Origin of the sequence: Arthrobacter sp. UYEF3 (genome assembly GCF_040546245.1) — a bacterium.
GTDB lineage: Bacteria > Actinomycetota > Actinomycetes > Actinomycetales > Micrococcaceae > Arthrobacter.
In genome coordinates, this window is record NZ_JBEPNK010000010.1 from 57,384 (window position 1) to 114,475 (window position 57,092).

Annotated in this window: 54 protein-coding genes, 1 tRNA gene and 1 pseudogene (2 of these 56 cut by a window edge); 39 read left to right on the top strand and 17 right to left on the bottom strand. The window is 67.6% G+C overall.

All coding sequences use genetic code 11. From position 1 onward, the window contains the following. From ABIB14_RS09225 to ABIB14_RS09330, 22 genes are all read left to right on the top strand, one after another. A protein-coding gene (locus ABIB14_RS09225; protein ID WP_354235637.1) for a MarR family winged helix-turn-helix transcriptional regulator crosses the window boundary here: on the top strand, positions 1–20 show its end. Its footprint begins 373 nt before the window's first position; the window shows 20 of its 393 coding nt (coding positions 374–393); the start codon falls outside the window, past its left edge; it ends in the stop codon at positions 18–20. A 102-nt stretch (positions 21–122) separates the two neighbouring features. Then, positions 123–554 (top strand): organic hydroperoxide resistance protein, encoded by a 432-nt coding sequence (locus tag ABIB14_RS09230; RefSeq protein WP_354235578.1) that lies wholly within the window; start codon positions 123–125, stop codon positions 552–554. Next, complete coding sequence (locus tag ABIB14_RS09235) at positions 551–1,582, top strand: NADP-dependent oxidoreductase (protein ID WP_354235579.1); 1,032 nt, start codon at positions 551–553, stop codon at positions 1,580–1,582. Before ABIB14_RS09230 ends, ABIB14_RS09235 begins: the two co-directional genes overlap by 4 nt. 317 nt (positions 1,583–1,899) lie before the next feature. Beyond that, positions 1,900–3,012, top strand: coding sequence for a BMP family lipoprotein (locus ABIB14_RS09240; RefSeq protein ID WP_354235580.1), 1,113 nt, complete (start codon positions 1,900–1,902; stop codon positions 3,010–3,012). Between the two features lie 224 nt (positions 3,013–3,236). Then, positions 3,237–4,832, top strand: a complete 1,596-nt coding sequence (locus tag ABIB14_RS09245) for an ABC transporter ATP-binding protein (RefSeq protein WP_354235581.1) — start codon at positions 3,237–3,239, stop codon at positions 4,830–4,832. Continuing rightward, positions 4,825–6,216, top strand: a complete 1,392-nt coding sequence (locus ABIB14_RS09250) for an ABC transporter permease (protein WP_354235582.1) — start codon at positions 4,825–4,827, stop codon at positions 6,214–6,216. Before ABIB14_RS09245 ends, ABIB14_RS09250 begins: the two co-directional genes overlap by 8 nt. After that, the gene (locus tag ABIB14_RS09255) at positions 6,213–7,733 is read left to right on the top strand and encodes an ABC transporter permease (protein ID WP_354235583.1); all 1,521 of its coding nucleotides are present in this window, start codon (positions 6,213–6,215) and stop codon (positions 7,731–7,733) included. The genes ABIB14_RS09250 and ABIB14_RS09255 overlap by 4 nt, the downstream gene beginning before the upstream one ends. A 14-nt stretch (positions 7,734–7,747) precedes the next feature. Further along, positions 7,748–8,203, top strand: coding sequence for a cytidine deaminase (locus ABIB14_RS09260; protein ID WP_502909639.1), 456 nt, complete (start codon positions 7,748–7,750; stop codon positions 8,201–8,203). Further along, positions 8,200–9,537 carry a thymidine phosphorylase gene (locus ABIB14_RS09265; protein ID WP_354235585.1) on the top strand — a complete coding sequence of 446 codons (1,338 nt, stop codon included), beginning with the start codon at positions 8,200–8,202 and terminating at the stop codon, positions 9,535–9,537. The genes ABIB14_RS09260 and ABIB14_RS09265 overlap by 4 nt, the downstream gene beginning before the upstream one ends. Before the next feature lie 144 nt (positions 9,538–9,681). Further along, complete coding sequence (locus ABIB14_RS09270; protein ID WP_354235586.1) at positions 9,682–10,323, top strand: DedA family protein; 642 nt, start codon at positions 9,682–9,684, stop codon at positions 10,321–10,323. Positions 10,324–10,520: 197 nt separating this feature from the next. Beyond that, positions 10,521–11,267, top strand: a complete 747-nt coding sequence (locus tag ABIB14_RS09275; protein WP_354235587.1) for a DedA family protein — start codon at positions 10,521–10,523, stop codon at positions 11,265–11,267. A gap of 32 nt (positions 11,268–11,299) precedes the next feature. Further along, positions 11,300–12,472 (top strand): adenosine deaminase, encoded by a 1,173-nt coding sequence (locus tag ABIB14_RS09280; protein WP_354235588.1) that lies wholly within the window; start codon positions 11,300–11,302, stop codon positions 12,470–12,472. Between the two features lie 64 nt (positions 12,473–12,536). Next, the gene (locus ABIB14_RS09285) at positions 12,537–13,151 is read left to right on the top strand and encodes a MazG nucleotide pyrophosphohydrolase domain-containing protein (protein ID WP_354235638.1); all 615 of its coding nucleotides are present in this window, start codon (positions 12,537–12,539) and stop codon (positions 13,149–13,151) included. Positions 13,152–13,279: 128 nt separating this feature from the next. Next, positions 13,280–14,560: a phosphopyruvate hydratase gene (eno, locus tag ABIB14_RS09290; protein WP_354235589.1), complete on the top strand. Its 1,281-nt coding sequence runs from the start codon at positions 13,280–13,282 to the stop codon at positions 14,558–14,560. A gap of 83 nt (positions 14,561–14,643) precedes the next feature. Next, positions 14,644–15,285, top strand: a complete 642-nt coding sequence (locus ABIB14_RS09295; protein ID WP_354235590.1) for an FtsB family cell division protein — start codon at positions 14,644–14,646, stop codon at positions 15,283–15,285. A 165-nt stretch (positions 15,286–15,450) separates the two neighbouring features. Next, entirely contained in the window at positions 15,451–16,113 is a 663-nt protein-coding gene (locus ABIB14_RS09300) for a DUF501 domain-containing protein (RefSeq protein ID WP_354235639.1), read from the top strand. Continuing rightward, entirely contained in the window at positions 16,110–17,060 is a 951-nt protein-coding gene (locus ABIB14_RS09305; protein WP_354235591.1) for a Ppx/GppA phosphatase family protein, read from the top strand. The genes ABIB14_RS09300 and ABIB14_RS09305 overlap by 4 nt, the downstream gene beginning before the upstream one ends. A gap of 50 nt (positions 17,061–17,110) precedes the next feature. After that, entirely contained in the window at positions 17,111–18,601 is a 1,491-nt protein-coding gene (locus tag ABIB14_RS09310; protein ID WP_354235592.1) for a S8 family serine peptidase, read from the top strand. A 34-nt stretch (positions 18,602–18,635) separates the two neighbouring features. Further along, complete coding sequence (locus tag ABIB14_RS09315) at positions 18,636–20,093, top strand: NAD(P)/FAD-dependent oxidoreductase (protein WP_354235593.1); 1,458 nt, start codon at positions 18,636–18,638, stop codon at positions 20,091–20,093. A gap of 109 nt (positions 20,094–20,202) precedes the next feature. Further along, a complete protein-coding gene (locus ABIB14_RS09320) occupies positions 20,203–21,177 on the top strand; it encodes an N-acetyltransferase (protein WP_354235594.1) in 975 nt (324 codons plus the stop codon). Between the two features lie 30 nt (positions 21,178–21,207). Further along, positions 21,208–21,281 (top strand) — tRNA-Leu (locus tag ABIB14_RS09325). Between the two features lie 379 nt (positions 21,282–21,660). Continuing rightward, positions 21,661–23,016: an ABC transporter substrate-binding protein gene (locus tag ABIB14_RS09330; RefSeq protein ID WP_354235595.1), complete on the top strand. Its 1,356-nt coding sequence runs from the start codon at positions 21,661–21,663 to the stop codon at positions 23,014–23,016. A gap of 318 nt (positions 23,017–23,334) precedes the next feature. Here the strand turns inward: ABIB14_RS09330 and ABIB14_RS09335 are convergent, their stop codons facing one another. From ABIB14_RS09335 to ABIB14_RS09350, 4 genes are read right to left on the bottom strand one after another with little or no spacing between them, the layout of a single operon-like run. Continuing rightward, positions 23,335–24,108, bottom strand: coding sequence for an ABC transporter ATP-binding protein (locus tag ABIB14_RS09335; RefSeq protein ID WP_354235596.1), 774 nt, complete (start codon positions 24,106–24,108; stop codon positions 23,335–23,337). After that, positions 24,105–25,214 (bottom strand): ABC transporter ATP-binding protein, encoded by a 1,110-nt coding sequence (locus tag ABIB14_RS09340; protein WP_354235597.1) that lies wholly within the window; start codon positions 25,212–25,214, stop codon positions 24,105–24,107. Before ABIB14_RS09340 ends, ABIB14_RS09335 begins: the two co-directional genes overlap by 4 nt. Then, positions 25,211–26,179, bottom strand: coding sequence for a branched-chain amino acid ABC transporter permease (locus ABIB14_RS09345; RefSeq protein WP_354235598.1), 969 nt, complete (start codon positions 26,177–26,179; stop codon positions 25,211–25,213). Before ABIB14_RS09345 ends, ABIB14_RS09340 begins: the two co-directional genes overlap by 4 nt. A gap of 9 nt (positions 26,180–26,188) precedes the next feature. Beyond that, a complete protein-coding gene (locus ABIB14_RS09350) occupies positions 26,189–27,472 on the bottom strand; it encodes a branched-chain amino acid ABC transporter permease (protein WP_354235599.1) in 1,284 nt (427 codons plus the stop codon). 533 nt (positions 27,473–28,005) lie between these two features. Between ABIB14_RS09350 and ABIB14_RS09355 the strand changes: the two genes are divergently transcribed. Then, a complete protein-coding gene (locus ABIB14_RS09355; protein WP_354235600.1) occupies positions 28,006–28,941 on the top strand; it encodes a Bax inhibitor-1/YccA family membrane protein in 936 nt (311 codons plus the stop codon). A 16-nt stretch (positions 28,942–28,957) separates the two neighbouring features. Here the strand turns inward: ABIB14_RS09355 and ABIB14_RS09360 are convergent. Next, positions 28,958–29,930, bottom strand: a pseudogene (locus tag ABIB14_RS09360) (galactokinase). Between the two features lie 47 nt (positions 29,931–29,977). On the opposite strand from ABIB14_RS09360, the gene ABIB14_RS09365 reads away from it, so the two are divergent. The 4 genes from ABIB14_RS09365 (at position 29,978) to ABIB14_RS09380 (ending at position 34,302) form a co-directional block, all read left to right on the top strand. Then, positions 29,978–30,991, top strand: a complete 1,014-nt coding sequence (locus ABIB14_RS09365) for an aldose 1-epimerase family protein (protein WP_354235601.1) — start codon at positions 29,978–29,980, stop codon at positions 30,989–30,991. 281 nt (positions 30,992–31,272) lie between these two features. Next, complete coding sequence (locus tag ABIB14_RS09370; RefSeq protein ID WP_354235640.1) at positions 31,273–32,433, top strand: AI-2E family transporter; 1,161 nt, start codon at positions 31,273–31,275, stop codon at positions 32,431–32,433. A gap of 12 nt (positions 32,434–32,445) precedes the next feature. After that, a complete protein-coding gene (gene ilvA, locus ABIB14_RS09375; RefSeq protein ID WP_354235602.1) occupies positions 32,446–33,684 on the top strand; it encodes a threonine ammonia-lyase in 1,239 nt (412 codons plus the stop codon). 9 nt (positions 33,685–33,693) lie between these two features. Then, positions 33,694–34,302, top strand: a complete 609-nt coding sequence (locus ABIB14_RS09380; protein ID WP_354235603.1) for a rhomboid family intramembrane serine protease — start codon at positions 33,694–33,696, stop codon at positions 34,300–34,302. Between the two features lie 62 nt (positions 34,303–34,364). Here ABIB14_RS09380 and greA read toward each other — a convergent pair whose 3' ends face one another. Both greA and ABIB14_RS09390 read right to left on the bottom strand, forming a co-directional pair. Beyond that, the gene (gene greA, locus ABIB14_RS09385; RefSeq protein WP_354235604.1) at positions 34,365–34,859 is read right to left on the bottom strand and encodes a transcription elongation factor GreA; all 495 of its coding nucleotides are present in this window, start codon (positions 34,857–34,859) and stop codon (positions 34,365–34,367) included. A 200-nt stretch (positions 34,860–35,059) separates the two neighbouring features. Continuing rightward, on the bottom strand, positions 35,060–35,518 hold the full coding sequence (locus tag ABIB14_RS09390) for a DUF4307 domain-containing protein (protein WP_354235605.1): 459 nt from the start codon (positions 35,516–35,518) through the stop codon (positions 35,060–35,062). A 96-nt stretch (positions 35,519–35,614) separates the two neighbouring features. Between ABIB14_RS09390 and mca the strand changes: the two genes are divergently transcribed. The 5 genes from mca to ABIB14_RS09415 all read left to right on the top strand — a co-directional run bounded on the left by mca (position 35,615) and on the right by ABIB14_RS09415 (position 39,621). Next, positions 35,615–36,520 carry a mycothiol conjugate amidase Mca gene (gene mca, locus ABIB14_RS09395; RefSeq protein ID WP_354235606.1) on the top strand — a complete coding sequence of 302 codons (906 nt, stop codon included), beginning with the start codon at positions 35,615–35,617 and terminating at the stop codon, positions 36,518–36,520. A gap of 76 nt (positions 36,521–36,596) precedes the next feature. Continuing rightward, positions 36,597–36,911 (top strand): hypothetical protein, encoded by a 315-nt coding sequence (locus ABIB14_RS09400; protein WP_354235607.1) that lies wholly within the window; start codon positions 36,597–36,599, stop codon positions 36,909–36,911. Continuing rightward, a complete protein-coding gene (locus ABIB14_RS09405) occupies positions 36,886–39,078 on the top strand; it encodes a thioredoxin domain-containing protein (protein ID WP_354235608.1) in 2,193 nt (730 codons plus the stop codon). Before ABIB14_RS09400 ends, ABIB14_RS09405 begins: the two co-directional genes overlap by 26 nt. Next, complete coding sequence (locus ABIB14_RS09410) at positions 39,075–39,323, top strand: HAD family hydrolase (RefSeq protein ID WP_354235609.1); 249 nt, start codon at positions 39,075–39,077, stop codon at positions 39,321–39,323. The genes ABIB14_RS09405 and ABIB14_RS09410 overlap by 4 nt, the downstream gene beginning before the upstream one ends. Beyond that, a complete protein-coding gene (locus tag ABIB14_RS09415) occupies positions 39,232–39,621 on the top strand; it encodes an HAD family hydrolase (RefSeq protein ID WP_354235610.1) in 390 nt (129 codons plus the stop codon). Before ABIB14_RS09410 ends, ABIB14_RS09415 begins: the two co-directional genes overlap by 92 nt. A 9-nt stretch (positions 39,622–39,630) precedes the next feature. Here the strand turns inward: ABIB14_RS09415 and trhA are convergent, their stop codons facing one another. Beyond that, positions 39,631–40,272 carry a PAQR family membrane homeostasis protein TrhA gene (trhA, locus tag ABIB14_RS09420; protein WP_354235641.1) on the bottom strand — a complete coding sequence of 214 codons (642 nt, stop codon included), beginning with the start codon at positions 40,270–40,272 and terminating at the stop codon, positions 39,631–39,633. Between the two features lie 256 nt (positions 40,273–40,528). On the opposite strand from trhA, the gene ABIB14_RS09425 reads away from it, so the two are divergent. Together ABIB14_RS09425 and phoH2 are read left to right on the top strand one after the other, a co-directional pair. Further along, positions 40,529–41,290, top strand: coding sequence for an isoprenyl transferase (locus ABIB14_RS09425; protein ID WP_354235642.1), 762 nt, complete (start codon positions 40,529–40,531; stop codon positions 41,288–41,290). 235 nt (positions 41,291–41,525) lie between these two features. Next, on the top strand, positions 41,526–42,968 hold the full coding sequence (phoH2, locus tag ABIB14_RS09430) for an RNA 5'-3' helicase PhoH2 (RefSeq protein WP_354235611.1): 1,443 nt from the start codon (positions 41,526–41,528) through the stop codon (positions 42,966–42,968). Positions 42,969–43,073: 105 nt separating this feature from the next. On the opposite strand, the gene ABIB14_RS09435 is transcribed toward phoH2, so the two are convergent. Beyond that, a complete protein-coding gene (locus ABIB14_RS09435; RefSeq protein WP_354235612.1) occupies positions 43,074–43,724 on the bottom strand; it encodes a GNAT family N-acetyltransferase in 651 nt (216 codons plus the stop codon). A 96-nt stretch (positions 43,725–43,820) separates the two neighbouring features. Here ABIB14_RS09435 and ABIB14_RS09440 point away from each other — a divergent pair, with 96 nt between their 5' ends. Together ABIB14_RS09440 and ABIB14_RS09445 are read left to right on the top strand one after the other, a co-directional pair. Then, positions 43,821–44,381, top strand: coding sequence for a prepilin peptidase (locus ABIB14_RS09440; RefSeq protein ID WP_354235613.1), 561 nt, complete (start codon positions 43,821–43,823; stop codon positions 44,379–44,381). 9 nt (positions 44,382–44,390) lie between these two features. Continuing rightward, positions 44,391–44,861: an NUDIX hydrolase gene (locus tag ABIB14_RS09445; RefSeq protein WP_354235614.1), complete on the top strand. Its 471-nt coding sequence runs from the start codon at positions 44,391–44,393 to the stop codon at positions 44,859–44,861. A 240-nt stretch (positions 44,862–45,101) separates the two neighbouring features. Here the strand turns inward: ABIB14_RS09445 and ABIB14_RS09450 are convergent, their stop codons facing one another. The 3 genes from ABIB14_RS09450 to ABIB14_RS09460 all read right to left on the bottom strand — a co-directional run bounded on the left by ABIB14_RS09450 (position 45,102) and on the right by ABIB14_RS09460 (position 47,916). After that, the gene (locus tag ABIB14_RS09450) at positions 45,102–46,538 is read right to left on the bottom strand and encodes a class II fumarate hydratase (RefSeq protein ID WP_354235615.1); all 1,437 of its coding nucleotides are present in this window, start codon (positions 46,536–46,538) and stop codon (positions 45,102–45,104) included. Positions 46,539–46,602: 64 nt separating this feature from the next. After that, positions 46,603–47,217, bottom strand: a complete 615-nt coding sequence (locus ABIB14_RS09455) for a carbonic anhydrase (protein ID WP_354235616.1) — start codon at positions 47,215–47,217, stop codon at positions 46,603–46,605. A gap of 9 nt (positions 47,218–47,226) precedes the next feature. Continuing rightward, positions 47,227–47,916: a DUF4245 domain-containing protein gene (locus ABIB14_RS09460; protein ID WP_354235617.1), complete on the bottom strand. Its 690-nt coding sequence runs from the start codon at positions 47,914–47,916 to the stop codon at positions 47,227–47,229. Between the two features lie 212 nt (positions 47,917–48,128). Here ABIB14_RS09460 and glpX point away from each other — a divergent pair, with 212 nt between their 5' ends. Together glpX and galE are read left to right on the top strand one after the other, a co-directional pair. Next, positions 48,129–49,151 carry a class II fructose-bisphosphatase gene (gene glpX / locus ABIB14_RS09465; protein WP_354235618.1) on the top strand — a complete coding sequence of 341 codons (1,023 nt, stop codon included), beginning with the start codon at positions 48,129–48,131 and terminating at the stop codon, positions 49,149–49,151. Between the two features lie 424 nt (positions 49,152–49,575). Continuing rightward, entirely contained in the window at positions 49,576–50,559 is a 984-nt protein-coding gene (gene galE / locus ABIB14_RS09470; protein ID WP_354235619.1) for a UDP-glucose 4-epimerase GalE, read from the top strand. On the opposite strand, the gene ABIB14_RS09475 is transcribed toward galE, so the two are convergent. The 5 genes from ABIB14_RS09475 to ABIB14_RS09495 form a co-directional block, all read right to left on the bottom strand. Continuing rightward, positions 50,556–51,542 (bottom strand): lipid II:glycine glycyltransferase FemX, encoded by a 987-nt coding sequence (locus ABIB14_RS09475; RefSeq protein ID WP_354235620.1) that lies wholly within the window; start codon positions 51,540–51,542, stop codon positions 50,556–50,558. The two genes, galE and ABIB14_RS09475, sit on opposite strands and share 4 nt — an antisense overlap. 3 nt (positions 51,543–51,545) lie before the next feature. Further along, complete coding sequence (manA, locus tag ABIB14_RS09480; RefSeq protein WP_354235621.1) at positions 51,546–52,817, bottom strand: mannose-6-phosphate isomerase, class I; 1,272 nt, start codon at positions 52,815–52,817, stop codon at positions 51,546–51,548. 68 nt (positions 52,818–52,885) lie between these two features. Beyond that, positions 52,886–54,535: an LCP family protein gene (locus ABIB14_RS09485; RefSeq protein WP_354235622.1), complete on the bottom strand. Its 1,650-nt coding sequence runs from the start codon at positions 54,533–54,535 to the stop codon at positions 52,886–52,888. An 11-nt stretch (positions 54,536–54,546) separates the two neighbouring features. Continuing rightward, positions 54,547–55,071 (bottom strand): 5-(carboxyamino)imidazole ribonucleotide mutase, encoded by a 525-nt coding sequence (gene purE, locus ABIB14_RS09490; RefSeq protein ID WP_354235643.1) that lies wholly within the window; start codon positions 55,069–55,071, stop codon positions 54,547–54,549. A 74-nt stretch (positions 55,072–55,145) separates the two neighbouring features. Then, positions 55,146–56,294, bottom strand: coding sequence for a 5-(carboxyamino)imidazole ribonucleotide synthase (locus ABIB14_RS09495; protein ID WP_354235644.1), 1,149 nt, complete (start codon positions 56,292–56,294; stop codon positions 55,146–55,148). Between the two features lie 254 nt (positions 56,295–56,548). Between ABIB14_RS09495 and ABIB14_RS09500 the strand changes: the two genes are divergently transcribed. Then, positions 56,549–57,092, top strand: partial view of a GtrA family protein gene (locus ABIB14_RS09500; RefSeq protein WP_354235623.1) — the 5' portion only. 20 nt of this gene lie beyond the right edge of the window; only the first 544 of its 564 coding nucleotides appear in the window; it begins with the start codon at positions 56,549–56,551; the stop codon falls past the right edge of the window.

The window sequence follows — 57,092 nt, forward strand, 5'->3', positions numbered from 1 at the left end:
CCCTGCATTCCACCCGCTGACCACTGCACTGTGTGCCGTCCCTTGCGGCACTGCGCTCCGGCTCTCCCCGGCCCCCACCAAAAGACTTCCCACTAAAAGACCGCCCACTAGAACGGAACACCTTGAAAACTCTCTACACCGCCGAAGCACTGGCCTCCGGCGACGGACGTGACGGCATCGCCCAAAGCAGCGACGGCAAACTCGCCGTCAGCCTCGCCAGCCCGGTGGAACTTGGCGGCACCGGCGAAGGTACGAACCCGGAGCAGCTCTTCGCTGCCGGCTACGCGGCCTGCTTCCACTCGGCCCTGCGCCTCGTCGGCCGCCAGGAACGCGCCGACCTGACGGACTCGGCGGTTGCCGCCAAGATTCACTTCGGTGCGCTGGAGGAGGGGGCGGGCTACGGCCTCGGCGCCGAACTCGAGATCGCCTTGCCGGCCGTGGACCGTCAGACCGCCGAGGCGCTGGTCGCCAAGGCGCACCAGATCTGCCCGTATTCCAACGCCACCCGGGGCAACATCACCGTGGACATCAAGATCCTGGAGGTCGCCGCGTGAGCACCCACACCGAAAACAGCGCCCTGCCCGCCACCACCCGGGAAATCCAGCTCGCGTCCCGGCCGCACGGCCGGCCGGTGCCGGACAACTTCCGCCTCGCCGAGTCGCCGCTGCCGGAATTGCAGGACGGCCAGGTCCTGGTCCGCAACCTCTTCATCTCCGTGGATCCCTACATGCGTGGCCGGATGAACGATGTAAAGTCCTACTCCGCGCCGTTCGTCCTCGACGCCGCGCTCGACGGCGGGGCCGTCGGCGAGGTGATCGCCTCCCGCTCCGCGGGCCTCCTGGTGGGGGACACCGTCGTGCACGCCCTCGGCTGGCGCGAATACGCGGTGCTGGATGCCGGCGCGACGACGCCGGCGCGCACCGACCTGGCACCGGCGTCGGCGTTCCTCGGCGCGCTCGGGATGACCGGCCTGACGGCGTACACCGGGCTGCTCAAGATCGCCGAGTTCAAACCCGGCGACGCCGTGTTCGTCTCCGGAGCGGCCGGAGCCGTGGGCTCCCTCGTGGGACAGATCGCCAAGGCCAAGGGCGCCTCGCGAGTGATCGGCAGCGCCGGCACGCCGGAAAAGGTCGCACGGCTGCTGGACCTGGGCTTCGACGCCGCCTTCAACTACCACGACGGTCCCGTCCGTGAGCTGCTTCAACAGGCGGCGGGGGAGCACGGCATCGACGTCTACTTCGACAACGTCGGCGGCGAGCACCTGGAAGCAGCGCTGTCGGTGCTCAACGTCGGCGGCCGCGTCGCCCTGTGCGGCGCCATCGCGCAATACAACTCGACCGAAGCGCCGGCCGCACCCCGCAACCTCGCCATCGCCATCGGCAAGCAGCTGACCCTCCGCGGCTTCCTGGTCTTCAGTCAGCAGCAGCACGCTGCCGAGTTCGCCGGGCAGATGGCAGCCTGGCTTGCCGACGGCACGGTCCGCTACGACGAGACAATCGTGGACGGGCTGGAGAACGCGCCGCAGGCCTTCATGGACCTCCTCGATGGCGCCAACACCGGGAAGATGCTGGTCCGCCTCTAGTACCGGCCGGCCGCAACGGTCCTCAGGCCGGTACTGCCGCGCGCTCCGCAGACGCAGGGCCCCCAACTCACCGAGTTCGGGGCCCTGCGCGCGTTTCGGGAGGGTAGTGCCTCCGCTTGGTAACAAGTTCTCAACAATCTGGGAAACTGCTGTGAAGTGTGTTAGCCGACGTGTTCCAGGACACTAAAGTAACTGGCATCAGTGCGCTTCGGCGCAGTGCTGCGAATGCATCAGTGACAACAGTGTTTCGGGACAAGTTACCGTAAGCGGACACTCATTGAACTCCCGTCGTAGCGCCTACCCTTCCTGGAGGAACTTTGAAGAACTCACTGCGCGCAACCTTCAAGCGCGGTTCCATGGCTGGCGTCGCCACCGCGGGTGCGGCCGCCCTGCTGCTCACCGGCTGCGGGGCCGCCCCGTCCTCGTCCGGCGCCTCAGGTTCAGCGACCACATCGGACTACACCGCATGCATGGTGTCCGACTCCGGTGGATTCGACGACAAGTCGTTCAACCAGTCCGGCTACGAGGGCCTGCAGAGCGCCGTGAAGGACCTCGGCATCCAGGAGAAGCACGTCCAGTCCAAGGCCGACACGGACTACGACCCGAACCTTCGCTCCATGGTCCAGCAGGGCTGCAAGCTCACCGTGACCGTCGGCTTCCTGCTCGGCGACGCCACGAAGTCCAGCGCGACGGCCAACCCGAACAGCCACTTCGCCATCATCGACTACAACGACCCCACGTTCCCCAAGAACGTCAAGCCGATCGTCTATGACACGGCCCAGGCTGCCTTCCTGGCCGGCTACCTGGCAGCCGGCACCTCCAAGACCGGCAAGGTCGCCACCTTCGGCGGCATCAACATCCCGACCGTCACCATCTTCATGGACGGCTTTGCCGACGGCGTGAAGTACTACAACCAGAAGAAGAGCAAGAACGTCCAGCTCATCGGCTGGGACAAGGACAAGCAGGACGGCACCTTCGTCGGTGACTTCAAGCAGGTCGACAAGGGCAAGGTCCTGACCCAGGGCTTCCTGGACCAGGGCGCCGACATCGTCCTGCCCGTGGCCGGGCCCGTCGGAAGCGGCGCGGGCAGCGCGATCCTCGACGCCAAGTCCAAGGGCAAGGACGCCAAGCTCATCTGGGTCGACTCCGATGGCTACCTGACCGCCGCGGAATACAAGTCCGTGATCCTCTCCTCCGTCCAGAAGACCATGTCCACCGCGGTGGAGACGGTCATCAAGGACGACAAGGACGGCAAGTTCGACGCCGCACCGTACATCGGAACCCTCGAAAACGGCGGCGTGGCGCTGGCCCCGTTCCACGATCTCGATTCCGCTGTGCCGGCAGACCTGAAGAGCGAACTGGACCAGCTCAAGAAGGACATCATCTCCGGCAACGTCAAGGTCGAGTCGAAGTCCAGCCCGACCAAGTAAACACAAAACCGCGGGGCGCGCTGCCCTTCCGCCGTTACCTCGGCCGAAGGGCAGCGCGTTCTGTTTTGCTGGCAACGTCCCGCCAGCAGTGACTTGCAGGCACCTTTTTTGCCTGCAGCCTGCCCTGCCTAGGAACCACCCGTGACACTAGGCTGGGATTACCCGCTGCCCTGCCGCCGACAGCGCGCCGGCGCAGATCCATCACACACAGATTGGTTGGGGTTTTGAAACTCGAACTGAAAGGGATCACGAAGCGATTCGGGTCCCTGGTAGCCAATGACCACATCGATTTGGTCGTCGAACCGGGGCAGGTGCACTGCCTGCTGGGAGAAAACGGCGCAGGGAAATCCACCCTGATGAACGTGCTCTACGGCCTGTACGACCCGACCGAGGGTGAAATCCTGGTCGACGACAAGCCCGTCGTTTTTAAGGACCCCGGCGAGGCGATGGCTGCCGGGATCGGCATGGTCCACCAACACTTCATGCTCATCCCGGTCTTCACCGTGGCTGAGAACGTGGCGCTGGGCAACGAGACGACCAAAGCCGCCGGCCTGCTCAACCTGGAAGCTACGCGCGAGAAGATCCGCCGGATCTCGGACCAGTACGGGTTCGACGTCGATCCCGACGCCATGGTGGAGGACCTGCCCGTCGGCGTCCAGCAGCGCGTCGAGATCATCAAGGCCCTGGTTCGTGATGCCGAGATGCTCATCCTGGACGAACCCACCGCGGTGTTGACGCCGCAGGAGACCGATGAACTCCTCGACATCATCCGTCAGCTGAAACGGGACGGTAAGTCGATCGTCTTCATCTCCCACAAACTGCGTGAGGTCAAGGCCATTTCGGACACCATCACGGTTATCCGCCGCGGCAAGGTGGTCGGTCAGGCCGACCCCACGGCCTCTCCCACCGAGCTGGCCTCCGCCATGGTGGGCCGCACCGTGAGCCTGACCCTCGACAAGGCGCCGGCCAAAACCGGTGAGGTGACCTTCAAGGTCCGCAACCTGACCGTGACGGACCACAACGGCCAACACGTCGTCGATGACCTGTCGTTCGACATCGCCAAGGGTGAAGTGCTGGCCATCGCCGGGGTGCAGGGCAACGGCCAGACGGAACTGACCGAGGCGATCCTGGGCGTGCAGCCGCACGTGGCCGGATCCATCACCCTCGACGGCGAGGAACTGCTGGGCAAAAGCGTCAAGCATGTCCTCGGTGCCGGCGTGGGCTTCGTCCCCGAGGACCGCACCCTCGACGGGCTCGTCGGCACGTTCACCATCTCCGAGAACATGATCCTCGACCTCTACGACCAGGCGCCCTTCGCGCGCGGTGTGGGCATGAAGCCCGGCGTGATCGCGGAGAACGCCGCCAAGAAGGTCGAGGAATTCGACGTCCGCACCCCGTCCGTGTCGGCCGCGGTGGGCACCCTCTCCGGCGGCAACCAGCAGAAGGTCGTCCTGGCCCGCGAGCTCTCGCGTCCGCTGCGCTTGTTTATCGCCTCCCAGCCCACCCGCGGGCTCGACGTCGGATCGATCGAGTTTGTGCACAAGCGCGTCATCGCCGAACGTGACCACGGAACGCCTGTCATGATCGTCTCCACCGAACTGGACGAAGTGATGCAGCTGGCCGACCGGATCGCGGTGCTCTACCGTGGACGGCTGGTGGGGATCGTACCCGCCACCACGTCCCGCGACGTGCTGGGCCTGATGATGGCCGGCGTCCCGGCCGCAGAAGCCGAAGCCAGCGCCTCCGCCCACGCCCACAGCGGCACGACGACGGCGGCGGTACCGGAGCCTGCCGGCCACGAAGGAGAATCCCGTGTCTGAGAAGACAACCCCGGAGCCGCAGGCCCCGGGCCACAACGACGCGGCAGAGTCCACGGAAACCCGGGTACCCGGCGGCACCACCTCCGAGGCTGCGGCCTCCGACGTCGTTCTTGACACCGCCGGCGGCCAGATGCCGCCTTCCGCCGTTCCGGCGGCGACCCAGCGGCGCGGCCGGGACCGGGACGGCGGCGGGTCCGTGCTGCATCAGATCTTCACCGGCAACGCTATGGTGTCCGTGCTCTCCGTGCTGCTCGCCATCGTGCTCGGCGGCATCCTGATGGCCGTGACCAACCCCAAGGTCGCGGCCGCCGCGGGCTACTTCTTCGCGCAGCCCGGGGACCTCCTGACCGAAGTCATCCGTCCGTACACCGCGCTGGTGCAGGGTTCCATCTTCAACTGGGCCGGCGCAGACCTGGGCGCGCAGCTGTACCCGATCACCGAGACCCTCACCGTCTCCACCCCGCTGATCTGCGCCGGGCTGGGCGTCGCCTTGGCGTTCCGCGCCGGCCTGTTCAACATCGGTGCGCAAGGGCAGATCATCTTCGGCGCGCTCTTTGGCGCCTACGCCGGCTTTGCGTGGCACCTGCCGATCGGCCTGCACCTGCTGGTCGTTATCGTGGCCGGCCTGGTCGGCGGCGCGGTCTGGGGCGGCGTCGTCGGCCTGCTGAAGGCACGCACCGGGGCGCATGAGGTGATCGTGACGATCATGCTCAACTACATCGCCAACTTCCTCCTGCTGTTCCTGCTCACCACGCCGGCTTACCAGCGCAAGGGTTCCACCAACCCGATCTCCCCGTTCCTGGATTCCACCGCGTTGTTCCCCGAACTGCTCGGACCGCAGTTCCGCCTGCATGCAGGCTTCCTGGCCGCGATCGTGGCCACCGTCTTCGTCTGGTGGCTGCTGAACCGCTCCACGATCGGTTTTGAGTTCCGGGCCGTCGGCGCGAACCCCAACGCGGCCCGCACCGCCGGCATCAACGTTGCCCGCAGCACCATCCTGGTGATGGCGATCGCCGGTGCGTTGGCAGGGCTGGCCGGTGTGGCCCAGGTGTCCGGCACGGAAAAGTACCTTTCCGGCGGCGTCGCCGCCTCCATCGGTTTTGATGCCATCACGGTGGCGCTGCTGGGACGCTCGACGCCGTGGGGAACCTTCTTCGCGGGCCTGCTGTTCGGCGCCTTCCGCGCCGGCGGCGTGGCCATGCAGGCCCAGACTCAGACGCCGATCGACATTGTGCTCGTTATCCAGTCCCTCATCGTGCTGTTCATCGCAGCACCGCCGCTGGTCCGTGCGATATTCGGACTCAACCCCCGTAAGAAGAAAACCACCACGGGTGGGACCGCTGGTTCGCGTACCGGCGGCGTTAAGAGCGGAGCGGCAGCATGAGCGCCACAACACAATCTCCCGCCAGCAAGCAGCCGGGCCCCGGAAAGGGAACCGGCAACATTCCCGGCGACGGCCGGACCGGCGCGCCGGCAAGCGCAACGGAACTGGTGAGCTGGAAAGCCGGCGTCGGACTGGGCCTGCTGGCCATCCTCGGTACCGGACTGTTCGGGTTCCTGGCCAACACCAAATCGGCAGGGTTCCGGATCGCCGAGGCGCGCGACCCCAACGCCTCCTCCGCGGCGGCGTGGATCACCCTGGCCGTGGCGCTGGCTGCCGCCGCCTACGTCGGCTACCGCTGGATCAACCAGCGGCGCGACGGCGGGGCAGTGGACCGTTGGATCCCTGCCACCACCATCGCCGCCGTCGTCGTTCTGGGCCTGGCCGCCCTGGGCGTCGCCCGGGTGGAGAAGATCACCGTGCCTTCGATGGCGCTGGGCTGGATCTGCTCCGTCCTACTGCTCGCACTGGCCGGGTACGCCTGCTTCCTAACCGTGCAGCGGAGGCGCACCCCGGGATGGCTGGGCGGTATTTTCGCGGTGGTCTTCCTGATCGGGTTCATGATCTGGATCGTCGCGGGCGGCCGTGACCCCGAGCCGTCCATTTCCCTCGGCGGACTGATGGCCGGTGCCGTGACCCTCGCCGTGCCCCTGGTGTTCGGCTCGCTGTCAGGTGTGCTGTGCGAACGGGCCGGCGTGGTCAACATCGCCATCGAGGGCCAACTCCTGCTCGGCGCCTTCTCCGCCGCCGTCGTCGCCACCGTGACCGGCAACGTCTATCTCGGGCTCATCTCCGCGGCCGTCGCCGGCGCCCTCGTGTCCCTGGTCCTGGCCGTGGTGAGCATCAAATACCTCGTCAACCAGATCATCGTCGGCGTCGTGCTGAACGTCCTAATCAGCGGACTCACCAGCTTCCTGTTCTCCACCCTGCTCACGGCGAACCCGGAGCAGCTGAACAAGCCCGGCCGGCTCCAGGCGGTCGATATCCCGTTCCTCGCCGACATCCCGATCATCGGACCCATCCTGTTCCGCCAGTCCCTGGTCGGCTACCTCATGTACGTGGCCGTGATCGTGGTCTACGTCGGGCTGTTCCACACCAAGTGGGGCCTGCGGGTGCGTGCCGTCGGCGAACACCCCCAGGCGGCGGACACGGTGGGCATCAACGTCAACCGGACCCGCTTCATCAACGTCCTCATGGGCGGCGCCATCGCCGGAATTGGCGGCTCTTTCTTCACCCTGGTGTCGGTGGACGCGTTCAGCAAGGACATGTCCGGGGGTCGAGGCTACATCGCACTTGCCGCCATGATCTTCGGGCGCTGGAACCCCATCGGGGCGTTCCTGGCCGCGCTGCTGTTCGGCTTCGCCGACAACCTGCAGAGCATCATCACCATCATCGGCTCGCCCGTGCCCAGCCAGTTCATGGCGATGCTGCCGTACGCCCTGACCGTCATCGCGGTGGCCGGCCTGGTGGGACGGTCCAGGCCGCCTGCCGCCGACGGCATACCGTACGTCAAGGGGTGAGGAAGGTGACCGAAATCAATGATCCCGGCGCGCCCGGTGCTGCCGGTGCTGCCGGTGCTGACGGGGGCACCGGTCCCGGCGTCGACTGGGCCGCCCTGGAGGCGGCCGCCGTCGCGGCGGTGAAAAACGCGTACGCCCCATATTCGAAGTTCGCGGTGGGGGCGGCGGCCCTCACCGCGGACGGCCGGATCGTGAGCGGCTGCAACGTCGAGAACGCCAGCTACGGGCTCACACTATGTGCCGAATGCGTGCTGGTCGGCAACCTGCAGATGACCGGCGGCGGCCTGCTGCGCGCCTTCTACTGCGTGGACGCTGACGGCTCCGTGCTGATGCCGTGCGGACGCTGCCGGCAGCTGCTGTACGAATTCCGGGCCCCCGACCTGGAGCTCATGACCACCCGCGGCATCAAAACGATGGACCAAGTGCTTCCCGACGCATTTGGCCCCGAAAACCTGGAGGAGACCCCGTGACACAGACCAGCAGCCACACTCCCGCCGGTAACGCGGAAGCGTTCGACGCCGTCGACATCATCCGCGTCAAGCGGGACAAGGGCGTGCTCAGCGCCGCCCAGATCGACTGGACGATCGATGCCTACACGCGCGGCACCATCGCCGAGGAACAGATGGCGGCCCTCAACATGGCCATCCTGCTCAACGGGATGGACCGGGCCGAAATCTCCCGCTGGACCGCCGCGATGATCGCCTCCGGCGAGAGGATGGACTTCTCCAGCCTGCGCCGGCCTGACGGCGGCGTGAAAGCCACCACGGACAAGCACTCCACCGGCGGCGTCGGGGACAAGATCACCCTTCCGCTGGCCCCGCTGGTGGCCGTGTTCGGCGTCGCCGTCCCGCAGCTGTCCGGCCGCGGCCTCGGCCACACCGGCGGCACGCTGGACAAACTCGAAGCGATCCCGGGCTGGCGCGCGGCGCTGAGCAACGCGGAAATGCTGGCCCAGCTGCAGGACGTGGGAGCCGTCATCTGTGCCGCGGGCGCCGGGCTGGCCCCCGCGGACAAGAAGCTCTACGCGCTGCGGGACGTGACCGGCACGGTTGAAGCCATCCCGCTGATCGCCTCCTCGATCATGAGCAAGAAGATCGCCGAGGGCACCGGATCGCTGGTCCTGGACGTCAAGGTAGGCAGCGGAGCGTTCATGAAGGATGAGGCGCGGGCCCGGGAACTGGCCGAGACCATGGTGGCGCTGGGCAAGGACGCCGGGGTCAACACGGTGGCGCTCCTGACGAACATGGACACGCCGCTGGGCCTGACCGCGGGCAACGCGATCGAGGTCGAGGAATCCGTGGCGGTCCTCGCCGGCGGGGGCCCGGAAGACGTCGTCGAACTCACCGTCCGGCTGGCCGAAGAGATGCTCGCCGGTGCCGGAATCCACGACGCCGATCCGCGCGCCGCGCTCAAGGACGGCCGCGCCATGGACGTCTGGAACCGGATGATCGAGGCGCAGGGCGGTGATCCGCGAGCCAAGCTCCCGGTTGCCAGGGAATCCGAGACCCTCTACGCGCCGGCCGACGGCGTGCTGGTGGAACTCGACGCCATGGCCGTGGGCGTCGCGGCCTGGCGCCTCGGCGCCGGACGCGCCCGCAAGGAGGACCAGGTCCAGGCCGGGGCCGGGGTGCGGATGCACGCCAAACCGGGCGCCACGGTCCGCGCCGGCGAGCCCTTGATGACCTTGCTGACGGACACCCCGGAGAGATTCGAGCGGGCCAAGGAAGCACTCGAACACGCCGCCGTGATCGCCCCCGAGGGCTCCCGCCCGGCGCAGCAACTCATCATCGACCGCATCGCTTAAACCCCGGTTGCCCTATCACTTGTGGTCCCCAAACCCCTGGTTTGACCGCCCCATATGATGGCGCAACCGGGTGGCGGCGGGCCGGGAAGTACACTGGCACCACCATTCCGGGAGAAACCGGGTTCCGCCGTGCGTTAGGAAACCGTGCAGGCAATCAACGACTTCATCCTGGCAGCCGCAGGCCAACCCTGGGTCCTGCTCCTCGTGTTCGCCTGCTGCCTGATCGACGGCTTTTTCCCGCCGGTCCCGAGCGAATCAGTAGTGGTTGGCCTGGCGGCCGTCGCCGCGACAGCCGATGTGCCCAACCCGGTCCTGCTGACCGTGGTGGCCGCCGCGGGCGCCTTTTCCGGGGACAACATCGCCTACCTGATCGGCCGTGCCACCGGAACCGGCCGCTGGGCCTGGATGCGCCGGCACCGGGCGCAGCGGGCCGTCCTTTGGGCCGGCGGCGAGCTCCGGAAACGGCCGGCGTCGCTGATCATGGTGGCGCGGTTCATCCCGATCGGACGGGTGGCCGTCAACCTGACGGCCGGCGCCACCAACTACCCGCACTCCAACTTCGTCGGGCTCACGGTGCTGTCCGCAATGCTGTGGTCCGGCTACTCTGTCGGCATCGGGCTGTTCTTCGGCCAGTGGTTCGACGACAACCACCTGCTGGGCGCCACCATCGCGATCATCTGCGCAATTTCCCTGGGCATCGCCGTCGACCTCGCCATCAGCAGGCTGCGCGGCAGGCTGCCGGAAGAGCTGGGAGCGGATCAGTCCGCGCCGCCGGCAGAGGGCTAAAATTCGTGCGGAGTGCGCCCGCACCGCCGGCGCCGCCACCCGCCGCAGTCATCATGTCGGGCGCGTAGCGCAGGACGCCCCGCGCGTGGGACACTTAGGTGCGATTCATGTCACGTCGGTGCGGTATGCCTGTGAGTTCTAAGCCCAGTCCATCCCGGGTACGTCCCGACCCTTCAGTTGTCTAGGAGCACAGCCGCGTGGAGTTCATTAATCAGGCCGTGCTCCATGCAGCCGGCCAGTGGTGGATTTACCCCCTGCTGCTGGCCTTCTTCTTCGTTGACGGCTTCGCCATGGTGCTCCCGAGTGAGACCCTGATCGTGGCACTCGCCGCCTACTCGCGGCACAGCGGTGAGCCCAACTTGTGGATCCTGGGTCTCACAGCCCTGGTCGGCGCCATTGCCGGTGACAACATGGCGTATCTGCTGGGGAGCAAAATCGGCCTCGAGCGATTCCGCTGGATGCGCAAACCCAAGGTCCAAAAAGTCTTCGGCTGGGCCCGCTACGAACTCGAAAAACGCGGCGCCGTGCTGATCTTCACGGCCCGCTACATTCCCTGGGGCCGGGTGGCCGTCAACTACGTCGCAGGCACTACGGGCTTTCCGCGCCGCCGGTTCTTCTTCCTGGACGCCTTCGCCTGCCTCACCTGGGTGATCTACTCGATCGGGATCGGAATCCTGGCCAGTTCCTTCCCCTGGCTGCACCACAACCCGCTCCTGAGCGCCGGGATCGCCGTCGTGTTCGCGATTATCCTCGGCGTGGCCATCGACCACACGCTGCGCTGGTGGCACAACCGCCTCGGGCGGCACGACGCCCCGGCGGCGGGGGACGAGACCGCGACGGACGAGACCGCGCCGGACGGCGGCGCGCCGGACGGTGGCGCGGTCCCGGCAGCCGGCCCCGCACGCAGCGCCCGGCCCGCGGACAGTGACGCGTCGCGCAAGTAGCGCACGGCGCCGTCCGACCCTATGGTTGGAACGTGACTGAGACTAATCCTGACGCTGCCCCCGACCTCGACTTCGACCTGAAGGGCCTCCCCAAGGTTTCCCTTCACGACCACTTGGACGGCGGACTGCGCCCCGCCACCATCATTGAGCTTGCCGAACAGGCCGGCCACACCCTGCCCTCCACCGACCCGGTCGCGCTGGGGGAGTGGTTCCGCGAATCCGCCGACTCCGGCTCGCTGGTTCGCTACCTCGAGACTTTCGACCACACCATCGCCGTCATGCAGACCAAGGAAGGCCTGTTCCGCGTCGCCAAGGAATTCGTCGAGGACCTCGCGGACGACGGCGTCGTCTACGGCGAGGTGCGTTGGGCCCCGGAGCAGCACCTGCAGCAGGGCCTGTCCCTGGACGACGCCGTTGAGGCTGTCCAGGCCGGACTCGACGCGGGCGTCGACGCCGTCGCCGAGACCGGCCGTGATATCCAGGTCGGCCAGCTGATCACGGCCATGCGCCACGCCGACCGCGGCCAGGAAATCGCCGAACTCGCCGTCCGGCACCGCAACAACGGTGCCGTGGGCTTCGACATTGCCGGCGCCGAGGACGGCTTCCTGCCCGCCCGCTTCAAGGACGCGTTCACCTACCTGGCCCAGCACAACTTCCCGGCAACGATCCATGCCGGCGAGGCCGCCGGCCTGGAGAGCATCCAGTCCGCGCTGGTGGACGGCCGGGCGCTGCGCCTGGGCCACGGCGTGCGGATCGCCGAAGACGTCACCGTCGAGTTCGAGGAGGACGGCGCCGCGGAGGCGGCCGACGTCGACTCAGACAGCGACGAAGTCGACGACAACATCGGGCTCGTGACCCTCGGCGAGCTCGCAAGCTGGGTCCGGGACCGGGGCATCGCACTAGAAATCTGCCCGTCCTCCAACCTGCAGACCGGCGCCATCGCCGGCTTCGGCGCGGGAATCGAAAGCCACCCCGTGGACATGCTCTACCAGCTTGGCTTCAACGTCACGATCAACACGGACAACCGGCTGATGAGCGGCGTGACCCTCACCGACGAGTTCGAACTGCTAGTGGAGACCTTCGATTACGACCTTGACGACCTGCTCGAGCTGACCCTGAACGCTGCCGAGGCCGCATTCCTGCCGCTGGAGGAAAAGGAAGCCCTGGTCGAGTACATCAACGAGGCTTACGCCGATCTTGGCTAACGACGCCAGCGCAGTGGACGCGCTCCTGGACGTGATTGCCCAGTTGCGCGTCCACTGCGCCTGGATGGGCGCCCTCAGCCACGAATCCCTTGTGGAATACCTCCTCGAGGAGGCCTTCGAAGTAGCCGAAACCATCGAGGCCGGCGGCGGCGACTCCGAGCTCCAGGTGGAACTCGGCGACGTCCTGTTGCAGGTGGTGCTGCACGCCCGGCTCGCCGAGGAGCGCGGCGCCTTCGACTTCGACGACGTCGCCCGGGGCCTGCGGGACAAGATGGTCCGGCGCAACCCGCACGTCTTCCGCCCCGACGGGTCCCTCCAGGATTCCTTCCCCGCCACATTGCAGCAGATCGTGCTGAGCTGGGACGCCGTCAAGAAGGCCGAGAAGCCCGAACACGGCGACCCGCTCGGGGGCGTGCCGGCCGCCCTGCCGGCGCTGGCCCGGGCACAGAAGATGCTGGACCGCGCGGCCCGCGCCGGGCTGCCGCCGGCCACCGAGCCTGCTTGGGACGCTGCGCGGGCCAGCGAGGAAGAACTCGGCGAGCTGCTGTTCGGCATTGTCGCGGCCGCCCGCCGCGACGGTCTGGACGCCGAACGCGCCCTGCGCGCGGCCAACCGGCGCTTCCAGCTCAACACCCCCCGCGGCCCCGGCACGCCGCCGCGGCGTCCGGGGACTGGATAGCCTGCCGTAACGTTGCCCGCTCTCGACTAGGCTAGAGGCGACGAGGACGTCGGTTTTCAGCTCGAACCACCGCTAGATTTCCGGCAGTCAGATTCCCAGCAGACCGCTTCACCCAAAGGAGCATATTCATGGCGCTTATCGATGCCATCCACGCCCGCGAGATCCTCGATTCCCGCGGCAACCCGACAGTAGAAGTTGAAGTTCTGCTCTCCGACGGCCAGATCGGCCGCGCAGCAGTCCCCTCCGGCGCTTCAACCGGCGAGCACGAGGCCGTGGAGCTCCGCGACGGCGACAAGAGCCGTTACCTGGGCAAGGGCGTCCAGAAGGCCGTCGACGCCGTCATCGACCAGATCGCGCCCGCGCTGATCGGCTTCGACGCGACCGACCAGCGCAGCATCGACCAGACCATGATCGACCTGGACGGCACCCCCAACAAGGGCAAGCTCGGCGCCAACGCGATCCTGGGCGTCTCCCTGGCTGTCGCCAACGCCGCGGCCGCCTCGGCCGACCTGCCGCTGTACAAGTACCTGGGCGGCCCGAACGCGCACGTCCTACCGGTGCCGCTGATGAACATCCTCAACGGCGGCTCGCACGCCGACTCGGATGTTGACATCCAGGAATTCATGGTTGTCCCGCTCGGCGCCGAAACCTTCTCCGAGGGCCTGCGCTGGGGCGTCGAGGTCTACCACGCGCTCAAGGCGGTGCTGCAGTCCAAGGGCCTGGCCACCGGCCTCGGCGACGAGGGCGGCTTCGCCCCGAACCTGCCGTCCAACCGCGCCGCCCTGGACTTGATCCAGGAAGCCATCAAGAACGCCGGCTACACCCCGGGCAAGGACATCGCGCTGGCTCTCGACGTCGCCTCCTCCGAGTTCTTCAAGGACGGCGCCTACCAGTTCGAAGGCAAGGCCCTCAGCTCCGCCGAGATGAGCGCATACTACGCGGAGCTGGTCGCCGACTACCCGCTGGTCTCGATCGAGGATCCGCTGGACGAGAACGATTGGGAAGGCTGGAAGACCCTCACCGATTCAATCGGCGACAAGGTCCAGATCGTGGGCGATGACCTGTTCGTCACGAACCCGGAGCGCCTGCAGACCGGCATCGATTCGAAGACCGCCAACTCGCTGCTGGTCAAGGTTAACCAGATCGGCTCGCTGACCGAAACGCTCGACGCCGTGTCCCTGGCCCAGCGCGCCGGTTACACCACCATCACCTCGCACCGCTCCGGCGAAACCGAGGACACCACGATTGCCGACATCGCGGTGGCCACCAACGCGGGCCAGATCAAGACCGGCGCCCCGGCCCGCTCCGAGCGCGTCGCCAAGTACAACCAGTTGCTGCGCATCGAGGAAGAGCTCGACGACGCCGCACGCTACGCCGGACGCAGCGCGTTCCCGCGTTTCAAGGGCTAATACCCGCAGAAAGCAGGGACCGGTGGCTATGGTGGAATGACCATGGCCACCGGCTCTGTTTTGGCCCGCTTTGAAGGAGTGACATGGCAACCCGCCGTCCCAAGGTTCCCCGGGCCGCCGCTGCGGCCTCGAATTCAGCGGCCACCGGCCAGGGGACAGCAGTCGACGGCGGCGACGTTATCAGGGCCGATTTCGGCGGCTCCCGGCGCGGGGGCGGGCCGGACACGCCGCCGGCACGCACCGACACGGCAGCTAACAAAGCCGATAACAAAGCCGCTAACAAAGCCGATAACAAAGCCGGGGACACCGGCGGGGCAGCGGAAGGCCTGGACCCGGTCCCGGCGAAGGCCTTCTCCGGCCGTATGCTGGCGCTGGCGCTGGTGATGGTCGCCATCACCATCATGCTGGCGCCCTCGGTCAAGATCTTCGTCGACAAACGCGCCGAGATCGCAGCGCTGCAGGCGGACATCTCGGCCAAGCAGGCGAAGCAGACGGACCTGAAGCGCCAGGTCTCGCGCTGGCAGGACCCGAACTACGTGAAGCAACAGGCCCGCGACCGGATTAACATGGTTATGCCCGGCGAAACCGGCTACTGGGTTTTCGGCAGCGATCTTCCCGCCGTGGCGAGCGGTGCCGGCGCGGCCGCAGGAACGGCCGCAGACCCGGCCAATCTGCCGTGGGTGGACACTCTCTGGGAGTCCATCAGGCGGTCGGCAACAGACTAGGAGCGGCGCCCGCCGCCGGATTACCGCAGCCCGGTAGTTCAACCAGGGCAGGAAGGTGCCGCGCCAGTGGACCAGAACCAGAGAAACGATCCCCGGGCGGATAACCCCGTCGAAGCCACCAGGGCCCTCGCGGGGGCGGATTCGCGCCGACCGTCGGCCCGGGATCTGGACGTGCTCAGCCGCCAGCTTGGCCGGCCGGTGCGGGACGTGGTAGAAATCCCTGCCCGCTGCGTCTGCGGCAACCCCCTGGTGGCGGCCACCTCGCCGCGGCTCAGCAACGGCACGCCGTTCCCCACCACCTTCTACCTGACCCACCCGGTCATCACCGCTGCCGTGTCCCGGCTGGAAGCGGCCGGGCTGATGAATGAGATGAACGAACGGCTCGGCGCCGACGCGCCGCTGGCGGACGACTACCGGTCAGCGCACGCTGCGTATCTGGTGGCCCGTGCCGAGATTGGAACCCGGTCCGGCATCGGCGCCGTGCCGGAGATCGACGGGATCTCCGCCGGCGGCATGCCCACGCGCGTCAAGTGCCTGCACGTCCTGGTGGGGCATTCGCTCGCGGCCGGGCCCGGCGTCAACCCGCTGGGAGACGAGGCCCTCACCGGCATCAGCCAGTGGTGGACGCGCGAGCGATGCTATTGCGACGGCGCCTGGGACACCGAAGGGGAGGCCCCCTCCCGGGACCTGAGCCGGCACGGCCCGCAGGGGCTTCCGGACATCGTCGGACGGCCGGCCCCGGTCCGGAAACCCCGCACCGACGGCCCCGAGGACGAGGCTGCTCTCGACACCGGCGTTGGGGACACCGGCACGGGAGCCGGCCGATGAGCCGAGTCGCCGCGATCGACTGCGGCACCAACTCCATCCGACTGCTCATCGCCGACGTGGTTACGCCCGTCGGCAGCGCGCCGAAGCTGACCGACGTCGTGCGTGAAATGCGCGTGGTCCGGCTCGGCCAGGGCGTCGACGCGACCGGCGAATTCGCCCAGGACGCACTGGACCGCACCCTTGAGGCCACCCGCGACTATGCCGAACTGATCCGCCGCCACGGCGCCGGGCAGGTCCGCTTCGTGGCTACCTCCGCCACCCGGGACGCCCGCAACCGGCAGGTCTTCATCGACGGCGTCCGCGAGCTGCTCGGCGTTGAACCCGAGGTGATCAGCGGAGACGAGGAAGCCGCGCTGTCCTTCGCCGGAGCAAGCAGCGTCCTTCCCTCGCGCGGCAAGGACCCGGTGCTGGTGGTGGACCTGGGCGGCGGCAGCACGGAGTTCGTGCTCGGCGACCAGGACGGGGTGATCGCCGCCAAGTCGGTCGACGTCGGCTGCGTTCGGATGACCGAACGGCACCTGGTGGACAACCCGCCGACGGCGGAGCAGATCGCTGCGGCGGAAGCCGATGTCGACGCCGCCATCAGCCGCGCGGCCCAGACGGTGCCGCTGGACCGTGCTACCGCCCTGATCGGCGTCGCGGGCTCGGTCACCACCATCACCGCCCATGCGCTGAAGCTGGCCGAGTACTCACCGGCGGCGATCCACGGCACGGAACTTGACCTGGCCACGGTGCGGGAAGCATGCACCTCCCTACTCGAAATGACCCGGGAGGACCGTGCCGCCCTGCCGTTCATGCATCCGGGTCGCGTAGACGTGATCGGCGCCGGCGGCCTTGTCTGGCGCAGGGTGCTGGAACGGATGGCGGCCGCCACGGACGGGCGGATCACGTCGGTGCTGACCAGCGAACACGATATTCTGGACGGGATTGCCCTGAGCATCAGCTAGCTTTTGCGCCAAGCCGCGGCGCCCTCAGACATACCGCCGATTGGACTCGAATGACCAGAGCAACAGCCCGGCACGGCCGGACCGCCTCCGCATTAATGGCCCTGGCCCTGGCCGGCGGGAGTGTCGCGGCAGCACTGGCGGTGGCACCCGCGGCCAACGCTGATGCCACCAGGGACAAGGAATACTGGCTGGCCGAGTCCGGCATTACCAAGGCCTGGGAAGTCTCGAAGGGCGCGAACGTCAAGGTCGCCGTGATCGACAGCGGCGTGGACGGCAAGCATCCGGACCTCAAGGATGTGCTGACCGGGGGAACGGACGTGTCCGGAGCGGGCGCCGCCGACGGCCAGAAGAGCATTGGCGCCAAACCCGAGCACGGCACCCTCGTAGCGACCATGCTCGCCGGTCGAGGGCACCAGCCCGCCAGCCCCAGTCCCAGCGCCAGCGGCAGTCCCAGTCCCAGCGCCAGCGGCAGTCCCAGCGCCAGTCCATCTCCCGGCGGCAGTCCCAGCGGCAGCGCATCTCCCGGTGCCAGCGCATCTCCCGGCCAGGGGCCGGGTCCGGACGGGATCGTGGGGGTGGCACCGGAAGCCCAGCTCCTCTCGGTGTCCACTTGGCTCGGATCGGCCAACCCCGGCGGCAAGAGCGACCAGGACCAGATTCCCGCCGCGGTCCGCTGGGCCGTGGACAACGGGGCCCGCGTCATCAACATCTCACTCGGCAGCACCTCCCCGGAGTGGCCGCAGAGCTGGGATGCCGCGTTCCTGTATGCCGAACAGAAGGACGTCGTCATCGTAGCTGCAGCCGGCAACCGGGTGGGCGGCAACGTCCAGGTGGGTGCCCCTGCGACGATTCCCGGTGTGTTGACGGTGGCCGGCCTGGACCGCAAGGGTGTCGCCAGCATCGACTCCTCGTCGCAGGGCATCAGCATCGGCGTGGCAGCGCCGGCCGAGAGCCTGGCGGGAGGCCTGCCCGGCGGCGGCTACGCGGAGTGGGCAGGCACCTCGGGCGCCACACCTATCGTGGCCGGCGTCGCTGCCCTGATCCGTTCCAAGTGGCCGGACATGTCCGCCAGCCAGGTCATCAACCGGATTGTCAGCACCGCCAAGGATGCCGGGGCTCGGGGCAAGGACCCGCTGTACGGCTTCGGCGTGCTCGACGCGGAGGCCGCGCTCAAGGCGGACGTCCCGGAGAGCACGGCGAACCCCCTGGGGTCGATTTCGGACTGGATCCGCGTGCACCGGCGCGGAAATCCCGTCAGCTCAGAACCCGCTGCGCTGCCCAGCCCGTCCAGCGCGGCGCCGACGCTGCCCGAAGCGACCGTTCCGGTAGCCAAAGCTCCGTCGCCCGCCGACAGTGCCGTCCCGGCGATGGTGGTGCTGGGCTTCGGCGCCCTCTTCGTCTGCATCATCGCGGCCGCCGCCCTCCAGCTCCGGAGCGCGGTGCGCGGCACCGGCACCGGCACGGGTCCGGGAAACACGGGGCCGGACAACACGGAAAGCGCGGCCCCGGATGCCGTAGATTCGCACACCCCGGGTAGTTAGTGAAGATTTTCACAAACTACGGTATTCTGGGACCATGGCATCTACCCCCCAGCTCCAGGACCGTCCCCGGGTACTCGTCGTCGGCGGCGGGTACGTCGGCCTCTACGTAGCACTCAAACTGCAGAAGAAGATCGCGAATGCCGGTGGCATCGTCACCCTCGTGGATCCACTGCCCTACATGACCTACCAGCCCTTCCTGCCGGAAGTTGCCGGCGGGAACATCGAGGCACGCCACGCCGTCGTCTCGCACCGCCAGCACCTCAAGCAGACCGAACTGGTCCAGGGCCGCGTTACCTCGATCGACCACGCCAACCGCACGGCCGTGGTGGCACCGGCTGGCGGCGGCGAGAACTTCGAGATCCCCTACTTCGACGTCGTGCTGGCCGCGGGTGCTATCACCCGCACGTTCCCGATCAAGGGCCTCGCGGAAAAGGGCATCGGCCTGAAGACCATCGAGGAAGCCGTCGCGCTGCGCAACAGCGTCCTGGAGCGTATCGAAGCCGGCTCGCTCATGACCGACCCGGCTGAACGCGCCCGCGCCCTGACCTTCGTGGTCGTCGGAGGCGGCTTCGCCGGCATCGAGTGCATCACAGAAATGGAAGATCTGGCCCGCGCCGCGGTCAAAAACAATCCGCGCGTCAAGCAGGAGGAAGTCCGCTTCGTCCTGGTCGAGGCCATGGGCCGGATCATGCCCGAGGTCACGGCCAAGCAGGCTGAATGGGTCGTCGAGCACCTGCGCAGCCGCGGCATCGAGGTGCTGCTCAACACCTCGCTGGACAACGCCGAAGGTTCGCTGAAGCTCATCAACCTGCCGGACAAGACCCCGGCGCAGGAATTCGAGTCCGACACCCTGGTCTGGACTGCCGGTGTGCAGGCCAACCCGATGGTGCGCTCCACCGACTTCCCGCTCGAACCCCGCGGCCGCGTCCGCGTCCTCCCCGACCTACGGATTTCCGGCGACGAAGGCATCGTCGATAACGCCTGGGCCGCCGGCGACATCGCGGCCGTCCCGGACCTGTCGGGCAGCGGCCTGCCGGACGGCACCTGCGTCCCTAACGCCCAGCACGCGCTGCGCCAGGCCAAGCGCCTCGCCAAGAACCTGTGGGCCTCCCGCTGGGACAAGGAACTCAAGGACTACAAGCACAAGAACCTGGGTGCCGTCGCCGGCTTCGGCCAATGGAAGGGCGTTGCCAACATCAACCTCGTCGGCCGCATCGGCCTCAAGGGCCCGCTGGCCTGGCTTGCACACCGCGGCTACCACGGCCTGGCCATGCCGACAGTTGAACGCAAGATCCGCGTCATCTCCGGCTGGTTCTGGGCCCTTTTCCTGGGCCGCGACACCACCCAGCTGATCGACCTGGACAACCCGCGCGGAGCCTTCGTGGCTGCAGCGACTCCCGCTCCGAAGCCGGCCGTGGCGGCCGTGGCTCCGGCTGCCGGGAAGCCGGCCGAGGCGCCGGCAAGGGAAACTGTCTCAGCGGCTTCCAAGTAGTCCACAGCAGTCCGTCGACGGCGGCCGTTCCCTTCCAGGGCGGCCGCCGTCGTCGTTGGTGCACAGCGCGGGACGGCGGGCGAAGGGCCGTCCCGCCTAGACTTGGCCCATGACTGCTGCCGAAAAGGACCTGTTTACCCTGCTCGCCTCCCTGCATCCGGTGGTCCGGGAGGGTGAGTATGTCTACGCCCTGTGGCCGCACGGCAAGCCGCTGGGCGGCCACATCGCTGCCGCCGTCCGCGAGGCCGAGGGCCTGACAGTGGTGCTGCCCAGGCCCGACGCAGATGCCCTGGGCCTGAGCTACGACTTCGTGGCCGCCTGGATCACCCTGCAGGTGCATTCCTCACTCGAAGCCGTCGGGCTCACTGCCGCCGTCGGCGCCGCCCTGACCGAGGCGAAGATCAGCTGCAACGTGCTGGCCGGGTTCCACCACGACCATCTGCTGGTTCCGGCGGCCGACGCCGAGCGCGCGCTGGAGGTCCTCCATGAGTTGTCTGCCGGCAGCCGCTCGGCCAACGGCGGACAGCTGCCGGCGCCAGCGCTGGTCCTGCGCACCGAACAGCCGGCAGACCGGCATGCGATCCTGGCCCTCACCGCCGCAGCGTTCGCCATCTCGCCCCTCACAGGCCTGCCGGTCGACGGGGAGCCGGAAGAGGTGGAGCTGCTCCGGCGGCTATTCGACTGCGAGGAGTACCTGCCCGACTTCAGCATCGTGGCGGAGCTCGACGGCGAAATCGTGGGCCACGTGATCAGCACCCGCGGCTGGGCGGGGGAACTGCAGCTGCTCGGCCTGGGGCCGCTCGGGGTGACGCCGCGGCTGCAGCGCCACGGGATCGGATCGGCGCTCATGAAGGAAACCATCGACCGGGCGAATGCCGCGGGGGAGCGCGGCATCGCACTGCTGGGCAGCCCCGACTACTACGCTCGGTTCGGCTTTGTGCCCTCCACCTCGCTCGGCGTGCAGACTCCGGATCCGGCGTGGGCAGAACGCTTCCAGTTGCTGCCGCTGGCGGTCTGGCCGGGCGGCATCAGCGCTGCCTTCCGCTACGCCAAGCCGTTCGGCGTGCCGACGTCGGCGGCGTAGCGGCCTCCGGCGGGATATCATGGGCCGGGCGCCCCAGTAGCCCAATTGGCAGAGGCAGCGGACTTAAAATCCGCGTGTTGTGGGTTCGAGTCCCACCTGGGGTACAAACTGAGGCCCGGATTCCCCGGTCAAGGGGGATCGTGGGCTTCCATGGGCCCGCGGGCCAACAGCACCCCACGGCAGGGAACATAAAGGCGCCCCCGCGCCACGGTCGCCCCGACCGGCTCGGGGGCGTTTTGCCGTCCACTCGCGCCGCGCACCCCCGGCCGCTGTCCGGCACCGACACACCGGTACGGGGGCCTTGCTTGGCGCGCCGAGCGGGGCCCAGGTCCGGCCTGATTTCCGATATGCAGCGAGTGTTATAAGGATGTGACCGTAGTCACTTATTTTCACGCGGAAATTGCACTAGCTTGAATCTAAATCAGGAACACCTGATCTTTCGCGTCAAAGGCCGTTCGCACCTTTAGATCGAGGAGATTCTCTATGACTTCACTCCCGCAGGTGGCGCCGCGCATGGCTAAGCTCACAGTGCTTAGCCTTGGCGTCGCCCTGTTGGCCACGGCTTGTGGCGGTTCGTCCACGCCATCGTCAACCGGTTCGGCTTCGGCTTCGGGCCAGGCCGCAGGCATCTCTTGCCCGGCCGCGAGCGCATCCGCCGGATCCAGCACCGCGGCCAACGCGGCCGGCTCCGTGCCCCCTTCCTCGACCACCATCGAGACCCCGCTCAAGATCGGTTCACTGCTGCCGACGACAGGGTCCCTGGCCTTCCTCGGCCCGCCCGAAATCGCGGGCGTCAACCTTGCCATCAAGGAAGTCAACGACGCCGGCGGCGTGCTGGGCAAGCCCGTCGAGGTCATCCACCGCGACTCAGGCGACACCAAGACGGACATAGCCACCCAGTCCACCAGCGCACTGCTGGGCCAGGGCGTCAGCGCCATTGTCGGTGCCGCCTCTTCGGGCGTCTCCAAGACCGTGATCAACCAGATCACCGGCGCAGGAGTGATCCAGTTTTCGCCGGCCAACACCTCGCCGGATTTCACCACCTGGGATGATAAGGGCCTCTACTGGCGCACTGCCCCCTCCGATGTTCTGCAGGGCAAGGTCCTGGGCAACTATATGACCACTTGCGGCGCCCAGACGGTCGGCATGATCGTGTTGAACGATGCTTACGGCACCGGCCTGGCCAAGAACGTGCAGGCGGCGGTTGAAGCCGCCGGCGGCAAGGTTGTTGCCCAGGAACTCTTCAACGAAGGCGATTCCCAGTTCAGCAGCCAGGTAGACAAGGTCCTCGCTGCCAAGCCGGACGCCATCGCCCTGATCACTTTCGACCAGGCCAAGAGCATCGTGCCGCTCATGACGGGCAAGGGCGTCAAGCCCACCCAGATCTTCATGGTGGACGGCAACATGTCCGACTACAGCAAGGACTTCAAGCCCGGCACTCTGAAGGGCGCCCAGGGAACCATCCCCGGCACCTTCGCTAAGGATGACTTCAAGAAGAAGCTCCTCGCAATCGACCCGGCGCTCAAGGATTACAGCTACGCAGGCGAGTCCTACGACGCCGTGAACCTGATCGCACTGGCCACCGAAGAAGCCAAGAGCACCAAGGGCGCGGACATCGCCAAGCACCTCAAGGACGTGTCCGAAGGCGGCGAGAAGTGCAACACCTACGCCTCCTGCGTCACCCTGCTCCGTAACGGCAAGGATATCGACTACGACGGCCAGTCCGGCCCCGTAACGTTCTCCGACGCCGGTGACCCGACGGAAGCCTACATCGGCATCTACCAGTACCAGGATGACAACACCTACAAGCCCGTCAAGGAAGAATTCGGCAAGCTGTAAGGACGTTCTCCACCGGACAACACAAAAGACCCCCGTTCCGACGGGGGTCTTTTGCGTGCGGAGCGCCGGGCTCAGGAGCGCTCGGCTCAACCGTCACGCACAACAGGCTTTAAGTAGTGCCGAGGACAGTTGAACCCCGGGAAACCGGCTTAGCCAGAGAAGATGCTGCCCATAATCCTGCACTGCGTGACGCTTGCTGAGCGGGTCACATCCTCAAGTGGCTGCCGCCGGAGCCCGGACACCGGCCAGGAGCCCTGGCACGCCGGGTACGCAGAAGGGCCGCCACCGGCTGGTGACGGCCCTTCTGGACGGCAGGAGTCAGTCCACGGTGTCGGCCAAGGTGCCCAGGTACAGCTGGATGACCTTGGGATCCTTCATGAGCTCCCGGCCGGTACCCGTGTATGCGTCCCTGCCCTGGTCCAGGACGTAGCCGCGGTCACAGATCTGCAGGCAGCGCCGCGCGTTCTGCTCCACCATGATCACGGAGACGCCGGCGCGGTTGATCTCGTGAACCCGCAGGAAGGTTTCATCCTGCTTGACGGGGGAGAGGCCCGCCGAGGGCTCATCGAGCAGGAGCACGGCCGGATCCATCATCAGGGCCCGCCCCATGGCCACCATCTGGCGTTCGCCGCCGGAGAGCGAGCCGGCCCGCTGGGCGCGCCGCTTTGCCAGTTCAGGGAACAGTTCCGCGACGAAATCGAAGCGCTCGGCGAAGTCCTTGGGCCGCTGGAACATCCCCATCTCGAGGTTCTCTTCGATGGTCAGGGCCGCGAACACATTGTTGGTCTGCGGGACGAAGCCCACGCCCCGGCTCACCAGCTTGTTCGCCTTCAGGCCGGTGATGTCCTGGCCGCGGACCACGACCGAGCCGGAATGGACCTTGACGAGTCCGAACATGGCCTTCAGCAGGGTCGACTTGCCGGCGCCGTTGGGCCCGATGATGCCGATCAGCTCACCCTTGCGGGCTTCAATGTTGCAGCCGTTGAGGATGTTGACGCCCGGGATGTAGCCGGCCACCAGGTCGGTGACTTTGACGACCGAATCGGCGTCGTATCCGGGCTTCGCGGCGGGTGCCGCACTCGTGGAGCTCATTCGGTGTCCTTCGCTGTGCTGGGCGGCTGTTCGCCGCGGGTCGGATCTTCGGCGCTCCGCCTGCCGTGCGGCGCACCATCGGCAGCATCTGTCCCGGACGCCTCCGCCACGAGGATGTCTGCGGAGATGAGCCCCGCGTTCTCGGTGCCGACGATTGAATTCTCGTCCGCCACCAGTTCGGCCGCGAGCTCCTTGATGCCCTCCGAGTCGCCAAGATCGACGTCGTGGTGGGCGCCCAAATAGGCGTCGATCACGGCCGGGTTCTTCATGACCTCGGCGGGCGGCCCCTCGGCTACGATCTTGCCCTCCGCCATTACCACAACCCAGTCGGCGATGTGGCGGACCATGTGCATGTCGTGCTCCACAAACAGCACTGTCATGCCCTCGGCCTTGAGGTTCTTGATGTGGTCCAGCAGGGACTGGGTCAGCGCCGGATTGACGCCTGCCATCGGCTCGTCCAACATGACGAGTTTCGGGCGCACCATCAACGAGCGGGCCATTTCAAGCAGCTTGCGCTGTCCGCCGGAGAGGGACGCCGCATAGTCGTCCTTCTTCTCATCGAGCTTGAACTTCTGCAGCAGCACATTGGCTTCGTCGGTGATCGTCTTTTCCTGGCCGCCCCAGATTCCGCGGAACAGGGCCTTGGCGAGCTTCTCGCCGGACTGGTTCGACGCGCCGAGGCGCATGTTTTCCATGACCGTGAGCTTGCCCATCACTTTGGTCAGCTGGAACGTTCGGACCATGCCCATCCGCGCCACCTTGTAGGAGGAGACGCCGGCCAGGCTGTTGCCCTCGAACTGCCATTTTCCCGAATTCGGAGTGTCGAAGCCCGTTAGCAGGTTGAACAGGGTGGTCTTGCCGGCACCGTTGGGGCCGATCAGCGCCGTAATCTTGTGCCGCGGGATTTCCAGGTACTCCACGTCGACGGCGTTGATGCCGCCGAAGCTGCGGGTGACGTTTTCGGCCACCACGATGGGGTCGCGCTTCTTGCAGCCGGGAGAAATCTCGCCGGCGGCAATGGGACGCGTGTCCGTCATGTAGTCGATGGTCTCGGCGGTGCCGGTGGTCCCGGCACCGGCCTGTGGTTCTTGGCTGTGCATGCTCATGCGAACGCCAGCTCCTTCTTATTGCCGAAGACGCCCTGGGGCCGGAAGACCATCAGCAGCATCAGTGCGACGCCGACCAGGATGTAGCGCAGCTGGCCGGCCTGGACCGTGTTCAGCCAGGTGACGGCGCCCGACTCAATTAGGCCGTACAGCACGCCCTGGGTGAGGGACAGGACTACCCAGAAGATCATCGCACCGATGACCGGCCCCAGCACCGTGCCAAGTCCGCCCAGCAGTAGGCAGGTGTAAAGGAAGAATGTCAGCTCCGTGCCGTAGTTGGCCGGTTGCACCGCCCCGCGGGGGAGCGTGAACACCATGCCGGCCAGGGCGCCGAGCACGCCGCCGATGACCAGGGCCTGCATCTTGTAGGAATAGACGTTCTTGCCGAGTGACCGGACGGCGTTCTCATCCTCGCGGATGCCCTTCAGGACCCGGCCCCAGGGACTGCGCATCAGCAGCCAGACCAGCACGCAGCAGACGATCACGAGCGCCCAGCCGACGACCCGGATAAAGAAATCGCGGTTGTTCATACCGAGGTAGGACCCGTCGGGGAAGGGGTTCATGGCGTAGAAGTCGCCCTCGAAGGCGGCCAGCCCGTTGGCCGAACCCGTCAGCGAAGTCAGCTGGTTGGTGGTGACGATGTACCGGACGATTTCCGCGGCCGCAATCGTGACGATGGCCAGGTAGTCGGCGCGCAGCCGGAGCGTGGGGATGCCGAGCAGCAAGGCGAAGATCGCCGAGCAGACGACGGCGATCAGCAGGCCCACGAAGAACGGCACGTGGAACGTCAGCGTGGAGATGGCGAAGCCGTAGGCCCCTACCGCCATGAAGCCGGCCTGGCCGAAGTTCAGCAGGCCGGAGTAGCCGAAGTGGACGGCCAGGCCGAGCGCGGCAAGCGCGTACGCCGCCGTCGTCGGGCTGAACAGTTCACCGGCAGCGCTGGAAAGAATGAATCCGAAGTCCATGTTTGTCTCCTAACCCACGCGCTCGCGGCGGCCCAGGATGCCCTGGGGCCGGAACAAGAGGACAACGATCATGATGAACAGAGCTCCCACGTACTTGAGGTCGGCGGCGAGGCCGAACACGGTGGTCAGCTCCACGAAGATGCCGACGATGATGGACCCGAACAGGGCGCCCCAGACCGTACCGAGGCCGCCGAGGGTCACCCCGGCGAAGATGAGCAGCAGGATCTGCGAGCCCATGTCGAAGGTGACGCCGGGACGGTAATAGGCCCAGAGGATGCCGCCGAGGGCGGCGAGCATGCCGCCGGTGACCCAGACGATCCGGATGACGGAGTCGACGTCGATGCCGGAGGCCGCCGCCAGAGCCGGGTTATCGGCCACCGCGCGGGTGGCCTTGCCGAGGCGGGTCTTGAGCAGCACGACGCCGAGCGCGGCAATGACGACGACGCTGATGAGCAGGGACCAGAGGTTGTTGGGCGAGATGGAGACCGGCCCGATCTGGATTTCCGCGCTTTGAGCGAAGGGCAGCTGCTGGGTCGCGCCGCCGAAGTAGAACTGGATCACGTAGCGCACGGCCAAGGCGAGGCCGATGCTGACGATCATCATCGGGACCAGGCCGGTGCCGCGGCGCCGCAGCGGCTTCCACAGCCCGGCATCCTGGACGTAGCCGAAGAGGCCGCCGCCCAGGAGCGCCAGGATGATGGCAAGCCAGAACGGCAGGTTCATGGCATTGAAGGCAAAGACCAAGACGGCACCAAGCGTGACCATCTCGCCGTGCGCGAAGTTGGTCAGGCCCGTGGTGCCGAAGATCAGGGACAGCCCCACCGACGCGAGCGCGAGCAGCAAGCCGAAGCTCAACCCGGCGACCAGGCGGTTGATCAGGTTCTTGCCGAAGTCCTGCTGCTGAACAACAATGCCCTTGCCGAAGGCGAAGATCACCGAAAGGTTGGAGGTCTGGCTGAAGGTGACCTTGCGGGGGTTTTCCTGGCCTTCGGCGAGCTTGATGCCTTCCGGAAGTGTCTTGACGTCCAGTTCCACCTCATACGTTCCCTGGGTGGGGACGCCGATGTTCCAGGAGCCGTTAGCGGCCGATTTTGCCGTTCCCGTGAAGTCGCCGCTCTTGGCGGTGATGGTGACGTTGGCGAGCGGGGCGCGGTCATCGCCGCGCAGGAAGCCGCTGATGCTGTTCTGGAACGTGGTGCTCGACGGGGATGGTGTCGGCGAAGGGGTCGTGGCCTGCGACGCCGGAGCGACGACGAGCAGAAGGGCGGCCACGGCGGCGAAAACAGCCCCCACAGCTTTCCATATTCCGCTGCGCCGTCTCCGGTGCAGGCCTCTCGATGTGCTTCTCAAATTGAAAACCTCCACATGGGGGTGGTCTGGGTTGCGCCATTGCAACCACTGCGAACGCTCAGGGTGACGGGTGGAGCGGATACTGCAATGCGGTGAAGCCGGTACTAGTTGTGACATTCGTCACCCTGTTGGCCCAATCGTACAGCCCGCACCGGGCATCCATTGCTGTCATGAGGAGCCAATACGTCGCGATCGCATAACAACCGTGAAGCCAACCAAACAAGTTGATTAGCCGGGCTTAAGAAAACTTTTGTTGATCGGGAGGATTCCTAAACAGTCCTTGGCCGCGGCGGTAGCGCGGAGCGGCACGGCTTGAGCCGGGCAAGCGCAACAAAGCCCGCCACATCACAGTTGGGTTGCGGCAGGTAGCCGGCGGGAACTATCCCTGCCCGCCGGCCGTGGGAATTGGTAGCGTGAAGTGTACGGATCTTCACGACCGATCATCACCTACCCCCTTAATTTGGAGGACACCAGCAATGGCACTTGGCGGAAACCCGATCTTCAACGGAAAGAGCTTCCGCGGGGCCACCCAGGCCCCGCCTGCCCCGCAAGCCCCTTACGGGCAGGGATACGGCCAGAACACCTACGGCCAGGCCCCGTACGGTCAGGGCTACGGCCAGACTCAGTACGGCCAGGCCCAGGCCGGCTGGAACCCGGCTCCGCAGGCGATGAGCAACGACCAACTGCAGGACATATACAGTCGCCCGGCCGCCGGACCGGCCGACGCCGGCCGCATGACCTTTGACGACGTCATCATGAAAACCGCGGCCTGCCTGTTTGCCGTGATTGCCGGCGCGGCTGTCACCCTCGCGGTGGCGCAGGGGCTGGCCTCGATGCTGATGATTGTCGGCGCGCTGGGCGGTTTCGTGCTGGCCCTGGTGAACACTTTCAAGAAGCAGCCCTCGCCGGTGCTGATTCTGGCCTACGCTGCCCTCGAGGGCCTGTTCCTGGGCGGGCTGACCCGGATCCTCGACGGGATGTTCCCGGGCGTAGGGCTGCAGGCCGTCATCGGGACGCTCTCGGTCTTCGCCGTGACCCTGGTGTTGTTCAAGAGCGGCAAGGTCCGGGCCACGCCCAAGGCCATGCGCTTCTTTATGATCGCCATCATCGGCTACGCCGTCTTCGGGCTCATCAACATGGTCATGATGTGGACCGGCGCCGTACAGTCCCCCTTCGGCCTGCGCTCCAGCGTAGAAATCTTCGGTATCCCGCTGGGCGTCTTCATTGGTCTGCTCGCGATCGGCCTGGCCGCTTTCTCCTTGATTATGGACTTCACGAGCATCGAAGCCGGCGTCCGCAGCGGCGCCCCGCAGCGCTTCTCCTGGACCGCGGCGTTCGGCCTCACGGTCACCCTTGTCTGGCTCTATGTCGAGATCATCCGCCTGCTGGCCATCCTCCGCGGCGACGACTAACCGGCAACGGCACAGTTCAGGCCAGCCGCAGAGCGCCAGCCGCGGGGCGCACCGCGAAGATGTCCGGCACGGCGTACCCGGCCCGCGTAAAGGCCCGTCCGACGGCGTCCCGAACCGCGGGCTCCGCGTCCGCCGGGGTGAGGGCGATCGCGGAGCCGCCGAAGCCGCCGCCGGTCATCCGGGCGCCGAGGGCGCCCGCGGCGCGGGCCGTGCAGCAGACCGGCAGCCTCCTCGAGGTCCCTCAGTCCGACGTCGCGCAGCGCCCCGACTCCGAGCACTTCGGCGCCGAACTCGCAGGACGCGCGGCGGTCCGCGTAGCCGCCGTCGGCATGCGAGTGCAAGACCTTGGTGTCAATCACCAGCAGCACCAGGTCGGCAGCCTCGGCGTCGAACGGCACCAGCCGGGCGCTCTGGTCGCGGCAGTCGAGGAATACCGCCCGGCCCGCGGCGCCCCGGAGCGAAGCCGACTGGTCCATGATCCCGGTGGGGGCGCCGACAAAGTCGTTCTCCGCGCGCTGGGTGGCCAGAACCATTTCCTGCGTGCTGAGTCCGGCGCCGGCCAGCTCGTTGACGGCCAGGATGACGGCGCATTCAATGGCGTGCGAGGAGGAGAGCCCCGCACCGCGCGGCACGTCCGAATCGAGCAGCAGATCCAGGCCCGGTACGGCGATACCGCGCTGCGCCAGGGCCCAGAGAACACCCAGCGGATACTTGGTCCAGCCCCTGGCCTTGGCGGGGTCCAGGGCCCCCGCATCCGCCTGCGTCAGCCCCTGGTTTCCGAAGGTGGACAGCATCCGCACCGTGGGATCCGGGCGGAGCCGTACCGCCAGCCGGGCGGAGCGGTCGATGGCGAACGGCAGTACATAGCCCTCGTTATAGTCCGTGTGCTCGCCGATCAGGTTCACCCGGCCGGGGGCCTGCCACAGACCGTCGGGGGCCGCCCCGAAAACGGCCTCGAACCGGGCCGCCAGGTCATCCGCGCTGCTCATGGATCCAAGGTATACGGCTTGGCGTGCCGCTCGGTACGGTAGTGCCTATGGACCTGACGAACTCTTCCCCGGTGTTTCCCGCTGAGATTCCCGCGGACGGCGGCGCCGGCTCACGCGATGCGCCCGACAGCACGCCGGACAGCGCAGGACAGCGCTCCGCCTCCGGCCGTCAGTATGAATTGCGCCGTGGCGACGCCCTGGCCGTCGTCACGGAGCTCGCGGCGGGCCTGCGGCTGTACAGTCGCGGCGGCACCCAGCTGACTGAAAGCTACGGCGACGGCGAGATTCCGCCCGGCGCCACCGGGATCACCCTGGCGCCGTGGGCGAACCGCGTGGAGGACGGCGTCTGGTACCTGGACGGCAAGAAGCAGCAACTGGACATCACCGAGGTGTCGCGTAACAACGCCAGCCACGGCCTGCTGCGGAACTCCTCCTACGACCTGGTGGACGAGTCGGAATTCTCCGTAACCCTTGAGGCTGCCGTGTTTCCGCAGCACGGCTACCCGTTCCTGCTGCGGCACCGGGTGCGCTACGAGCTGGACGGAGGGCTGGGCCTCGCGGTCCGGCAGACGCTGGTCAACGACTCCCGGGCTCCGGCTCCGTTCGTTCTCGGCGCGCACCCGTACTTGCGGCTGGGCGAGATTCCGAGCGAGGAGCTGACCGTGACTGTCGGCGGCCGCACCCGGCTGGTGACGGATGCGCGCCTGATTCCGCGCAGCACCGAGCCGGTCGGCGGCGACTACGACCTCCGCGGGGGCCGGCTGGCCGGCGGCCTGGACCTGGACTGCGCGTACACGGACCTGGATTTCGACGACGGCGGCGTGGCCCGCAGCACGCTGCGGGCGCCGGACGGCCGCAGCGTGAGCCTGTGGCAGGACGCAAATTGCCGCTACGTCCACGTCTTCGTCACAGACACGTTCCCGGGCCGGACCAAGGCCGTGGCGCTCGAGCCGATGACCGGTCCCGCCAACGCTTTCAACAGCGGCGACGGCCTGCGGTGGCTGCCGCCGGGGGAATCGTTCAGCATGGGCTGGGGGATCAGCGCTGCGCTTGGGAGTTAGCTGTACCAGGCCGGGACGCTGGCGGACAGGCGGCTCGGCCATGGCGTTTGGCCCGGCGGCTCCCGTTTCTTTTCCACGCTGCGCTGGGGAAGTATGGGATTATGACGCCAACTGAGGACGCCACCCGCCACCCGGACGCCAGCCGGCGCGCCGACTCCGAACTGCCCGGTTATGCCGCTCCAGGGCTGTCTGCGCCTTCCGACTCCGCCTCCGTCGCCGCCGCGCCGGGTTCAGGGCCGGCCGCGTCGCGCGGCGCCCGCCCGGCCCGCAGCGACCGGTCCATGGATGAGGACATACCCTACGGCGTGCGGATCGCGGCGTCGTGGGCGTGGCGGCTGGGCCTGATCCTGGTCGTGGCGGGCGCGCTGATCTGGCTGCTTAGCAAGATCAGCTTCCTCATTATCCCGGTGATGGTCGCCGCACTCCTGGCCGGGCTGCTCAGCCCGGCCACGCGATGGCTCCGCCGGCGCCGGGTGCCCAACGGCGCGGCCGTGGCCCTCACCGTGCTCGGCTTCGTCGGGGTCATCGCCGCCGCCCTCGCCCTCGTTGGACGCCAGCTCAGCGCAGGCTTCGGGGAACTCTGGAGCCAGGCCCTTGAGGGTGTGCAGCAGGTCCAGGGCTGGCTCGCCGAGGGCCCGCTGCACCTGACGGCCGCCCAGATCGACACCTACATCAAGGAAGGTACCGATGCGCTGCAGAACAACAGCAGCAGCATCCTCAACGGGGCCCTGACCTTCGGCAGCACCGCGGGCCACTTCGCCGCCGGGCTCCTGCTGGCCATGTTTGTGCTGATCTTCTTCCTGCTCCAGGGGGACCAGATCTGGGGCTTCCTGGTCCGGCTGATGCCCCGGAAGGCCCGCCCGGCCGTCTACGGCGCCGGGCACCGCGGCTGGACCTCGATGGTCAGCTACGCCCGGATCCAGATGTTTGTCGCCTTTGTCGACGCCGTCGGGATCGGCGTTGGCGCCGCGATCATCGGCGTTCCGCTGGCCCTGCCGCTCGGCGTGCTGGTCTTTATCGGCTCCTTCATCCCCGTGGTCGGTGCGCTGCTGACCGGAGCCATCGCGGTGCTTCTGGCGCTCGTCGCCAACGGCCTAGTCAACGCGCTGATCATGCTCGGCATCGTCCTGCTGGTCCAGCAGCTGGAAAGCCACATCCTGCAGCCGCTCGTCATGGGCAAGGCCGTGTCACTGCACCCGGTGGCCGTCATCCTGTCCGTGGCCGCCGGTTCCTACCTGGCCGGCATCCCGGGTGCGCTGTTCTCCGTGCCGATCCTCGCCGTAGCAAACTCGGCCGTTCGGTACATTGCGGGCAGAACGTGGGAACATGATGAAGAGCTGGCCGCCGCAAGCCTGCAGGGAGACCCTGCACTTGCCGGGGCCGGCGAGGACCCGAGCTTCCGGGAGGACCACCTGCCCGGCGCCGACGCCGAAACCCCCTAAGGAGACTAGTTCGTGAATACCCTCGAGAGCCTGCCCGTCACGCTGGACGATGTCCTGGAGGCGCAGAAGCTGCTCGACGGAATTATTACGGTGACCCCGGTGGAATCATCCCGGGCCTTAGGCAGCATCGCCGGCGGCGAGGTCTACTTCAAATGCGAGAACCTGCAGCGCGCAGGCTCCTTCAAGGTGCGCGGCGCCTACGTCCGGATGGCCAAGCTCTCCGCCGGGGAGAAGAAACGCGGAGTCGTCGCGGCCTCAGCCGGCAACCACGCCCAGGGCGTCGCCGTCGCGGCCAAGGCCCTCGGCATCAAGGCCCGCATCTACATGCCGCTGGGTGTCGCCCTGCCCAAGCTCGCCGCGACGCGCAGCCACGGCGCCGAGGTGGTCCTGCACGGCCACAACGTCGATGAGGCGCTCGCCGAGGCCAAGCGCTATGCGGACGAGTCCGGGGCAGTGTTTGTGCACCCCTTCGACGACGTCGACATCGTCGCCGGCCAGGGCACCGTCGGACTGGAAATCCTCGAGCAGATCCCCAACGTGGACACCATCCTGATGGGCGTCGGCGGCGGAGGGCTGCTGGCCGGCGTCGCTGTGGCGGTGAAAGCCAGGGCCAAGGAACTCGGCCGGGACATCCGGATCATCGGTGTGCAGGCCGAGAACGCCGCCGCCTACCCGCCCTCGCTCGCCGCAGACGCGCTCGTGCCGCTCAAACGCGTCTCCACAATGGCGGACGGCATCGCCGTGGGCCGGCCGGGCCAGCTGCCGTTCAGCATCATCCGCGAACTGGTCGACGACGTCGTCACGGTCAGCGAGGACGCGTTGGCCCGTGCGCTGATCTTCCTGCTGGAACGGGCCAAGATGGTAGTCGAACCGGCCGGTGCCGTGGGCGTGGCCGCACTGATGGAAGGCAAGATCGAGAACCCCGGCACCGTCGCCGTCGTCCTCTCCGGCGGCAACATCGACCCGATGCTGATGCTCAAGGTCATCCAGCGCGGCCTCTCCGCCGCCGGCCGCTACATGACGGTGCGGATGATGCTGGACGACCGGCCGGGTTCACTGGCGACCATCGCCCGGATCATCGCCGAAAATGACGCCAACGTGACCGGGCTGGACCACACCCGGGTGGGCGGCTCGATCAGCATGGGCGACGTCTCCATTACCGTCAACCTGGAAACCAAGGGCCACGAGCACTGCGAGCAGGTCCTCGGCGCGCTCCGTGCCGAGGGTTTCCAGCCGATCGTGGTGCACTAGGCGGCCGCCGTGCTCGAAGCCTTGAAGGGGGACCTAGGCGCGGGCCCCACCGCGTCCCGGGCCCGCCAGGGATTGCTGGTGGTGGGCTCGTTCGTGCTGCTGCTCTACGCGATCGAGATCATCAACACGCTGATGCTGCACTCGCTCAACGGCATCTTCGGGCTGCGGCCGCGGACTCTAAGCGGGTTACTGGACATTCTGACCTTTCCGCTGCTGCACGCAAACCTCGCCCACCTGCTCTCGAACACCCTGCCGTTGATGATTTTCGGGTTCCTGGTGTTCCTGTCCGGCCTGCGGGTCTTTGTGACCGCGCTGGCCTCCAGCTGGCTCGGCTCGGGCGTGCTGGTGTGGCTGATCGGCGGCTTCAACGTCACGGTGGGGGCGTCCGGGCTGGTCTTCGGACTCTTCGCGTTCCTTCTGCTCCGCGGCTTCTTCAACCGCAACTGGGGCCAGATCCTGCTCTCCGTCGCGTTGTTCCTGGCCTACGGCGGCATTCTCTTCGGCGTGCTTCCCACCGTGGCGGGCTACATTTCGTGGCAGGCCCACCTGGGCGGGGCCGCCGGCGGCGTCCTGGCGGCCCTGATGCTCAGTCCGCGCCGGCCGCGGCAGGCCGCTTAAACGCCGACGCCGGCCGTCCCGCTGAGGGGAGGGCCGGCGTCGGCGTCTAATCGCAGCAGCGTTTAGCCGACGTACGGTGTGGCGGAGATGATCTCCACCGTGATGTCCTTACCGTTCGGGGCGGTGTAGCTGAGCTTGTCGCCTTCCTTGTGGCCGACGATGGCCGAACCCAGCGGTGACTTCTCGCTGAAGACGTCCAGGTCGGAGTCGCCGGCAATTTCGCGGGAGCCCAGCAGGAATGTTTCTTCGTCGCCGGCGATCTTGGCGACCACGAGCATGCCGGGCTCGACGATGCCGTCATCGGCGGGGGCCTCCCCGACGTGCGCATCCCTGAGCAGCGCGGTCAGCTGGCGGATTCGCGCCTCGATCTTGCCCTGCTCCTCCTTGGCCGCGTGGTAGCCGCCGTTCTCCTTGAGGTCGCCTTCCTGGCGGGCAGCTTCGATCTTCTGAACGATGTCCGCACGGCCGGGGCCGGAAAGGTGGTCCAGCTCTGCCTTCAGGCGGTCAAAAGCTTCCTGGGTAAGCCAAGCTGCAGTTGCGCTGTTGGTGGTCGACACGGACTTCTCCTTTTAGTGGTCAAACAAGCTGGTCAAACATGCAAAGACCCCGCCACGGTGGCCACTTATGAATCTCAGTAACCAACTCAGCGGGGCAGAGGTATTGCTCCATTGTAGTCAATGCTGTGGATAAACCCAAGAACAGCTGCGGTGCAGATCACACCGTGTTATGTGCGGACGCCGCGTGGCGCGGGGGTTTCCTACTTCGGGGCGACCGGGATCCAGCAGCCGTCGACGACGGCGGACACGGCCGCCGATTCGGTGCGGATCGTGACCCGATGCACGGTGGTGCGGCCGCCGTCGCTGCCGGCGTCGGCCGCGTTGGGACCCACGTCGACGACTTTCCAGCCAACGACGGCGAACTTAGAGTCCATGGCCTTGACCGCGCATTTGGCGGCCGTCCCGGGATTTTTGCTGACCTGGAAGTCGATCCCGGCCGCGGTGGCGTCGGGGGTGCTGTAGCCGATGTCCTTGAAGCTGACCGATTCGGTGGCCGATGACGTCGCGACCCAGCCGATGACGCCGATCCCGACCGCGACGGCGGCGATGAGGATATTGCGCCTCGTCTTCCCGCCCGGCGTACGCTTTTGCGCGCCATAACGATTGGCTAGGCTGGTAGGTGCCGGCGCGGGCGCGGCAGGCTGCTCCTCGGAAGTCACCAGTCCAGTTTAGTGTGGATCGGGCGGGGGAAATCCCGTCCCGCCGTTCCGCCCGTGCAGCATCGAATCCGCAGAAGAAAAAGGAGCCGTCCGACGATGACAGCGTCCCCCACCCAGCCGGCCCCCCTCCGGCTCCTCGCCGTCCACGCGCACCCCGACGACGAGTCCAGTAAGGGCGCCGCGACGATGGCCATGTACGCGGCGTCCGGCGTCGACGTCATGGTGGCCACCTGCACCGATGGTTCCCGCGGCGACATCCAGAACCCCGCCATGGAGAGCGCACCGCACCCCAAACGGGATATGGCCGGCGCCCGCCGGCTGGAAATGAAGAACGCGGCCCGGGTCCTCGGGATCCGGCAGCGCTGGCTGGGCTTCGTCGACTCCGGCCTGCCGGAAGGCGACCCGTTGCCGCCGCTTCCCGTAGGTTCCTTCGCCACGCTGCCGCTGGAACGTGCGGCCGCACCGCTGGTCCGGCTGGTCCGTGATTTCAAACCGCAGGTCATCCTCAGCTACGACGAGAAGGGCGGCTATCCGCACCCGGACCACATCATGGCGCACCGCGTCGCCGTTGAGGCCTACGAAGCCGCCGGCGACCCGGCGCTGTACCCCGGAACGGGGGAGGCATGGCAGCCGGGCAAGCTTTACTTTGACCGTGCCTTCAGCCCGGAACGCTTCCGTGCCCTGCACTATGCGCTTGAGGAAGCCGGCCTGCAGTCGCCGTATGCCGAACGTCTGGCGGCCTGGCTTGAGGCCGACGCCGAGGGCCATACGCCGCCGGCACCCACCCACCCCACCACGACGCAGATCGAATGCGGGGACTTCTTTGAGGCCCGCGATGATGCCCTGCGCTCCCACCGGACCCAAATCGACCCGGAAGGCTTCTTTTTCGCTGTGTCGCCGGCGATGCAGCGGCAGACCTGGCCGTGGGAGGACTACTCGCTGATCCAGTCCCGGATCTGGACCGAGGTGCCCGAAACGGACTTCTTTGCCGGGCTAAGATAGATGCTGCAGGGACTTCTATGCTGCGTAGAAGCGGCGGAAGTCCGGCACAAGACGCTCCCCACAGAAGGTTCCCGCCGTGCATTCCTTGCTCATCGCCCTGGCGACATCTCCGGCGCCCGCACCGTCGCCGTCATTGCGGCCGGGGCTCGACCTGGACCAGGTCACCCCGGGCCTGCTGGGCTTCCTGCTGACCGCGTTCGTCGTGGTGCTCACCGCGCTGCTGATTGTGGATATGGTGCGCAGGATCCGCCGGGTCCGGTACCGCGCACAGGTGGAGGGCGAGGGCGCCTCCGCTGACGATTCCGGACTCCCTGGTGCCGGGCCGCACGACGCCGGCCGCGCCGATACCCAGCCGGAGGCCAAGGGTGACGCCGGATCCGGGAACCGCTGAGCCCGGCTCCGCCGCTGCTTCGCCCGATGCGGCCAACGCACTCGGCGGGGAACCCTCTGCCTACCTCCGCCAGCACGCGGACAACCCCGTGCACTGGCGTCCCTTCGGCGATGAGGCGTTCGCCTTCGCCGCGGCCCGCGGCGTGCCGGTCTTCCTGTCGATCGGCTACGCGGCGTGTCACTGGTGCCACGTCATGGCCCGGGAGTCCTTCGAGGACCAGGGCACCGCCGACTTTCTGAACGCCAACTTCGTCGCCATCAAGGTGGACCGCGAGGAGCGTCCCGACGTCGATGCCGTCTACATGGCCGCCACGCAGGCCATCAGCGGCGAGGGCGGCTGGCCGATGTCAGTCTTCCTGCTGCCCGACGGCCGGGCCTTCCACGCCGGCACCTACTATCCGCCCCGGCCCATGCCCGGCCGGCCGTCCTTCCGGCAGGTGCTGGAAGCGGTCCGCGAGGCGTGGCTGGAACGCCGCAGCGCCGTCGAGTCCAGCGCCGACGCGCTGGCACGCGGAATTGCCGCCGCGCAGTCCGGCTCCGCTGTCCGGCTGGACGGCCCCGCGCCGGTGCTGGATGCCGCCGTGCTCTCCGGGGCGGTGCGCGAACTGGCGCGCTCCGAAGACGCGTCCGGCGGCTTCGGTCCGGCCCCCAAATTCCCGCCGTCGGCGGTGCTGGAGTTTCTGATCCGGCATGCCGCCGTCGCGTCGGATACGGCCGGGGCCGCCCGGGACCTGGCGGGGCGCACACTCGCTGCCATGGCGCGGTCGGCCCTGTTCGACCAGCTCGACGGCGGTTTTGCCCGCTACTCCGTGACCCGCGACTGGTCGGTGCCGCACTTCGAGAAGATGCTCTACGACAATGCCCAGCTATTGCGCTGCTACGTCCACTGGGTCCGGCTGGGCGGCACGGGCGAGTTTACGGCCAGGGAGGCTGCCGTTGTCGCCGGCAGCACCGCGGACTGGATGCTCGCCGCACTCGGGCTCGGCGGCGCCGACACCCCGGGCGGGACCGGGGTGTCGGCGGCGCTGGCATCATCCCTCGACGCTGACACCGTGGTGGACGGGGTGCACTCCGAGGGGGCCAGCTACCTGTGGACACGGGGGGAACTCGGCGCGTTGCTGGGGTCCGCGGAGGGTGCGGCCGTCGCACGGATGATGAACGTCCAGGCCCGGGGCACCGTCTCGGAGACCGGTTCTCCGCTGCACCCGGGCCGACGGCTGGCGGGGCAGGACGATGAGTTGTGGCAGCGGGTGCGGCCCGAGCTGCTGCGTGCCCGTGCGGCCCGGCCGCAGCCTGCCCGGGACGAGAAGGTCGTGGCCGGCTGGAACGGTCTGGCCATCGCGGCCCTCGCCGAGGCAGGCGGCGTGCTGGACCGGCCCGAGCTGCTGGGCGCAGCCGAACGGATCGCAGGCTACCTCGAACGCGTGCACTGGATCCCGGGCAGCGGCGGGGATCCCGGCCGGCTGGTCCGGGTCTCCCATGACGGGTCCGCCCGCGGTATCGGCGGCCTGCTGGAGGACTACGCCTTTTGCGTGGAGGGCCTGTTCGCGCTCTACGCCGGGTCCGGGCGGACCCGCTGGTATGTCCTGGCGGAGGCCATCCTGGCGGCCGCCTGTACGCGGTTTGCCGCCGGCGGGGAACTGCGGGACGCGGCCGGGGAATCGGCGCAGGTCTTCAATGCCCAGGGCGGCCGCGACGGCATGGATCCGTACGACAACGCCACCCCCAGCGGCGCCGCCGCGTTTGCCGGGGCGCTGCTCAGTTACTCCGCGCTGTCCGGATCCGCGGAACACCGCGCCATGGCCGCCAGCATCATGTCCCTGCTCCCGCCGCTGGCCCTCCGTGCACCCCGGGTGGCCGGCGGGCTGCTCGCCACGGCGCAGGCCGCGCTCGCGGGCCCGCTGGAAGCCGCCGTCGTCGGCGCCGACACGCCGCAGCGGACTGCGCTGCACCGCGCACTGCTGCGCTCGCCCAGCCCCGGACTGGTCATTGCGCTCCAGGGCCCGGCAGCGGAGTCCGGCGACGATGCCCGGGTGCCGCTGCTCCTTGGCCGGGTACCGGCACCGGGCGGGGCGCCGCAGGCCTACCTCTGCCGCGGCATGCTCTGCCGGCTCCCGGTACGCACCGTCGCGGCGCTCCAGGCACAATTGGCGGGGATGGCGGAATGACTCCAAACCCGTCCACGGGACCATTCGAACTGGCTGTTTTCGACTGCGACCGTGTCCTGGTGGACTCCGAGGTGATCTCCCTCCGGGTTGACCAGCGGGTGCTGTCGGATCTGGGCTGGGAGCTGGACTTCGACGAAATTGTGCGTCGCTTCGTTGGCAGGAGCGAGGCGAACTTCGTCGCCGCGGTCGAACAGCAGCTGGGCATCGAGCTGGCTGACGGCTGGGACCGGAGTTGTCAACGGTAAGCCTGCCCCCGATCTCTTCCTGCACGCTGCCTCGACGCTAGGAACCTCCCCGGGCCGCTGCGCCGTCGTCGAGGACAGCGCCTACGGGGTCCAGGCGGCGCGGGCCGCGGGGATGCACGTCTTTGCCTACGCCGGCGGCGTCACCCCGGCCGTGCTGAGCCAGCGGGTCAGCCCGGGACTGCGGAATTTCCGCACCTTTGAAACCGGCCCCGGCGTGTCGGGCCGGACTCCCGGTGAGTCCTGGCGTCGCCAAGTCAAAGGTGGGGAGAACCCATCAGGCAGCGGCCGGCCCTGTTGAAACCGCGGGTCAGCCCAGGACGGCGATCGCGATGGCGAGGTAGTGCGCGGCGAAGGCAAAGACCGTGAAGGCGTGGAAGAGTTCATGGAAGCCGAAGTGCTTGTAGCTGAAGTTCGGTTTCTTCAACGCGTAGAAGACGGCCCCGGCAATATACAGCGCGCCTCCCACGCAGATCAGTACCGCGGCTGCGACGCTGGCGGCGAAGAACTCCGGCAGGTAGAACAGGGCGCCGCAGCCGAGCGCGATGTAGATCGGCACATACAGCCAGCGCGGGGCGTGGGTCCAGAGCAGGCGGAAGAGCACGCCCAGCACCGCGCCGGACCAGATCACCCACAGCAGCAGCACGGCCTTGGGCCGGTCCAGGAGAGCCCAGGCCAGGGGTGTGTAGCTGCCGGCGATCACCAGCATGATGTTGGTGTGGTCCAGCCGTTTCAGTACGATTTTGACGCCGGGCGACCAGTTGCCGCGGTGGTAAATGGCGCTGATACCGAAGAGCAGGACTCCGGTGAAGGCGTAGACCGCCGAGGCGATCTTCAGATCCGCAGTGGGGGCGAGCAGCACCAGGACCAGGCCCGCAGCAAAGGCCAGCGGGGCCGTCACCGTATGGATCCAACCCCGCCATTTAGGCTTAATCATCAAGAGTTCGGCGATCCTGACGGCGGCGTGATCCACTGGGCTGCTTTCGCGGCCCGCGGCGCCGCGTCCGCCGTCCGCGGACCGCCCGGATCCGGGCTCCGGGCTGTTGCTGTCCATCCAGCAATAATAACCAACAGCACAGTTAGTTACCAACGAGTAACAAGGCCTGCCGGGGTGAACTGCGGCAGCGGTGTGCGCGGTGCGGGCCCTCCGGCGGGTAGCCTAGGAATGCACTGCCGTCAGACCTCAAGGAAGCCAGGTGAATCTCCGGATGGAACTGCCCGGGTTCCTTTATGGCTTCTACGAGGGCAAGCTCCAGCGGTCCCTCGACCCGGAGCGGATCCCCAGACACGTCGGCGTGATGGTGGACGGCAACCGGCGCTGGGCCCGGCAGTTCAACGCCCCGACGAGCCAAGGCCACCAGGCCGGTGCGGACAAAATCCACGAATTCCTCGGCTGGTGCCAGGAACTGGGCGTCAAAGTCGTCACCCTCTATATGCTCTCCACCGACAACATGAACCGCTCCGGCGAAGAGCTGGAACTGCTCATGGGGATCATCGCCAACACCCTGGACCGGCTTGACGAGGACGCGGACATCTCGGTGCACGCCATGGGCGCGCCGGAACTCCTGCCCGACTACCTCGCCGAGCGGCTCAATAAACTCACGCTCCGGACGCCGGTGCGCGAGAAGATCCACGTCAACGTCGCCGTCGGCTACGGCGGCCGCCGCGAGATTGTCGACGCCGTCCGCGAACTGCTGCACGACGCCGTCGCCCGCGGCGCGGACATCGGCAAACTGGCCGATGATCTCACCGTCGACGACATCTCGCGCTTCCTTTACACCCGCGGCCAGCCGGATCCCGACCTCGTGATCCGGACCTCCGGGGAGCAGCGGCTGTCCGGCTTCCTGATGTGGCAAAGCGCCTACAGCGAGTTCTATTTCTGCGAGGCCCTGTGGCCGGCTTTCCGCAAGGTGGACTTCCTGCGCGCCCTGCGCGACTACGCCGGCAGGCAGCGCCGCTTCGGGACCTGACCCGGTTCAGCGGGGCTTCACCGGATGGCAACATGAATCGCCGGAGAATAGACCGGCCATCGACGTCCCGCAGACGTACGTTAGTCCCATCAGCGGGCAAACCGCCGGCTGATCGGGGAGGCCAGTACATGGAGCGGAAATTCGCACCGGATGTATGGGAGGCCGCGTCCGGCCTCTCGGCCGAGCCGCCTCACCAATAACAATTCCGGGCCTGCGGCCCGGGGCTGGAGTCGATGTGGCTATTTCTGAATCACTGCCCGCCGTCATTTCCGACCAGGGCAAGAAGGCTACCTCTCGCGCCATGCGAGCCACTTCACCGACCGGCGCAGCGACATCCGATGTCGCGGCCGGACCTGCTGTTTCCGGGGAAGGATCAGCAGGCCGGGAGAGAGTCCGAAGCTACGTGATCGACACCTCCGTGCTGCTCTCGGACCCGCGGGCATTGCTGCGGTTCGCCGAACACGAAGTCATCGTCCCGATAGTCGTCATCACCGAGCTGGAAGCCAAGCGGCACGACCCGGAGCTGGGCTACTTCGCCCGTAAGGCGCTGCGGCTCCTCGACAACCTCCGGGTGGAGCACGGCGGCCTGGACCGACCTATCCAACTTGGCGACGACGGCGGCACCCTCATGGTGGAGATGAACCACATCTCCGCCGAGGTGCTGCCGGCCGGGTTCCGCGGCGGCGACAACGACAGCAGGATCCTGGCCGTCGCCAAGAACCTCGCCAACGAGGGCCGGAACGTGACAGTGGTGTCCAAGGACCTGCCGATGCGGGTCAAGGCGTCCGCCATGGGGCTGATCGCCGACGAGTACCGCAACGAGCTCGTCAAGGACTCCGGCTGGACCGGTATCGCCGAAATCGACGCAGCGCAGGACGAGGTCACCGCGCTCTACGGGCACGAGCCGGTCTTCATCCCGGCCGCGGCCGAGCTGCCGGTGAACACCGGGCTGGTGCTGCTCTCCAGCCGGGGATCCGCCCTGGGCCGGGTAGGTGCCGACAAGCAGGTCCGCCTGGTGAAGGGGGACCGGGACGTGTTTGGCCTGCACGGGCGCTCCGCCGAGCAGCGGCTGGCCATCGACCTGCTGATGGACCCGTCCGTGGGCATCGTCTCGCTCGGCGGCCGCGCCGGCACCGGCAAATCCGCGCTGGCCCTGTGCGCCGGCCTCGAAGCCGTGCTGGAACGCCGGGAGCACCGCAAGGTGATCGTTTTCCGTCCGCTCTACGCGGTGGGCGGCCAGGAGCTCGGCTACCTGCCAGGCTCCGAGTCGGAAAAGATGAACCCGTGGGCGCAGGCCGTTTTCGACACACTCGGCGCCCTGGTCAGCCAGGAAGTGGTCGAGGAAGTCATGGACCGCGGCATGCTCGAGGTCATGCCGCTCACGCATATCCGCGGACGCTCACTCCATGATGCATTCGTGATCGTGGACGAGGCGCAGTCCCTCGAGAAGAACGTGCTGCTCACGGTGATGAGCCGGATCGGCCAGAACTCCAAGATCGTCCTGACCCACGACGTCGCCCAGCGCGACAACCTGCGGGTCGGACGGCACGACGGCATTGCCGCCGTCGTCGAAACCCTCAAGGGCCACCCGCTCTTCGGCCACATCACCCTGACCCGTTCCGAGCGCTCGCCGATCGCTGCGTTGGTGACTGACTTGCTCGAGGGCGCGGAAATCTAGGGGCGGCTTCTTCGTTCCCGCCGTCTGTGGGGGCCGTTGCCGGGTTCGCCGGGCCGCGGCCCCTTCGCCGTCGCGGGACCGCCGGGGGCGCCGCGGGACCGACTGCTACGCGAGGATCCCGAGGTACTCCGCCGTGGCTTCGTGGCCTTGGACTTTTAGGGTCCAGTCGGGGCGTTTGAAAGTAGCGGGGGTGAGGCGGACTTTTTGAACTTCCTCGAGTTTGCCGCCCCAGTTGGTGCGGGTGACGCCGTTGAGCTCGTAGCCTAGGGAACGGGAGACGCCCAGGGACTGCCGGTTCCAGGCAGCCGCCTCGGACTCTGCGGCATCGGCGCCAAGCCAGTCGAAGGCGTAAAGGGTCACCGCTGCGCGCATCTCCTTGCCGAATCCCCGGCCCTGCGCGCTGCGTGTGAGCCAGGAGCCGGTGCCGACCGTCTTCAGAGTGGCGAAGTCCTTGGCCTCGACGTCCTGGCAGCCGATGAACTCGCCGTCGTTCCAGATGCCCAGCAGCAGGGTCCACTCCTGCGGCGACATGTTTCCGCGGCAGCGCCAGTACCATTGCGCCATGTTCGGGCCGAGCTCCTCGGCCGGGGATTCGGCCCAGGGCCGGCTGAACGGGCTGCGGCCGGGCTCGTGGATGCCGCTCAGAGCCGCCTGGACCGCGGCCGGGATGTCCTCGTCACGGATGGGCCGCAGCGTGAGGCGAGGCGTGCCGAGTGAGAGGGCGAACGGGGGCCAGTAGCCGGCGGGGTCAGTCATCCCGGAATCCTAGCGGCGGGGATCTGCGGCCGCCAGTCACACATGCCCCGGACGGGGAGCGGCACAGAGCGGCCAAAATCCAGTAGCATCCGAGAGATGATCCATCGTCTCGGCGAACTGGGGGGAGCCGCCCCGCCGGCCTTTTGGCTGGTGCTCCTAGCGTGCGCTTACTACGTCCTCATGGCGACCCGATTGACCGTCATCGACGTCCGGCACCACCTGTTGCCGAACCGGATCATCTTTCCCTCCTACGCGGTCGCCGGTGTTCTCCTGCTCGGGGCTGCGGCGCTCCAGGCGGCGGCGGAGGTCCCGGCCGGTGCAGCCGGGACGGGCGGCGGTGCCGGACTCTTCGGGGTGCCCGGGCTCCGGGTCGTGGCCGGCAGCGCGGCCCTGTGGCTGTTCTATTTCCTGCTCCGGGCCGTCTACCCGCCGGGAATGGGCTTTGGCGACGTCAAGCTCGCAGGCGTGCTGGGCCTGTACTTGGGGTTCCTGGGCTGGGGCCACGTGGTTGCCGGAACGTTCGCGGCCTTTCTGCTCGGCGGCCTCTGGAGCGTCGCCCTGCTGGTGACCCGGCGCGGGACGCTGAAATCTGACATTCCCTTTGGACCGTTCATGCTGGCAGGGGCGGCGGCCGCGATGCTGCTGCCGTCGGGTTAGGCTGGCCGGATGCCCACCCCCGACTTCATCCTCAAACTGCGCGCAAAGATCGGTCATGAGACCCTGTGGATTCCGGGTGCCCGGGCAGTGGTGTTCGACGACGCCGGCAGGGTCCTGCTCGGCCAGCGGGCGGACAATGGCCGATGGGGGCTGATCACCGGGATCCTGGAGCCGGGGGAGGAGCCCGCGCCCGGCCTGCTGCGGGAGGTTTTTGAGGAGACCGGCGTGGTTGCCGTGGCCGAGCGACTGGTTTCGGTGGAGACCGTGGGTCCCACCACTTATCCCAACGGCGATGTCTGCCACTTCGTCACCCTGGTTTTCCGCTGCCGCTTCGTCTCCGGCGAGGCGCGTGTCAACGACGACGAATCGCTCGCCGTGGGCTGGTTCCTGCGCGACGACTTCCCCGAGCTGTTGCCGGGCCACCTGGAGGCGATCGAACGGGCGGGGGACCCCGACGGCGCGGCGCACTTCCGCAGCTGAACGGCCCCGCCGCCGCCGGCAGCGGCCCGGACGGATTGGTGGGCCGGCCGGTCAGCCGCGCAGGCGGGCCGATTCGTCGTCGTTCCCGGGGGCCGGATGCCCGTCTGCCGGAACGGCGTCCGGGTGATCCGCACCGTCGAGTCTGTTTAGTTCAGGATTGGCCGATGTGGCGTTAAGCACCGGCGGCGGCCCGCCTTCGCCGGGAAGGTAAGCCGCCGCCGTCCTGTACGCGGGAGGAAATCAGGCCTTGTGCGGCGGACGGGTCATGGCCATGACATCCAGGGCGGAGTCCAGCTGCTCTTCGGTCAGCTCGCCGCGCTCCAGGAAGCCCATCGCCACGACGGTCTCGCGGATGGTCAGGCCCTCGGCGACGGCCTTCTTAGCGATCTTGGCGGCGTTCTCGTAGCCGATGTACTTGTTCAGCGGCGTCACGATGGACGGCGACGCCTCGGCGAGGAAGCGGGCGCGCTCGACGTTGGCGGTGATGCCGTCAATCATCTTGTCGGCCATGACACGGCTGGTGTTGGCCAGCAGGCGGACGGATTCGAGCAGGTTGGCGGCCATCACCGGGATGCCGACGTTCAGCTCGAAGGCGCCGTTGGTGCCGGACCAGGCGATAGCGGTGTCGTTGCCGATGACCTGGGCGGCCACCATGATGGACGCTTCGCAGATGACCGGGTTGACCTTGCCGGGCATGATCGAGGAACCGGGCTGCAGGTCCGGGATTGCGATTTCGCCGAGACCGGTGTTGGGTCCGGAGCCCATCCAGCGCAGGTCGTTGTTGATCTTCATGAAGGAGATCGCGATGTTGCGCAGCTGGCTGGAGGCCTCGATCAGCCCGTCGCGGTTGGCCTGCGCCTCGAAGTGGTCGCGGGCCTCGGTCAGCGGCAGGCCGGTGTCCGCGGCGAGGATTTCGATCACGCGCTCCGGGAAGCCCGCCGGAGTGTTGATGCCCGTGCCGACGGCGGTGCCGCCGAGCGGAACCTCGGCCACCCGGGGCAGTGAGGCGTTGATGCGCTCGATGCCATAGCGGACCTGGGCGGCGTAGCCACCGAACTCCTGGCCCAGCGTCACGGGCGTGGCGTCCATCAGGTGCGTGCGGCCGGACTTCACGACGTCCTTGAACTCGGTGGCCTTGCGCTCCAGGGAGGCGGCGAGGTAGCCCAGTGCCGGGATCAGGTCATTGATCAGGGCGGACGTGGCGGCCACATGGACCGAGGTCGGGAAGACGTCGTTGGAGGACTGCGAGGCGTTGACGTGGTCGTTCGGGTGGACCACCTTGTCGCTGCCGGCGGTCTTGAGGGCGCGCGTCGCGAGCTCGGCGATGACCTCGTTGGTGTTCATGTTCGAGGAGGTTCCGGACCCGGTCTGGAACACGTCAATCGGGAAATCGCCGTCGTACTTACCGGCGGCGACCTCGTCCGCGGCGTCGGCAATGGCCTGGGCCAGCTCGCCGTCGAGCACTCCCAGTTCCGCGTTGGCCTGGGCGGCAGCCTTCTTGACCCGGGCGAGGGCCTCGATGTGGGCGCGCTCCAGGGTCTTGCCGGAAATCGGAAAGTTTTCGACTGCGCGCTGCGTCTGGGCGCGGTACAGCGCGTTCACGGGGACGCGGACTTCGCCCATCGTGTCGTGCTCGATGCGGAATTCTTCGGTGTTCAAATCTGCTGTGGAAGTCATGAGGCTAGCTTATTGGGCCGAGGCGTCGCACCGAAAACCGTGAACCGCGGCGGCTGGGCGGGAGCTAGAGTTCGCCGATTCCGGAAACCAGGTCGGCCCGGCCCTCGGCAAGGCGGTAGGCCAGACCGATCACGGCGGCGCGGCCGCTTCCAACGGCCTCGGAAATCACCCGGGAGCTGTCCACGAGCCGCTGCGAGGTCTGCTTGACGTTTTCCACGACCATGTCGTTGACGTCGTGCTGGTTGTTGCGCAGCGAGGTCAGCACGGAGGGCGTGATGCGCTCGACCAGGCTGCGCATGAAACCGACCGGCATCTCGCCCGTCTCCACCGCGTTCTTGGTGGTAGTGACCGCGCCGCAGCTGTCGTGGCCGAGGACCACTATCAGCGGGACACCGAGCACGCTGATGCTGTATTCGAGCGAGCCGAGCACCGCGTCGTCGATCACCTGGCCGGCGGTACGGACCACAAACGCATCACCCAGGCCCAGGTCGAAAATGATCTCTGCGGCCAGGCGGGAATCTGCGCAGCCGAAGATGACGGCGAAGGGGTGCTGGTTCTCCACCAGCGAGGACCGGCGGGACGCGTCCTGGTTCGGGTGCGAGGATTGTCCGGCGACGAATCGTTCATTGCCTTCGCGCAAGCGGCGCCAGGCAAGGGCGGGAGTCAGCTGTGTAGTCACGGCCCTACTTTACGGTGCGGTGGCGGCCGATGGGGAAATGCTGGCCGCCGGGTTGTTCTCCAGCGACTTCACGACCGCCGCAGCGAGTACCGAGAACTCCTCCAGCTGCGCCGGCCCGGTCAGGACCACGGTGGTGCCGCGGTAATCGAGCACCATGCTCTTCTCGCCCTTGCCGGTGTCACGCAGCTGCCAGTCGCGTCCGCCCGCGTTCCTCGTTCCGGTCACCGGCGCGCTCTTGGTCTGCTGCTGCAGCCACGTCGGATTGGACTGCCGGGTCTGCATCAGGGCGATGAAGGATTCCTTGGGCGTCAGGTAACCCACCTGCCAGGTGGCTACGCCGCTGCCCGAGCCAGACTCCCAGCGGGCGTAATTCGACCGGAATGTGTCGCCGGTTTCCGGCGTCACCGGTGTGAATCCTGCCACACCGGCGGCGTTTGCGGCGATCGCGCTGACGTTGATGTTCGGGCGGTAACCGTCGCCGTTAGGCGCCGGGTTCATCAGCACAACCGGGAGGAAAGCGGCGATGCTTACCAGCAAGGCGATGACCATGCCGATCACGGAGGCGTTGGCCCGCTTGGCCGCTGCGGCGCGGATGACGGGCTTGACGGGCTGCTCACCGGCGGGGCTGCCGGCGTCGGGGGCCGTTCCGCCGGCCGGCGATCCGGGAGCACCGGGTGGCGTATCCTGCAATTCATTCACCCCTCTATAGTCGCCCATTCCGTGCCGTTCGCACATTCGGCAGGTGGGCGCCGTCTCGTGGCGGCTCGTTTCGCGGTGTGGTCATTCCATGACCGATCGAGGCCGCCACGACTATGATCAGTAACAGTCGAATCAGCGCGGCAGTCGGAGACCGGATGCCGCGGGTCCAATGATCGCCACTCGAAGAAGAGGTTCACGTGTCACCTGCGTCCATGACCCAGAAGTACTCCACGCTTTCCCCGTCGCTCGCCGTCGGAATTGATGAGCCTGACCGCAACCTGGCCCTGGAGCTGGTCCGCGTCACCGAGGCCGCGGCCATCGCGGGCGGCCACTGGGTTGGTTTCGGCGACAAGAACAAGGCCGACGGTGCCGCCGTCGACGCCATGCGCTCCTTCCTGCAGACCGTCCACTTCAATGGTGTTGTGGTCATCGGTGAAGGCGAGAAGGACGAAGCCCCGATGCTGTTCAACGGCGAGAACGTCGGCGACGGCACCGGCCCCGAGTGCGACGTCGCAGTCGACCCGATCGACGGCACCCGGCTGGCCGCCCTCGGCATCAACAACGCCCTGGCCGTCCTGGCCGTCGCCGAGCGCGGCTCCATGTTCGATCCCTCCGCCGTGTTCTACATGGAGAAGCTCGTCACGGGCCCGGAAGCCGCCGACATGGTGGACCTGCGCCTGCCGGTCAAGCAAAACCTGCACCTCATCGCCAAGGCCAAGGGCGTCAAGGTCAACCAGCTCAACGTGATGATCCTGGACCGCGACCGGCACCGCCCGCTGGTCGAGGAGATCCGCGAGGCCGGCGCCCGCACGAAGTTCATCATGGACGGCGACGTCGCCGGTGCCATTGCCGCAGCGCGCGCCGGCACCGGCGTCGACGCGCTGATGGGCATCGGCGGGACCCCCGAAGGCATCGTTGCGGCCTGTGCGATCAAGTCCCTCGGCGGCGTGATCCAGGGCCGCCTGTGGCCCACCAGCGATGAGGAGAAGCAGAAGGCGATCGACGCCGGGCACGACCTGGACCGGGTGCTCTCCACCAACGACCTCGTCTCCAGCGACAACTGCTACTTCGCTGCCACCGGCATCACCGACGGCGACCTGCTCAAGGGTGTGCGGTACTCCAAGGACAAGGTCCTCACCCAGTCCATCGTGATGCGCTCCAAGTCGGGCACCATCCGCTTCGTGGACGGTGAACACCAGGCCAGCAAGTGGGAGGGCTACGCCCGCAAGCACTAGCCCCACGCTGCTCAGAAGGTCCCGGGACGCGCCCAGCGGCCCCGGGACCTTTTTTTGGGAAGCAGCACGGGTTTGGCATGACGGACACGAGTCCCCCGCACTTCGCTGGGAGGGGACTGTGAGGCCCGCCTGTCCCGCCGGCCCCGGGACATGTCCAGTTTGGTGCGCAATCAGTGGACATAGTGCCGTTATGTCCAGCAGAGGGCACGCCGAGTGGACATGTCCCTGTGGGCCGGTCACGAAGAGTGGGCATGTCCAGTTCAATGCGCAATCAGTGGACATAGTGCCGTTATGTCCAGCAGAGGGCACGCCGAGTGGACATGTCCCTGCGGGCCGGTTAGGAAAAAATGGACATGTCCCTCGAGTCGAGGTCGCTGCGGGACCCGCTTTCCGTTGTGCCGCCGGCATTGGATAGGGTGGGGCCATGACTTGGCTTGTTACTGGCGGTGCAGGATATATCGGTTCCCATGTTGTCGCCGCGTTGCGCGAGGCGTCGATACCGTCCGTGGTGGTGGACTCACTGTCCAGCGGCCACCGGGAGTTCGTCCCGGACGACGTGCCGTTTGTGCACGCGAGTATTCTCGACGACGAACGAGTGGCCCGCACGATGCGCGACCACGGTGTGACCGGAGTGATCCACCTCGCCGGCTTCAAATATGCGGGTGTTTCGGTGCAGGAGCCGTTGCTCACTTATGAGCAGAATGTGACCGGCACCGCTCAACTGCTGAAGGCGATGGAGCTCGCCGGGGTTGACCAGCTGGTCTTCTCGTCCTCCGCGGCCACCTACGGCACCCCCCGGGTCGATATCGTCACCGAGGGCACCCTAACGCAGCCGGAATCCCCCTACGGCGAGAGCAAACTCATCGGCGAGTGGCTGATCCGCGACCAGGGCGTGGCCCGCGGCCTGCGGCACACCTCGCTGCGCTACTTTAACGTCGTCGGCTCCGGATCCCCCGAGCTCTACGACACGAGCCCGCACAACCTCTTCCCGATCGTGCTCCGGGCCCTGACGTCGGGGAAGACCCCAAAGATCAACGGCATTGACTACAACACCGACGACGGCACCTGCGTGCGGGATTACGTCCACGTCGCCGACCTCGCTGCTTCCCACGTGGCGGCAGCCCAGGCACTAGCGGCCGGCCGACCGCTGGAACGCGTCTACAACCTCGGTTCCGGCGACGGGTTGTCGGTGCGGCAGATCATGACGGCCATGGCGAAGGTGACCGGTATCGAGTTTGACCCGGAGATCGGTCCCCGGCGGCCCGGGGACCCCGACCGGATCGTCGCCGACGGCAGCCTGGCTGCCCGCGACCTGGACTGGAAGATGCGGCACTCCGTTGAGGACATGGTGGCCAGCGCCTACGAGGCGCAGAAGCGCGCCGCTTCTGCCGGAGCGCAACCGGCCTAGCGCCGGAGCCGTCCCCTAAGCGTCCGGACAATCTTCTTACCGGCCTGGGCGGCTTTGCGGGCGAGCTGGTAGGCGCCGTAGCGAAGCTTGTTCACCGGCAGGTCCCAGGTCCCGGGGTAGGAGACCCCGCGGCCGCCAAAAGATTTCTTGAACGCCGTAAATCCGGCCCACTTGTGATCCGGTTGGTCTGCGGGGGCCACCCCCCAGAGGTCCACGTGCTGGAGGCCCTTTTCGCTGGCATCGGCCATCAGCGTCACGAGCAGCGGGATGCCCGCGCTGAGCTTCCGGTGCGTGTCGTCCAGCGCCGCATGGGCGTAGGTACGGGTGTCATCGGAGTCGTAGGCCAGGGCTGCAGCGATCGGGCTGCCCTCCAGTTCGGCTATGAACAGTGTGGCCGCGCCAGCCGGCATCAGTGAGCGCGCCACCTGGCTTAAGTACTCGTCGCTTTGCGGTTTGAACCCGTTGCGGGCCGCGGTGAGGTGCAGGAATTCGAGCAGCACGGAAATCTCCGCCGGGTCCCGGCTGGACCGGAAAGACACTCCCTTCTTGTGGATGTTGCGGTAGAGGTTGCGGTTCACCGGCTTCATACCCGCCAGGACGTCCTTGAAATCGCCGTCCAGATCCACGATCCAGCTCAGCTCGGGCTGCAGGTTCGCCGGCGCGGGCCGCAGGCCGCGGCTCCGCAGCAGCGTGTCGGCGGCGGAGCTGTCGAAGCCGGCATTATCGAAGCCGGCACTGACCGGCTCAATCCGGACAAACACCGCCCCGCAGCGGCGGGCCAGGGCCACCAGGGCCTCCAGCGCCGAGTCAAAAGCGGCGAGGGAATCGGCCAGCGGCCCGTACGGCACGTACAGCAGCTTGCCGGCCGGGTTGCTCTCCTCAACGGCAAGGAAACGCCAGCCGTCGCCGGCCTGTTCATGGACGTTGTGGCCCAGGGCACGTTGCACGCCGGCCCAGTGCCGACCCTGCAGGAAGTAATCCACGATTCAGGCTTTCATTCCGGTGGTGACGGCGAATGCGAGGGCCGGTCCGGTGGCACCGGCAACGGCGTGGACATTGACCGGAGCTTCGGCGGCCGGCAGGAACGCGGAAGCGCCGCGTTCCAGCCGTAGATCGCCCTTGGGGGAGTCCAGCATGACCGCGCCGGACACCACGATGATGACCGCGGCGCCGGCCTGCGCCAGCGGGACCGGTTCCGCGCCGGGGAACAGCTGCACCCGTTGCAGCTGGAATTCCCGGAACGGCGGCCGGAACACCTCCTGGCCCAGCATCGTGCTCTCGGCGCCGAGTCTCGGCACGCCGGCCGCTTCGAAGCCGATCGTCTTCAGCAACTCCGGCACATCGACGAATTTCGGCGTCAGCCCGCCGCGGAGCACGTTGTCCGAGGAAGCCATCACCTCGATGCCCAGGCCGCGCAGGTAGGCGTGCACGTTGCCGGCAGGCAGGTAGACGGCTTCCCCGGGAGCGAGCGAGATCCGGTTCAGGAGCAGTGAAATCAGCACACCCGGGTCCCCGGGGTACTCCTCGTTGAGGCTGACGACCGTGGACAGCTCTGCCGTGTACGCGCCCGTGGAGGCGCCGGAAACCAGGGCCGCGATGATGCTGGCCGTGGCCTGGGCGACGTTCTCGCCGCCGGCGATGAGACGCCCGAAGGCAGCGTGCAGGGCGGCCGGTTCGTCCGGCTGCGCCAGGTCCTCCAGCAGCCGCGGGATCAACGGCGGGAGCTCCAGGCCCGCGAGCCCAAAGCACTCGGCAAGGTGCCGGAACACTGCCCGGGACTCCGCCGCCGGCCGAAAACCGCACAGCGCCTCGAACCGCGTCAGGGCGAAGATCATTTCCGGCTTGTGGTTGTCGTCCTTATAGTTGCGGGTGGCGGCGCCGCGATCGACGCCGGCGGCCTCCTCGCGGGCGAACCCGGCCCGCGCCTGGTCCTGGGTCGGATGCACCTGCAGCGACAGCGGACGCTCGGCGGCCAGGACCTTGAGCAGGAAGGGCAGCCGCGGACCGAACTCGGCCACGCTCTCACCGCCCAGGTAATGCTCCGGGTCACGGGCGATCAGCGCGTCGAGGGCCTGCCTGCCGCCGTCGCCGGCAGCGACCCCGTCCGTGGAGGTAAGTGCCGTGGAGGGGGAGTCCGGGTGGGCGCCGATCCACAGTTCGGCCTCCGGGCCGCCGGACGCCGGACGGCCGAGCAGCCCGGCGATCGCGGTGGTTGACCCCCAGGCGTAGGGGCGGAGGACGTTCTCGAGTTCGTACACGGGGTCCCTATCTGCTCGGGGAGTGATGGTGGCTGGAGTCTGCTGGAATGGTGGCCGGAGATCCGCTGCTAGAGCGGGGCGCACTGGCCGTTGGTGGCCACCAGGTTGCGGATGGACTGCTCGTCGCCGATTCGCTTGAAGCCGTTGAGCATTTGTTCGGTGATCAGCTCGCCGTCGGGCGTTATGGTCACCGGGGTGAAGTCCCACGACGACGACGGCGACGGCGCGGTGCCGGGCAGGGCGGCCGGCGCGGTGCCCGGCCGGGGGCCCGCGGCGGAGAGCGGGCCGGGCGCCGTGGTCAGCTGGCGGAGAGAGTCCTCGGCTGCCCCCGCGGCGGGAGCGGGCGCCAGGAGCTTGTCCACAGTCTGGTGGATCCGGTCGAAGTCTGGAACGGTGGAGAACGAGGCGTCGAAGTCCGGAGGCCCGATGGTAAGGCGGCTCACCGGCTGGCCCTTGGACTTGAGCGCAAGGTCCACGAAACTGCCCAGCTGGCTGGCGGAAATGTTGGAATCGACCACTTTGGTGCCCGCTTTGACGATGTCCTCGAACTTCGAGAGCAGCGTTGCCGGATCCAACTGCTTGAGCATGGCCTGCTGGACGCACTGCTGGCGTGCAATGCGAGCGTAATCGTCCACAAATTCGCGGGAGCGACCGTACCAAAGGGCGTGATAGCCGTCCAGGGTGTTATCCCCGGCCGGGATCCAGCCCAGCGGCATGCCGTGGATGCCGTTGGCCTCGTCGATGGTCTCGCCGCTGATGGGGACCCAGCCGCCGGCCTTGATCTTGATGCCGCCCATGGCGTCGATGAGTTTGGCGAAGCCGTCCATGTCTACGAGAACGTAGGCCTGGACCTTGATTCCGAGGGTCCCGGAGACCGCCTCCAGGGTGGCCTGCGCACCTGGGTCTTCCACCCCGGGGTAGAGGTCCTTGTACTTGTTGGTGACCTCGGTATTGATGGCGTTGATGAGGCACTCGTCGCCGCAGTCGTAGCCGTCGGGGTAAATCTTCCGCATCGGGGAGTCCTCGCTGAACCGGGCGTTCTGGAGGTTGCGGGGGATCGAAATGATGGCGGACTGGCCGGTCTTGGCGTCCACGCTGATGACGGAAAGGCTATCCGGCCGGCGGCCGGTGCGGTCGGCGCCGGCGTCGCCACCCATCATCAGGAAGTTGTACCGGCCCGCGGACGGCTCCATCGCCGGACCGTTGGCGAAGATCGTGCCGATCGCGCCCCGGCCGACGTTGAGCAGGTACGCCGCGTAGCCCAGGCTGCCGCTGCTAAGCAGCATGGCCAGGACTAGTGTCAGGACGGCGGCGGCGCGCATCCCGGTTTCGAGCAGCACCGGGCGGATCAGGCGCAATGTATTGAGGAACAGTGCCGCCCAGCCGAGGGCGAGCGCCGCGAGCACCATGACCAGCAGGAGCGAGGTGACCGGGTTGGTGATGACGTTGATCACGGCCGGCCGGGAGGCCGCGAGCACGACGAGGGCCACTATGAGCAGGCCCCAGACCGTGAGCGTGACGCGGAGTGCGATCCGTCCCAGCCTGCGGTTGCCCGCCACCACTTGGGCGCTGCCGGGGACCAGCAGCGTCAGCAGGATCAGCAGGAAGGCGCGCTTGGACAGGACCCGCGGGGCCGACCCGGAGGGGTAGCGGACGGGATCCGTCAGGACCCCCCGTCGCCGCGTCTTTTCCGCCGCAGCGGCCAAACCATTGCTCATGTCCCGAATCCTTACCGGCCGCTCCGCGTGGCGCTGTTTTCATCCGAGAACACGTCGGCCACCTTGCTGCGCAGGTTCGCGCCCTTCCTGGTGGCGGCGTCGTTGAGCTCCTGCGCGAACTCCAGCAGAGCGGTCCGGAGCCGGTCTGCCAGGGCATCGGTGCCCGAGGCCAGGATCCGCACCGCGAGCAGCCCGGCATTGCGGGCACCGGCGATGGAGACCGTGGCGACCGGGACGCCGGCCGGCATCTGCACGATCGACAGAAGCGAGTCCATCCCGTCCAGGGTTTTCAGCGGCACGGGTACACCGATCACCGGCAGCGGGGTTACCGAGGCGAGCATGCCCGGCAGGTGCGCGGCGCCGCCGGCGCCGGCGATGATCACCCGCAGCCCGCGTTCATGGGCGGTCTGCCCGTAGCGGATCATTTCGATCGGCATACGGTGGGCGGAGACGACGTCGACCTCGAAGGGGATGCCGAACTCGGCCAGCGCCTCCGCGGCCGCCTCCATCACGGGCCAATCAGAATCCGATCCCATCACGAGCCCCACAATCGGGGCGGGCCTGTTGCCGGCACCCCGGGCGGCGGAATCTCGGGCGTCGGTGCTGGCGTTCACGCGCTCTCCTCGGAGGTTTCCGCGGCGGTACCGGCCGGGGCCCGCCCGTCCCGGATGATGTTGGCGACGGCGCCGGCGCGCTGCCGGACCGAATCGACGTCGGCGGCAGCGGCCCCGACGAGGTTGACGTGGCCGATCTTGCGGCCAGGCCGCACGGCCTTGCCGTAGCAGTGGACCTTGGCGGCCGGTTCGCTGGCGAGGGCCGCCGGGTAGGCGGAGAACAGGTTTTGGTTCGCGCCGCCGAGGAAGTTTTTCATGACCACGACGGGTCCGAGCAATTCGGTGGCGCCCAGCGGCAGGTTCAGGATGGCGCGCAGGTGCTGTTCGAACTGGCTCGTGACCGAACCGTCCTGCGTCCAGTGGCCGGTGTTATGGGGGCGCATGGCGAGTTCGTTGATCAGGAAGCCGACGCCGACGCCGGGGGTCTCGAACATCTCCACGGCCATGACACCCGTGACGCCAAGCTCGTTCGCGATCCGGACCGCGGCGTCCTCGGCTGCGGCGGCGACCTCCAGCGGGATGTTCAGGGCGGGGGCGATGACTTCGTCGCAGACGCCGTCGACCTGGATGGTATGCACCACGGGCCAGGCCCGGGTTTCTCCGTCGGGCGTGCGGCCGACCATGGCCGAAAGCTCACGGCTGAACTCCACCTTGGCCTCGGCCAGCAGCGGGGACATGGACTCGAACCAGTCCGCGGCGTCCGCGGCGTCCGCGGCGGAGGCAACGATCCGCACCCCCTTGCCGTCGTAGCCGCCGCGGGGCGTCTTCAGGACCACGGGCCAGCCGGTTTCGTCGCCGAAAGCGACCAGGGCGTCGACGTCGGCCACCGCGGCCCAGCGCGGGTTGGGAAGCTCCAGGCGGTCGATCGCAGCACGCATCACCAGCTTGTCCTGGGCATTGACCAGCGCGTCGGGGCCCGGGTGGACGTTGACGCCGGCCTCGATCAGGGCTCGCAGGTGCCCGGTGGGTACATGTTCGTGGTCAAAGGTGAGCACGTCCAGTCCGCGGGAGAACTCCAGCAGCTGGTCAAGGTCGGTGTAGTCGCCGACGGGGGCTGTGGCCACGGCTGCGACGGCGGAGACGTCGTCAGCCTCGGCCAGGACACGGAGCTCGAAGCCGAGGGCGGTGGCGGCCGGGGCCATCATGCGGGCGAGCTGGCCGCCGCCAACCACCCCGATTACAGGAAAAGTCACGTCTACCAGCCTACCGAAAACCTCACAGGAACCGGCCGCCGCGCGCCCGGCTCCCCGAAACAGAAGCTTTTTAGGTGCGATTTTTGGTGCGGATTGCCGGGATATGCGCTCCCGATTTGCGCCGTCCGGAGGCGTCCGCCCGGGAAACGGCGCTAAAATGGGCAGTCGGCTATCTGGCCGTGAGATTCAAAAGGCCACGGAGGGTCATGATTAACACACTTGCGGACCGTCTGCGCGGCCTCGCCTCGCTTTTTTGGCGCGAGGTGGCGAAGTTCGGCGCCGTCGGCGGCGTCGCCTTCGTCATCGACAACGGACTGACCTACTACTTGATGCACGGCGCAATGTCTGACAGCGAAGCGAAGGCCCGTTTCGTCGGAGCCACAGTCGCCACGATCTTCTCCTGGATCGCGAACCGCTTCTGGACCTTCCGCCACCGCCGCCAGGCCAACGTGCTGCGCGAATTCGCGATGTTCGTACTTATCAACGGCATTGGTATCGGCATCTCCACCGGCCTCACCGCCCTCGCCAAGTACGGCATGGGCATCACGGACAAAAACCTCCTTTTCTCCGCCGGCATTGTCGGCATCCTGGTCGCCACCGTGGTGCGGTTCTTCGCCTACCGCTTCCTGGTCTTCAACAAAGAACTCGACGACGAGCCGGAGTTCGCGCGTGACCACGAGATCATCGACCGGCCGTCGAACCACAGGGCGGGCGTCAAGGTCCCGGAGCAAAATGTGGCGGATCCGGATC

Coding starts and splice junctions, on each gene's coding strand:
- ABIB14_RS09255 (WP_354235583.1), top strand. CDS start 6,213: ATGAGCGCCACAACACAATCTCCCGCCAGCAAGCAGCCGGGCCCCGGA.
- ABIB14_RS09285 (WP_354235638.1), top strand. CDS start 12,537: ATGGGCGCCCTCAGCCACGAATCCCTTGTGGAATACCTCCTCGAGGAG.
- eno (WP_354235589.1), top strand. CDS start 13,280: ATGGCGCTTATCGATGCCATCCACGCCCGCGAGATCCTCGATTCCCGC.
- ABIB14_RS09295 (WP_354235590.1), top strand. CDS start 14,644: ATGGCAACCCGCCGTCCCAAGGTTCCCCGGGCCGCCGCTGCGGCCTCG.
- ABIB14_RS09305 (WP_354235591.1), top strand. CDS start 16,110: ATGAGCCGAGTCGCCGCGATCGACTGCGGCACCAACTCCATCCGACTG.
- ABIB14_RS09310 (WP_354235592.1), top strand. CDS start 17,111: ATGACCAGAGCAACAGCCCGGCACGGCCGGACCGCCTCCGCATTAATG.
- ABIB14_RS09315 (WP_354235593.1), top strand. CDS start 18,636: ATGGCATCTACCCCCCAGCTCCAGGACCGTCCCCGGGTACTCGTCGTC.
- ABIB14_RS09320 (WP_354235594.1), top strand. CDS start 20,203: ATGACTGCTGCCGAAAAGGACCTGTTTACCCTGCTCGCCTCCCTGCAT.
- ABIB14_RS09330 (WP_354235595.1), top strand. CDS start 21,661: ATGACTTCACTCCCGCAGGTGGCGCCGCGCATGGCTAAGCTCACAGTG.
- ABIB14_RS09335 (WP_354235596.1), bottom strand. CDS start 24,108: ATGAGCTCCACGAGTGCGGCACCCGCCGCGAAGCCCGGATACGACGCC.
- ABIB14_RS09340 (WP_354235597.1), bottom strand. CDS start 25,214: ATGAGCATGCACAGCCAAGAACCACAGGCCGGTGCCGGGACCACCGGC.
- ABIB14_RS09345 (WP_354235598.1), bottom strand. CDS start 26,179: ATGGACTTCGGATTCATTCTTTCCAGCGCTGCCGGTGAACTGTTCAGC.
- ABIB14_RS09355 (WP_354235600.1), top strand. CDS start 28,006: ATGGCACTTGGCGGAAACCCGATCTTCAACGGAAAGAGCTTCCGCGGG.
- ABIB14_RS09365 (WP_354235601.1), top strand. CDS start 29,978: ATGGACCTGACGAACTCTTCCCCGGTGTTTCCCGCTGAGATTCCCGCG.
- ABIB14_RS09370 (WP_354235640.1), top strand. CDS start 31,273: ATGGATGAGGACATACCCTACGGCGTGCGGATCGCGGCGTCGTGGGCG.
- mca (WP_354235606.1), top strand. CDS start 35,615: ATGACAGCGTCCCCCACCCAGCCGGCCCCCCTCCGGCTCCTCGCCGTC.
- ABIB14_RS09410 (WP_354235609.1), top strand. CDS start 39,075: ATGACTCCAAACCCGTCCACGGGACCATTCGAACTGGCTGTTTTCGAC.
- ABIB14_RS09425 (WP_354235642.1), top strand. CDS start 40,529: ATGGAACTGCCCGGGTTCCTTTATGGCTTCTACGAGGGCAAGCTCCAG.
- ABIB14_RS09435 (WP_354235612.1), bottom strand. CDS start 43,724: ATGACTGACCCCGCCGGCTACTGGCCCCCGTTCGCCCTCTCACTCGGC.
- ABIB14_RS09440 (WP_354235613.1), top strand. CDS start 43,821: ATGATCCATCGTCTCGGCGAACTGGGGGGAGCCGCCCCGCCGGCCTTT.
- ABIB14_RS09445 (WP_354235614.1), top strand. CDS start 44,391: ATGCCCACCCCCGACTTCATCCTCAAACTGCGCGCAAAGATCGGTCAT.
- ABIB14_RS09450 (WP_354235615.1), bottom strand. CDS start 46,538: ATGACTTCCACAGCAGATTTGAACACCGAAGAATTCCGCATCGAGCAC.
- glpX (WP_354235618.1), top strand. CDS start 48,129: ATGACCCAGAAGTACTCCACGCTTTCCCCGTCGCTCGCCGTCGGAATT.
- galE (WP_354235619.1), top strand. CDS start 49,576: ATGACTTGGCTTGTTACTGGCGGTGCAGGATATATCGGTTCCCATGTT.
- ABIB14_RS09485 (WP_354235622.1), bottom strand. CDS start 54,535: ATGAGCAATGGTTTGGCCGCTGCGGCGGAAAAGACGCGGCGACGGGGG.
- purE (WP_354235643.1), bottom strand. CDS start 55,071: ATGGGATCGGATTCTGATTGGCCCGTGATGGAGGCGGCCGCGGAGGCG.
- ABIB14_RS09495 (WP_354235644.1), bottom strand. CDS start 56,294: ATGATGGCCCCGGCCGCCACCGCCCTCGGCTTCGAGCTCCGTGTCCTG.